Below are 57,671 nucleotides of genomic sequence, written 5' to 3'. Positions count from 1 at the left end.
TCTTTCTGATTGAGGCTGATAGTCATCGTTTTATTAGCATAGCCGATGGAGGAAAAAGTAAGACTGAAATTTCCGTTGGGTAAATCGTTAAAAATATACCTTCCGATGCTGTCGGAAATGGTTTCCCTGTGCAGTTCCGGAATAGCAACCGTTACACTTTCAATGGGTTTGTTATGATGGTCTGAAATAGTGCCATTGAGGGCGTTTTGCCCGAAAGCAAGTATCGAAAACCCTATAAAAAGGGCTGTTAAAAAGGATTTCATATAATTTGAATTGAATTATTGTATAAGAATTTGTGCCGAATAGTTTCGACGAAAAATTAATTATCCAATAAAACAAGGAGGTCCCCGAAGCGGAATGAAACTGCCCGAAAAGACAATGGGTTTTTCAGAAATTGCAAAAGGACGGCTTTCGGTTTCAACAATTTTTATAAAGTCGAAAGAGAAAAGTTGAGTCGGAATGTAATTGCTGATGGAAAACTCACAGGTAAAACAATCGTCAAATTCGTGATGACTGTGTGAGAATTCGGTTTTGGATGAGTTGTATTTGTGGTCGCAGTGTTCTTCGGTGAACTGCTTTGCCAAATGCTCGTAGGAATGCGCTGATTGAAACAATATTGCGAACAATAATGCAATCAGTAAAGAAAGGCTGAAATGTTGCAGTTTCTTATTCATTCCGCACAAAGATAAGAAACACAAAAGAAAAATCCGTTTAACTTTTACGCTAAACGGATTTCAGTATGATTTTGAACCAGAATTAAACCAGTTTGTTTTCCACTAAGTATTCGGCAATTTGAATTGTATTTGTTGCTGCGCCTTTTCGTAAGTTGTCTGCAACAATCCACATGTTTAAGGAGTTTGCCTGACTTTCGTCACGACGAATTCTACCTACAAAAACATCGTCTTTTCCTTGTGCATACAACGGCATTGGATAAGTATAGGTGTCGTTGTTGTCCTGAACCGTAATTCCTGGCGTATTGTGTAAGATAGAGCGCACTTCGTTAATATCGAAATCATTGGAAAATTCGATGTTAACTGCTTCACTGTGCCCACCCACTACCGGAATTCTAACGGCTGTAGCGGTAACATTAATGCTGTCATCACCGATGATTTTTTTGGTTTCACGCGTCAGTTTCATTTCTTCTTTAGTGTATCCGTTGTCTTCAAAAACGTCGCACTGTGGAATCGCGTTACGGTGAATTTGATATTTGTACGCCATTTCCCCCTTGGTTCCGGCATATTCGTTTTCCAATTGCTGTACCGCTTTTACACCCGTTCCGGTAATGGATTGGTAGGTAGAAACGATAACGCGTTTGATGTTATATTTTTTGTGTAGCGGAGCCAAGGCCATAACCATCTGAATGGTAGAACAGTTTGGATTCGCGATAATTTTATCTTCTTTCGTTAATTCAGAAGCATTGATTTCCGGAACAACCAGTTTTTTAGTCGGATCCATTCTCCAAGCCGAAGAATTATCGATAACCGTTGTGCCTGCTTCGGCAAATTTTGGAGCCCAAGTAAGTGAAGTCTCACCACCAGCAGAGAAAAGTGCAATATCTGCTTTCATGTCAACTGCAGTTTGCATACCCACCACCTTATACTTCTTTCCCTTGAATTCAATTTCTTTTCCAACAGATCTTTCTGAGGCTACAGGAATTAATTCGGTGATCGGGAAGTTTCTTTCCGCTAAAACCTGAAGCATTACTTCGCCCACCATTCCGGTGGCACCTACAACAGCTACTTTCATTTTACGTATTGATTTTTAGTGTGTTATTACAAAGTGCAAAAGTAGAAAATAAAGATGTTAAAAAGTGATAAGGAAAAAATATCACAAGAATTTTTTTTCAAATAAAAAAACCGTCGGTTAAGACGGTTTAGGTTAGAATATGTAAATGTAGCGGATTATTTTTTCAGTAAATCGCGGATTTCTCCTAATAATTCTTCCTGAGTAGGGCCTGTTGGCGCCGGCGCCGGAGCTGGTTTTTTCATGTGGTTTATTGCTTTGATAATCAAAAACATAACGAAAGCAACGATAATAAAATCGATTAAGGCGGTAATGAAAGCTCCCCATTGAATGGCTACTTCCGCAACGGCCGGAGTGATAACCGTTCCCGCGGCATCTTTGATTTCGGCGACCCCATCCTTAATGACAATTTTCTGATCGTTGAGGTCAATGCCTCCCATTATGATTCCGACAATCGGTGCAAACATTTTTTCAACGAACGCGGTTACCACTTTACCAAAAGCGCCTCCCATAACAAATGCGATTGCCATGTCAACCAGGTTGCCTTTCATGGCAAACTCTTTAAATTCCGAAATAAATCCCATAGAATATGATTTTAGTTAAAATGCGATTGTGACTAAATTAGTGAAATTTAGATTACATTTTAATATCTGAATCAGAAAAATACTTTATTCCTTATAAAAAACACGTTTCACCCGATGCGAAATGCTGGTTAAGATCTCATACGGAATCGTACCCACAACTGCTGCCAATTCGGTAACACGGGGCGATTTTCCGAAGACAATCACGGTGTCGCCTTCCCGGCAGTCAATGTCGGTCACATCAATCATTAACATGTCCATGCAAATGTTGCCGACAATACGGGCTTTCTGCTGGTTGATTACCACGTAGCCTCTTTCGTTGCCCCAACTTCTCGGAATGCCGTCTGCATAACCAATAGGGATTGTGGCGGTTCGGGTAGGTTTCGTAGCCATGAATTTCCTGCTGTAGCCAACACTTTCTCCTACGGCAACATCTTTTATCTGAAGAATAATGGTCTTTAGTGTGCCGATATTTTCCAAGTGTTTCATTTCTTCCGGATCGTTGCCAACGCCATACAATCCAATGCCCAAGCGCACCATGTCAAATTGATATTCCGAAAAATTATAAATTCCGGAAGTGTTCAAAATATGACGAATTGGCCTTATGCTTAATTCCGACATTATTTTTTGTGACATCGAATCAAATGTGCGTATTTGAAACAAGGTAAAATCTTTATACTGTAATTCATCACTTGCTGAAAAATGCGAGAAAATACTTTTTACAGAAATCAGATTGTTGTTTCTTAACAAGCCAATAAGTTCGTCCAAATCTTTTTCTTCAAAACCCAGACGATGCATGCCGGTGTCGAGTTTCAAATGAATCGGATAATCGGATAAGTTTTTCTGTTGCGCCAGAAAGATGAATTTTCTTAAAACGGAAGCCGAATAGATTTCCGGTTCCAGATTGTAGGCTACCATGGCGGAAAAAGCCGTGTTTTCGGGATTCATCACGATAATCGGAATGGTGATTCCGGCGTTTCGGAGCGCAATGCCTTCATCGGCGAAAGCCACACCCAAATAATCCACCTTGTGATGTGCCAATAATTTCGCAATTTCAAAACTACCACTACCGTAACCGAACGCTTTCACCATTGCCATCATTTTAGTGGTGGGTTTTAGCTTCGATTTGTAATAATTCAGATTGTGACTGATGGCATTCAGATTGATTTCTAAAACGGTTTCATGGGTTTTCTCCTCTAGTACCACCACGATTTCCTCAAACTGAAAACTGCGCGCACCTTTAATCAAAATCGTTTCGTTAGAGAAATGGGAACTGTTGAACTGCGATAAAAAATCGTGCGTTGTGGCAAACGAAATGAAATTTGGATAGTCTTTTAAATGTGCTCCGATACCTTCACCAATCCCTATTACGGTATCTATTTTATTGTGTGTCAGTAATCGGAATACTTTCGCATACAATTCTTCAACGGGAAATCCGCTCTGAAAAATATCGGAAAGGATGACCGTTTTCTTTTTATGTGTTTTGTGTTGCTCCAGAAAATCCAGTGCAATTTTCAGTGACTGGTAATCGGAGCTGTAACTGTCGTCAATAATCGTGCAGTTGTTGATGCCATTTTTCACCTGCAAACGCATTTCCACCGGATACAGATTGGCGATGCGTTCCTGTATCGTTTTTTGGTCGTAGCCGAAATGCAGCAAAACCATCAGACAGGTAATAGCGTTTTCTTCGGAGGCTTTGTCGTGAAACGGGATTTCCACCGAAAAATGGTTGTCTTTCTGTTTAATTTCCAGGGTTGAACTTCCTTTTTTCGAAATTAAAACATCGGCAGAAGTATCCTCATAACTCCAGGTAAACGTCTTAACGGGAGTAGGTAAAAGCGTCTCTATTTTTTCGTTTTTCTGCAGAATTACAACTTCGGCATGTTGAAATAGTTTGAGTTTTTCAGTGATTTTTTCCTCTTCGGATGCAAAACCTTCGTTATGAGCCGAGCCGATGTTGGTCAGCACCCCAAGTGTAGGCTGAATGATTTTCTCCAGTTTTTCCATTTCGCCCACCAGGGAAATACCGGCTTCGAAAATGCCGAAGTTGTGTCGTTCGTTAATCCCGATAACCGAAAGCGGAACCCCAACCTGTGAGTTATAACTTTTCGGACTTCGGATGACGTTGTATTCGGGACTCAACAGGAAATTCAGCCATTCTTTTACGATGGTTTTTCCGTTGCTGCCCGTGATTCCGATAATCGGAAAATCGAATTGTTTTCGGTAAAAAGCGGCAAATTGCTGTAAGGCTTCGAGCGTATTTTGCACCGCAAGAAAATTGGCTTTGTGGGCCAGTTTTTCGGGTATATGACTCACCACAAAATGCTGAACGCCGGAATCAATCAGCTCCGGAATGTACTGATGGCCGTCGTGATTGTGTCCTATCAGCGCAAAAAACAGGGTGGTATTGTTATTTTGTAACGAACGGCTGTCGATGGAAACGTTGTCAATCAGGCAGGCTTCGTCAACCCCTAACCATTTGGCGTGAATGACCGGGACGATATTGTGAAGGGATAAACTCAAAATTTATTCTTGCTTTTTTAATTTGTCAGAATCTTTTACTTCGTTTTCGTGCGCTTCTCTCATCGCATTGAAATAAGCGGCGCGGCTTAACGGTTCGTATTCTTCGGTTTCGCCTAACATTACTAATTTGTCGTTATTGGCTTTCCTGAAACTGAAGTGGGCTAAGTTTCCGGTGCGGGTACATACGGCGTGTACTTTGGTTACATATTCGGCCGTAGCCATAAGGGCTGGCATGGGTCCGAACGGGTTGCCTTTAAAATCCATGTCCAAACCGGCTACGATTACGCGAACTCCGGAATTGGCCAGATCATTGCAAACGGTTACAATCTCATCGTCAAAAAACTGAGCCTCGTCAATACCGATTACGTCACAACCATCGGCTAGAATGCGGATGTTGGCAGCGGCAGGAACGGGAGTGGAACGGATTTCGTTGGAATCATGAGAAACCACCATTTCGTCATGATAGCGCGTATCGATCGTGGGTTTGAAAATTTCCACCCTTTGTTTTGCAAATTGCGCTCTTTTCAGACGACGGATCAGTTCTTCGGTTTTTCCCGAAAACATCGAGCCGCAGATGACTTCAATCCACCCGAATTGTTCTTTATGATTTACTGTATTTTCGAGAAACATTTTGTAATTTTCAGACGTAACAGAAAAATTTCTGTTTAGATTTGTAACTGAAACAAACCGACATAATTTTTTCTATTTTTAGATTGTTTCAAAAGTAGAAAAAATTATCAAAGGTTCTTTCTTTCCTGCGGCAAAATAAACGTTAGAGAAAAAATATCAAAAAAGAATTGCTTTACTCCATATAAATTCAAAAGTTATGAAGAAAAAATTAGAAGCCGAATTAATCAGTATCGCACACCGAATCCTGAAAATGAAGAACAGGGAGGATGTGGTTCAGTTGCATCAGGAAGCTCAGAAATTATATGAAAAATTATCGATTCTTCGCTTTTATGAAGAAAACATCGCAGCACTGAAACCTACGCTGACACAAGAAGCATTGGAGGAAAAAATGGAGCAGGCGTATGAAGCGAAAGTTGAGGTAGTTCCGGAGGTAAAGGCTGAAGTGAAAACGGAAGAAACCGCTGAAGAAGTTGTAGCTGTTGCTGAAGTTGTTGACGAAATTCCGGCGGAAGAGGAAAAAATAGTCATCGGGCAAATCACCATTGATGAGGATGAAATGGATGAGGAGGAAGTTGTGGCTGAAGCCGAAGAAGAACCCGTAATAGAAGAGGAAGAAGAACTTACGGAAGAAGAAACTCCTGTTGCAGTTGCAGAAGAACCGAAAGAAGAACCTGAAACGCTTCTTTTTGAGCCAGTAGCAGAAGAAGTTCTGGCAGAAGTGAAAGAAGAGAAAAAAGCCGAACCGAAACAAATCACGTTTGATGATTTATTGGGGAATACCTATACAGAACCCGAGTTTGTTAAGGTAAATGACGTTCCGAAGGAAGTGGAAATGGCCACAGAGAGCACTTTCGAAAAAGTGGCCGAAGTTTTGGAGGCGCCGGTAAAAAAAGAGGTTTTGGTTGACGAAAGTCCGGCCAGACGTCCTTTGGAAACCATCCGAAAGGAGATCGAAGCCGAGAAAGCCGAATACAAAGCTTTGTCGCTGAACGATAAATTCAACAAAACAATTACCCTTAGCCTTAACGATCGCATTGCTTTCGAAAAGCATCTTTTTGGCGGAAGTGGTGAAGATTTAAACCGCGTTTTGTCACAGTTAAATACCTTCAATACGTTGGAGGAAGCCAAAAGTTTTATAGACGATCTGGTAAAACCGGATTACAACGACTGGGCAGGGAAAGACGAATACAGTTCGCGTTTTATGGAATTGGTAGAGAAAAAATTCGCCTAAATGGGAAAGTTGTATTTAGTGCCGACGCCTATCGGGAATCTTGACGACATGACTTTTCGAGCGATAAAAGTCCTGAAGGAAGTCGACCTGATTTTGGCTGAAGACACCCGAAACAGTGGAAAACTGCTCAAGCATTTCGAGATTGCCACGCACATGCAGAGCCATCACATGCACAACGAACACAAAACGGTGGAGAACATCGTGAAACGTTTGCAAACCGGTGAAAATATCGCTTTGATTTCCGATGCGGGAACCCCAGCCATTTCCGATCCCGGATTCTTGCTGACAAGAGCCTGCGTGGAAAACGGCGTGGAAGTGGAATGTCTGCCCGGAGCCACCGCTTTCGTACCAGCTTTGGTGAACAGCGGTTTGCCGAATGATAAGTTTGTTTTCGAAGGTTTTTTACCGGATAAAAAAGGACGTCAGACGCGTTATTTGGCTTTAGCCGATGAAACCCGAACGATGATTTTATACGTTTCACCACACAAATTAGTCAAAACCTTAGCGGAATTTATTCAGTATTTCGGTGCCGACAGACAAGTTTCAGTATCAAGGGAATTATCAAAATTACACGAGGAAACCGTTCGCGGTACAGCGGAAGAAGTCCTGAAGCACTTCGAAGCCAAACCACCGAAAGGGGAAATAGTGGTGATTGTGGGCGGGAAATCTGTTAAATAAAATCTTTTCTAAATTCTAAATTCCAAATTTACATGGATACACATAAAGTAATAACTTCCTGGAAAGGAAAAATGAAATTTGAATCGGATAATCCAAGTGGCGATATCATTACGATGGATTCCGGACCGGATAACGGAGGCGAAGGAAGCGGACTTCGGCCGAAAGCCATGATGTTGTCGTCTTTGGCGGGCTGTACCGGATTGGATGTAGCTTCCCTGATTGAGAAAATGAAACTGGATGTGGAGGATTTCAGAATCGACACTGAAGGAGACTTAACCGAAGAACATCCGAAAACCTATCATACCGTACGCGTGGATTACCATTTTTACGGAAAAAACCTTGACGAAAAGAAACTTGAAAGAGCGGTAAATCTATCCGTAGATAAATATTGCGGCGTGATGGTAATGTTCCGTCAGTTTTCAAAAGTAGAAACCAACATCCACTATCATCATACAAAATAGTTTCAATTTATATATAAGCCATTTTTTTAATTTTTTATAATCCAAAATCTCTGACTATGCGCTGGACACTAAAACCTTCTCCCGATTCGGAAAAGACCGCTCGATTACAATCCGAGTTAAATGTTGAGCCGCTTATTGCCAAACTTCTTGTGCAACGCGGCATCGAAACTTACGAACAGGCCCGACAGTTTTTCCGTCCGAGTCTGACCGATTTGCACGATCCTTATCTGATGAAAGATATGGATAAAGCGGTCGAACGTATTGAAACGGCAATTGCCAATGAAGAAAATATTCTGATTTTCGGGGATTATGATGTAGACGGAACGACCGCAGTTTCCCTGATGTCATCGTATCTCCGAAGTTTTTATCCGAATGTAGCCACGTATATTCCCGACCGTTATGACGAGGGTTACGGAATTTCCTATAAAGGCATAGACTTTGCCGACGACAACGGATTTTCACTGATTATTGCCTTAGACTGTGGTATCAAATCCATAGACCATATTGCTTACGCGAAAGCGAAAAACATCGATTTTATCATTTGCGATCACCACCGTCCCGGAGACAATCTGCCCGATGCGGTGGCTGTTTTGGATCCGAAGCGTAGTGACTGCTCTTATCCTTATGATGAATTGTGCGGTTGCGGTGTCGGATTCAAACTGATTCAGGCCTTAGCGCAAAACAGAAACCAGACAATCGACGATTTGGTTCCGTATCTGGATCTGGTGGCCACGGCCATTGCAGCAGATATTGTTCCGATTACTGGAGAAAACCGTGTGCTGGCGAAATTCGGATTGGAAGTGATTAATTCGAATCCGCGTCCGGGAATCAAAGCGCTGATCCAGAATTTAAAACGAAACGTGCTTACCATAACCGATGTGGTTTTTGTCATCGCTCCGCGTATCAACGCAGCAGGCAGAATCAAGCACGGAAATTATGCGGTGGAATTGTTAACCGAATTCAATTTGGAGCAGGCCGAGGAATTCGCATCTCAGATTGAACTCTTCAATTCCGACCGTAAAGATCTGGACAAACAGATTACGGTGGAGGCTTTGCAGCAAATCATAGAAAATAATGAAGAAAACCGATTCACGACCGTGGTATATCAGGAAGACTGGCACAAAGGCGTAATCGGAATCGTCGCTTCAAGACTGACGGAGACCTATTACCGTCCGACGCTTGTTTTTACCAAAAGCGGCGATAAATTGGCGGCCTCGGCACGTTCGGTAAAAGATTTTGATGTTTACAATGCATTGGAAGCCTGTTCGGAACATTTGGAACAGTTTGGCGGACACATGTATGCCGCCGGAATGACACTCAAGGAAGAGAATTACGAAAAATTCAAAAACGCCTTCGAAAGCGTAGTTTCGGATACCATTCATCCCGATTTATTAACGCCCGAGATTTCGATTGACGCTGAGGTTCAGTTATTGGATATAAATTCGAAATTCTTCCGGATTTTAAAGCAATTCGAACCTTTCGGGCCACAAAACATGACGCCGGTTTTCCTTGCCAAAAATCTGAAAGATACCGGTTATGGAAAGAAAATCGGTGTGGGAGAGGAACATCTGAAATTATATGTCAAGCAAAATAATTCGGCTTCTTTTGGCGCTATTGGTTTTGGTTTGGGAAATAAAAAAGAACTTGCAGATAACCAAAAACCATTTGATGCGGTATTTTCAGTGGAGGAAAACGAATGGAACGGTAATGTTACACTACAACTTCGTCTTCGTGATATTCAGTAGTTAAATAGTTTTTACGGCAAAAGTTACAATCCCGTAAATCGGCAAGTGATTGGTTTCGATAACTTTTGTGGGTATGTCAGCAAATTGCGATTGAAAGACGCAGTCTGAGAAGGAATGAAAATTATTGCAATCGACTTTGCATAAATATAGCAAAGCAGGACGGAGAAAATGAAAAAAGGCTGCTCAAAAAGAACAGCCTTTGGATATTTTGAAAATTTTATTTTAGAACAAATCCATCAAAACCGATGGGAACAAACCAATAGCGATATTCAATCCCATAGCGACTACGGCTACGATATAGAATTCGAAAGGCACTTTTTGTGCTTCTTCGTTAGCTTCTTTGGTGTACATCGCACTGATTACTCTGAAATAGTAGTACACTGCAATCATGGAGTTGATAACCCCTGCAATCACTAAGATTAACCAACCTGCCTGAAGGGTGTTATTCAGTATGAAGAATTTAGCGAAGAATCCGGAGAAAATCGGAATACCGGCCATTGATAATAAAGCGGCGGTAAGGATCATCGCCATAAGTGGACTTCTTTTTCCTAACCCGTTAAAATTTTCAAGTTCTTCGTTATTTTTTCCTTTGCAAGCGTATAAAATTACCGTGAAGGCTGCGATACCTGCCGTGCCGTAAGCTACAGTGTAGTAGAACAAACTTCCGGTTGCATTTTCTAAATTCAGTAAGGCCATTATCATAAATCCGGCGTGGGAAATACCCGAAAAAGCCAACATTCTTTTGATGTTGTTCTGACGCAATGCCATAATGTTACCCACAGTCATGGATGCGATGGAAACGATTACGATCACTAATTCGTATTCGAATTTCATATTACCGTTCATTGCCATGTTCAGTTTGAAGAATGTTGCCATGGCGGTAACTTTTGCCAAAGTACTCATCGTAGCCGTGGTCAACGCAGGAGCCCCTTCGTAAACATCCGGAGCCCAGAAATGAAACGGAACTGTGGCAATTTTGAATAACATTCCCACGGTAATCATAGATACACCGATGTAGAACCATTCTTCTGTTCTTGCCGAATTTGATGCCAGAGTAATCATGTCCATGTCGAATGAACCTACGGCACCGTAAATCAATGCGATTCCGAAAAGGATAATCCCCGATGCGAAAGATCCCATAAGGAAATATTTCATACCGGCTTCGTTACTTTTCATATTCAAACGGTCACTTCCGGCTAAAATGTATAAGGAAATGGAAAGCACTTCGATTCCAAGGAAGAACATGGCTAAGTTTCCGAAAGAAACCATGGAAACCGCTCCGGCTAACAGGAATAATTTGATAGATACAAAATCGGAAATTTTAGTTGCCTGCTCCTGATAAAAATTATGGCTCAGTGTCACTAAAAATATCGTTAGCACAATAAATAAACTTGAAAAGGCTACCGTAAAATTATTCACTACAATCATGTTGTTGTAGTAACTTCCGGTTGTACCAAATTCAGTCATCGTCATACCTAAAATGGCCAATAACCCAACAATAGTTACAGGAACAATGGCTTTTCTTAAGTTGAAAATTTCAGCTAAAAGGCAAATAACGCCCAATACTGCAATTGCTATTAAAGTATTCATTCTCTTTGACTAAATTTATTTTATGTGTACTAAAATCTCTTGGATACTTGGCGTAATCAATTCGATAATTGGTTTCGGGAACAATCCGAAGAATAATAAGAAACCGATAATTACCACCATTACGATACCTTCGCTCAGGTTGACATCCGCAAAGGTTTTTGCATTGGTTTTGCCCAGCATTACGTGTTGGAACATTCTCAACATATAGAACGCTCCTAAAATAATTGTGGTTCCGCCCAAAACAGCGAAAGCAATATTTTTGGTGAACAAACTGTATAATACGGTAAACTCACCAATGAAGTTGAAAGTTCCCGGCAAGGCTACGGAAGCCAATACCAAGATCATGAACATCGATGCGAATTTCGGAGTCTGCTGACGAATACCACCCATGTCGTTGATGGTTCTTGTTTCGTAACGTCTGTAAATGATTTCGGCTGCGAAGAACAAGCCTACGATTACGAATCCGTGCGCAATCATCTGTAAAACAGCCCCGCGTAAACCGTCAACTGTTAAGGTATAGCAACCCGCAGCGATTAAGCCAACGTGGGCCAATGACGAATACGCCAATAATCTCTTCAAGTCTCTTTGTTTCAGTGCTACGATTGATCCGTAAATCACACCGGCAATACTTAATCCGATGATGGTGTATTGTAATTCTTTTGCTGCATTAGGTGCGATTGGCAATTGCCAACGGATTACCGAGTATAATCCCATTTTCAGCATGATACCGGATAAAAGCATGGTTCCGACAGTCGGTGCTTTTTGGTATACGGCTGCCTGCCAGGTATGGAAAGGGATAAGTGGAATTTTAATCGCATACGCCATAAAGAAGGCCATGAAAATCCAGAATTCTTCTTTAGACGATAATTCTAAAGCGTACAATTTATCTAATTGGAAACTTCCCGCTTTTTGGTACATATAAATGAAGGCAGCCAACATGAATAACGAACCAACAAACGTGTAAATAAAGAATTTGATAACGGCTTTTCTGCGTTCTGCCATATCATCGTTACCCCAAATAAGGGCGATGAAATAGATCGGGATTAACGATACTTCCCAGAAAATGTAGTATAAGAATCCGTCAGACGCCAGGAAGGTTCCTACCATCGCAAACGCCATTAACAATACTAAAGCGTAAAAATTCTTAGAATTAGTGAAATTGTTTCCGAAAGAAGACAAAATGATTAACGGGATTAACATGGTGGTTAAAAGCACCATCGCCAACGACAATCCGTCTACTTTAAGGGAAAATAAAATGTTAGGGTTTTTCATCCAAACCGCAGAAAATCCGCAGTCAATACCCTGATTGAACTGATTTAAAATAAGAAGAGAAGCACCTAAAGCTGCCACACTGAAAAACAGGGCTACTTTGGAAGCCAACGCATTTCCGGAGAAATAAGTTGCTAAGGCTCCGATTAATAATAGAATAAGTACTATAGTTACGTCCATTATATGTATAGATTATCGTAAGAAGAATAAATAAAACACTACCGAACACAGTCCGAATACGAAGGCAAACAAGTAGAAACCGATGTTTCCGTTTTGCAGTTTTTTACCTTGTAGAGACAGTTCTGCAGCCACATTTCCGAAACCGAAAACCACATTGGAAAGACCTGTTTCGATATAATCACGGGAAAACTTCGCGATGAAATAGATCGGTTTTACAAAGATTCTCATATAGCTTTCGTCCACATGGTATTTTTGGTATACCACGTTTGCAAAACCGGTAATTTGATCGTCTTCGGCAGGAACTTCTCCTTTTTTGATGTATTTCGAATAGGCGATTGCAATACCCACTAAGGCACCGACAACTGCAAGGCCCATTAGCATGTATGCAGTATTATCCAAATGATGTTCCGCATGGGTTTTGTGAGCGAAAATCGGCTGTAAGTAGTTGTTTAACCAACTGTTACCCGGTAAGCTTAAAGCGCCTCCAACAGCAGAAAGGATTCCCAAAACAATCAACGGGAAAGTGATTAACGCCGGACTTTCATGTAAGTGGTGTTTCTGTTCTTCTGTTCCTCTGAACTCTTTGAAGAATGTCAGGTATAACAAACGGAACATGTAGAACGCCGTCATGATCGAAGCGATTGCCGCAAGTACCCAAAGTGTTTTATCTTTATGGAAAGCCACCATTAGGATTTCGTCTTTAGAGAAGAAACCGGCAAACGGAGGGATTCCTGAAATAGCTAAAGTCGCGATAAGGAACGTGATGAACGTAATTTTCATTACACCTTTCAAACCACCCATTCTTCGCATATCCTGCTCACCGTGCAAAGCGTGAATTACAGAACCTGATCCAAGGAATAAACAAGCTTTAAAGAAAGCGTGTGTGATTACGTGGAAAACGGCAACTTCATACGCGCCAAGACCCAAAGCCAGGAACATTAATCCCAATTGGGAAACCGTAGAATACGCCAATACTTTTTTAATATCGTTTTGCATTAAGCCGATGGAAGCTGCCAATAATGACGTAGCTACCCCAACTGTCGCAATAACGGTTTGTACATCCGGAGTTAAATCGAAAAGGAAATTCAAACGTGTAATCATGAAGATGCCCGCCGTTACCATCGTCGCTGCGTGGATTAAAGCTGAAACCGGTGTAGGTCCCGCCATCGCGTCCGGTAACCAGGTGTATAATGGGATTTGTGCTGATTTACCACAAGCACCGATGAACAAACACATTGTGGCAATTCCCAACCATGCTAAATTAGCGGTTGCATGACCGGCCATAATTTCCTGTTTGATGGTCATGAAATCCAACGTGTTGAATACGTAACCGATGATGAAAATACCGATAAGGAATCCTAAATCCCCGATACGGTTCATGATGAATGCTTTCTTCGCTGCATCGTTATAATCCTGATTTTTATACCAGAACCCGATTAACAGGTACGAACACAATCCAACACCTTCCCATCCGATAAACATGATTAATAAGTTACTTCCAACCACTAAGGTAATCATGAAGAAGATGAACAGATTCAGGTATCCGAAGAACTTGTGCATGTTGATGTCGTCATGCATGTAGCTGATCGAGTAGATATGAATCAACGAACCGATTCCCGTTACGAACATCAGCCATAACAACGACAATTGATCCAATAAAATGTCAAAATTAACGCTGAATTTATCCAATGCAATCCAATCGAACAAATGAACCGTGATTGGTTGTTTGGTTTCGCTTACCTGTAAAAAGAACACGGTTGTCACTACGAAAGAGACAATTACCGCTAAACTTCCTAAGTATCCGGAAGCGTTTTTACCAAGCTGTTTTCCTAAAAATATATTCGTTAGAAACCCTACGAACGGGGCCAATAATAAGAGTAAAACTAATCCTGTCTCCATTAGGGGTTATCCTTTTAAGTTTTTTAATTTGTCAATATCAATCGATCCGTGATTTCTGAAAATAGAAACCAGAATCGCTAAACCTACGGCAACTTCCGCAGCGGCTACTGCCATTGAGAAAAATACGAAAACCTGCCCCGAAGCATCCTGGTGGAAGGTAGAAAATGCTACCAGCATCAGGTTTACGGCGTTCAGCATGATTTCAATCGACATGAACATGATGATGGCGTTTCTTCGTAAAAGAATTCCGAATACTCCAATACTGAACAATAAAGCCGATAAGTATAAGTAGGTTTCTACTCCAATTACCTTTAAAATAGTTTCCATATAATTATGCTTCTTTTTGTTTGTCTTTTTTCGAAATTAATACTGCTCCGATCATCGCTACCAATAATAAAACGGAAGCAAATTCAAACGGTACCATGTATTCGCCCAATAATACCTCTCCCAATTTTTTAATAGATTGGAAGTCTTCACCCGATTGGAAATAACTTTCCACCACTGGTTTTGTTCTCAGTAATCCGGCTAATAAAACGATTCCTACCAAACAGAATGCGATAGTAGCAGCAATTTGAGAGGCAATGGATTTGTGAGATTCGTCTTCCTTATTGAGGTTCATCAACATGATGGTGAACAACATCAGAATCATGATGGCTCCGGAATAAACGATGATATGTACGATTGCTAAAAACTGCGCGTTTAATAATAAATAATGTCCTGCAATCGAAAAGAAACAGATTACCAAATATATGGCACTGTGGATGGGGTTTCTGCTTAAAATTGTTAACAAAGCGGTTCCCAAAGTAACTGACGCTAAGATATAAAATAGAATTTCTGCCATGATTAACTTACTTTGTTTTTGCTGTTACGCAGCGCCATTTCCAAAGGCATTACCAATTTATCTTTACCGTAAATGAAGTCTTCACGTTTGCTTGCCGAAGCTACCATTACTTTTGTTTCCGTTAAGTAGATGGCGTCTTTCGGACACGCTTCTTCGCATAATCCGCAGAAAATACAACGCAACATGTTGATTTCGTAGATTTCGGCATATTTTTCCTCGCGGTACAGATGCTCTTCTCCCGGTTTTCTTTCGGCTGCTTTCATGGTGATGGCTTCCGCCGGACAGGCCACAGCACAAAGTCCGCAGGCTGTACAGTTTTCTCTTCCCTGATCGTCGCGTTTCAGCATATGCTGTCCACGGTACACCGGGCTCAATTCGCGTCTTTGTTCCGGATATTTAATGGTTACTTTTCGTGTGAATAAGTGACGAATCGTAATCAATAATCCTTTAACTATCGCTACTAAATAAAGGCTTTCCCAAAAAGACATCTTTTTGTTGGAAACCTCCATTTTTTTTCCTGATAATGAAATTGTATCTAGTGACATTTCTTATAAAAATTTATCGGCCAGTAAAATTACTATTCCGGTGATAACTATGTTGGCAATGGCAATCGGAATCAGCATTTTCCATCCTAAATTCATCAATTGGTCATAACGGAATCTCGGGATCGTCCATCTTACCCACATGTAGAAGAAGATGAAGAAACAGATTTTCACAAATAAAACCACCATTCCAATACTGTTGGCAATGTTTACGCCCCAGTTTTCAACAGCCCATTCTATTCCGGGATAATTGTAAGCCCCAAAATATAAAACGGCTAAAATTGTTGAAGAAATAAACATGGATGCATATTCGGCGAACAAATAGAATCCCATTTTCATGGAAGAATATTCGGTGTGGTATCCACCGATAAGTTCGGCCTCACATTCCGCTAAATCGAAAGGTGTTCTGTTGGTTTCCGCAAAGGAACATACTAAGAAGATAATGAATCCCACCGGTTGGTAGAACACATTCCAGTTCATTCCGGATTGTTGTGCGGCGATTTCTCGTAAGCTCAACGTTCCCGACATCATTACCAAAGCGATAACTGCAAGACCCATCGCAACTTCATACGAAATCATCTGGGAACCGGCACGCATGGCACTCATTAATGAGAATTTATTGTTAGAAGCCCAACCTCCGATCATGATTCCGTAAACTCCTACGGACAATACTCCGAAGATGTATAGTAAGGCTACGTCAATATCGGTTGCCTGAAGGATAACGTCTCTTCCGGCAATATGTAATTTGTCTCCCCACGGAATAACCGCACTGGTCATTAATGCCACACTCATTGAGATGGCGGGACCGGCAAGGAATAAAAATTTATTTCGGGTATCGGGGATGAATTCTTCTTTGGAGAATAATTTTAAACCATCAGCAAGTGGTTGAAGTAATCCAAGAGGTCCCGCTCTGTTCGGACCGATACGATCCTGAAGCCAAGCAGCCACTTTACGTTCCGCCCATGTGGAATACATCGCCATGATCATTGTGATGGCAAAAATTGCAACAATGAAAATTCCTTTTTCTATGATAACTGTACTCTCCATGTCTTAAGATTTAGAATTACCGTTAGTTTTTAAAGGAACTTCAACCATACTGATTTTCTTCTGATCCTGCTCACGTCCTTCCAAGATAAATTTCTCGGTTTCAATAACTACTTTCGGAGCGTTTAAAGCATATTTATTTCTGTTGATAACCGAGAATTTCTCGAATTTACGAGGTCCTTCGATTACCCAGTCTTTCACGTCTTTTTTGTCGAAACGACACGTGTTACAGATGAAGTCTTCCACTTCGTGATATTCGTCTTTACGGGCTGTTACACGTTGGATTTCGTCACCGAACATCCAAACTGTTGTTTTTCCGCAGCATTTGTCGCAGTTTCTGTGTGCGTTGTACGGTTTGTTGAACCAAACTCTCGATTTGAAACGGAACGTTTTATCAGTCAAAGCACCAACCGGACAAACGTCTATCATGTTTCCGGAGAATTCATTGTCGATGGCTGTTGAAATGCACGTTGAAATCTGTGCATGATCGCCTCGGTTCATTACACCGTGTACACGCCCGTCAGTTAATTGATCGGCAACCTGCACGCAACGTTGGCATAAGATGCAACGGTTCATGTGTAACTGAATTTTATCACCGATGTCTTCCGGTTCAAAAGTTCTTTTCTCTTCTATAAAACGCGTTTGTGATTTTCCGTGTTGGAAGCTCAAATTCTGCAAATCACACTCTCCGGCCTGGTCACAAACCGGGCAATCCAACGGGTGGTTGATTAACAAAAATTCGGTAACCGATTTTCTTGCTTCTTCTACTCTTGGTGATGCTGTGCTGTTTACTTCCATACCGTCCATACAGCCGGTAACACAAGACGCCATTAATTTCGGCATGGGTCTTGGATCGGCTTCGCTGCCTTTGGATACTTCCACTAAGCAACAACGGCATTTTCCGCCACTGCCTTTTAATTTCGAGTAGTAGCACATTGCCGGTGGGACTAAGTCGCCTCCAATCATTCTTGCAGCCTGCAGGATGGTGGTTCCTGGTTCTACTTCTATTTCGTGACCGTCTATAGTAACTTTCATAACTATTTTGTTTGTTGTTGAAGACTTTGGGGCCTCAACGTATAACTTTAAACTAAGTTTCTTACTTTTTCAAAAGGTTCATTCACAAAGTGATCTCTGTTTTTTATTCTTTCCGGGAAACGGATATGGTATTCAAATTCTTCCCTGAAATGACGGATAGCTGCTGCTACCGGCCATGAAGCCGCATCTCCTAACGGACAGATTGTGTTTCCTTCAATTTTACTCTGAATGTCCCAAAGCAAATCGATGTCTTCCATTCTTCCGTGACCGTGCTCGATTCGGTGTAACACTTTTTCCAACCAGCCTGTTCCTTCACGACATGGTGTACATTGACCGCACGATTCGTGGTGGTAGAAACGGGAGAAATTCCACGTGTTTCTAACGATACAAGCCGTGTCGTTGTATACGATGAAACCTCCTGAACCCAACATGGATCCGGTTGCAAAACCACCGTCGCTTAACGATTCGTATGTCATTAAACGGTCTTCTCCGGCAGCCGTTTTGTAGATCAGATTTGCCGGTAAAATAGGTACTGATGAACCTCCGGGCACTAAAGCTTTCAAAGGTCTTTCGTTCATCATTCCGCCCAAATACTCGTCAGAATTCATGAATTCTTCTACGGATAATCCCAATTCGATTTCGTAAACCCCAGGATTTTTGATGTGTCCTGATGCTGAAATCAATTTGGTTCCGGTAGAACGTCCAATTCCGATTTTCGCATATTCTTCGCCCGAATTCATTACGATCCAAGGCACTGCTGAAATCGATTCCACGTTGTTAACCACCGTTGGGTTTGCCCATAAACCACTAACCGCCGGGAAGGGTGGTTTGATTCTTGGGTTTCCTCTTTTTCCTTCCAGTGATTCGATTAAGGCCGTTTCCTCACCGCAGATGTACGCTCCGGCACCACAGTGCACGTGTAAATCAAGGGAGAAATCGGTTCCTAAAATATTTTTTCCTAACCAACCCGCAGCGTACGCTTCTTTGATAGCTCTTTCAAGGATTTTATAAACCCACATGTATTCCCCTCGAATGTAGATGTACGACAAATTAGCGCCCAAGGCATAACTTGACGTAATCATTCCTTCGATTAATAAATGCGGAATGTATTCCATTAAATAGCGATCCTTGAACGTTCCCGGCTCGGATTCGTCGGCGTTGCAAACCAAATGTCTCGGTTTACCTGATTTTTTATCAATAAAACTCCACTTCAGTCCCATCGGGAAACCGGCACCACCACGACCGCGAAGGCCTGATGTTTTTACTTCCTCGGTAACTTCGTCCGGAGTTAATGTTTTCAATGCTTTCTCCACAGAAGCATAGCCACCGTTAGCGCGATAGACTTCATAGGTTTTGATCCCCGGAATATTTATCTTGTCTAATAATATCTTTGTTCCCATGGTATTATTTGTCGTGTAAAGTTATTTTACCGGCTTTACAATCGGTAATAATTTCGTCTATCTTTTCCTTGGTCAGGTGTTCTTTGTAGAAATCACCCAGCTGCATCATTGGTGCATAACCGCAAGCTCCCAAACATTCTACGCCTACTACTGTAAACATTCCGTCAACAGTCGTTTCGCCTTCTTTGATGCCCAGTTTCTGACAGGTATAATCCATCATGTCTTCGGCACCGCGAATCATACAGCAAGACGTTCTGCAGAATTCGAACATGTATTTCCCGATTGGTTTTTGGTTGAACATGGTGTAAAAGGTAACCACTTCAAAAACCTCCACCGGTTGTATGTTTAAAATTTCGGCAACTTTTTCTTGTAACTCATAGCTTAACCAGTTGTCATGTGCATCCTGTACTTCATGCAATACCGGTAGTAAAGCCGATTTTCGTTTGTCTTCCGGATAATGACTGATCAACTCGTTGATTCGGGTCATCAGCTCCGGTGTAATGTTTATTTCTTGTTTGTAGGTATATTTTTCCATAATCATTATGCGTCTAATTCACCGGCAATTACGTTCAAACTGGAAAGGGTGGCAATTGCATCGGAAAGCATTTGTCCTTTAACCATCTCGTTAAATGCCTGATAATATATAAAACAAGGTCTTCTGAAATGTAGTCTGTATGGTGTACGGCTTCCGTCGGTAATTAAGTAGAAACCTAATTCTCCGTTACCGCCTTCTACCGGATGGTATACTTCGGTTAGTGGCACGGGAACTTCGCCCATCACAATTTTAAAGTGATAAATCAATGATTCCATTGTAGTGTACACATCTTCTTTTGGAGGAAGGTAATAATCTGGAACATCAGCGTGGTAAGGACCTTCCGGCATTTTAGCCAAAGCCTGTTTGATGATGCTTAAACTTTCCCAAACTTCTTGGTTACGAACGCAGAAACGATCGTAAGTATCTCCCGATTTTCCAACCGGAATGTTAAAGTCGAAATCTTCATACGAAGAATACGGTTGCATTACACGAACGTCATAATCCACACCGGCAGCACGAAGGTTTGGACCTGTAAATCCGTAACTGATAGCTTTATCTGCTGAAATCGCTCCAACATTAATGGTACGGTCCATGAAGATACGGTTACGGGTCAGTAGGTTTTCGAATTCTGTCCAGATAGGAGGAAACTCTTCTAAGAATTTATCCAGTTTTGACCAAACAGCAGGACTCCAGTCTCTTTCGAATCCGCCGATACGTCCCATATTGGTTGTCAAACGGGCACCACAGATTTCTTCGTAGATTTCGTAGATTTTTTCACGGAACTGGAATACGTATAAGAATCCTGTCAGTGCTCCGGTATCCACACCTAAAACCGAATTACAGATAATGTGATCGGCAATACGTGCCAACTCCATTACGATAACGCGCATGTATTGTACACGTTTCGGCACTTCGACGCCTAAGGCTTTTTCCAAGGTCATCCACCAGCCCATATTGTTAATCGGCGCCGAACAATAGTTCATACGGTCGGTTAATACGGTAATCTGGTAAAATGGTCGGTTTTCGGAAATTTTTTCGAAAGCTCTGTGGATGTAGCCCACAGTTCCTTCACCGTCCACGATCCGTTCCCCATCCATTAAAAGAATGTTTTGGAAAATTCCGTGAGTGGCAGGGTGCGTAGGGCCTAAATTCAGTATAGAAAGTTCGCTTCCATCTTCATTTCTTCTTTGATTGATGATGTTCGCGTAACGTTTTTCCGGTGGTAATAATAGGTCTGACATTTGTTCTGTAAAAGTATTTCAGGGTTCTATTAACAGTTTTGTGTTGTTCTTCCGAAGAAGCGGTCGTCTTTGTCCGTTCTTCCGCCATCTTCCAATGGGAATTCTTTACGCATCGGGAAAGAAGTCATTTCATCCATGTTTAAAATACGTTTTAATTGCGGATGTCCTTTGAAAATGATGCCGTAGAAGTCATAGGTTTCTCTTTCCTGCCAGTTGGCGCTCAGGAATAAATTGGATACCGTATCGATTTCCGGATTTTCAGCGTTTAGATAACATTTGATTCGGATACGAACATTGTCAACCCAATTGTGCATGTGGTATACCACAGCAAACTGACGGTTCACTTCGTAATCCGGATAGTGTACGCCGCAAACGTCGGTTAGGAAGTTGAAACGAAGTGTAGCGTCATCTTTTAGGAATTGCATTACTTCTACGATGGATTCGGGTGTTACTTCGAAAGTGAAAATGTCGTGAATCTGAACAAAATCGGATACTTTTAATCCGAAGTTTTCAATAAGTTTATTCTGTATTACTGAGGTTTCTAAAGCCATTGCTATTTGATGTTATAAGAACCTAATAAATCGTTGTATTCGTCGGAGCTTCTTCTTCTTACGGATTCATTTTTTACAATTTCCTGTAATTTCATGATACCGTCAAGGATTTGCTCCGGTCTTGGCGGGCAACCCGGAACGTAAACGTCCACCGGAATTACCTTGTCAACACCCTGAAGTACGGAATACGTGTCGAAAACACCACCGGAACAAGCACAGGCTCCTACGGCGATGACCCATTTCGGTTCTGACATCTGTTCGTATACTTCACGTAAAATTGGTGCCATTTTTTTGGCAATGGTTCCCATAACCAGCAGCATATCGGCCTGACGAGGAGAGAAACTCATACGCTCCGATCCGAAACGCGCTACGTCATAGTGGGAAGCCATTGTGGCCATGAATTCAATTCCGCAGCAAGAAGTGGCAAAGGGTAATGGCCAAAGTGAATTGGCTCTGGCAAGTCCTACCACATCGCTCAGTTTGGTAGCAAAAAAACCTTCTCCTGAAAAACCTTCGGGAGCCGCTACCGTGTTATATTTTGATGAATCGCTCATTTTTAATATTTTAAATTTTAAATTTTGAATGATGAATTAAAAAACGCAGAGGTTTGTAATTCAAAACCCATCATTTAGAATAAAAGTCTTATTCCCATTCTAAACCTTTCTTCTTGATCACATAGTAGAAACCAATTACAAGAAGACTCATAAAGATGCCCATTTTGGCTAATCCTTCCCAGCCCATAGCTCTGAAGTTTACTGCCCAAGGGTACATGAAAATTACCTCTACATCGAAAAGAACGAAAAGAATGGCAACCAGGAAATATTTTACCGAGAAAGGGATACGGGCATTACCTACAGACTCGATACCGCACTCAAAGTTTTTATCCTTGTTCTTGGAATGTCTTTTCGGTCCTAAAAAGCCGGAAATTATGATGGTTGTTACCACAAATCCCACAGCCAAAAGTAATTGCATTGCAATAGGAATGTAATCGATTTGGTTTGTTTGCATGACTTAAGCTCTTTTTATGAAAGAATTCACAAATATACATTCCTAAACTTTAATCGCAACGTAATTTTTAATGATTTTGGTGTTATATCTGTTATAAATGTAAAACATATTTAGACTAATTACAAATAATTAACTTGACGTTGTGTGGGGTTTTGTGAAATTTCTGAATAAAAAAAACCGCTCCAATTGGAGCGGTCAGACCTTCATTAGGTAATCAAAAAATAATATATATTAGTCTTCGATAACAGCTACTTCAGCAGCTACTTTACCTTTTCTTCCTTCTTCTTCAACGTAAGATACTCTTGTTCCTTCGCTTAAGGCTTCAACTTGTAAACCTGTTGCGTGAACGAAGATGTCGTTACCTGTTTCGTCGTCTGTAATGAATCCGTATCCTTTAGATTCAATAAAGAATTTTACTTTTCCTGTTCGCATTCTGTAATATAAAATAATTAATAATATTTCAAAGATAAACTTTTTTCTAAAGCAAACAAGTTTTTGATAAAAATTTTTTAAAAAAAGTGTTTAACTATTGAAAACATTAAAGAAAAGTTAATTAAATATTAAATAATTAAAAAAAAGCGGCCTATGGCCACTTTCTGAATATTATTTTAAGTTGAGTTTAATGGATAGCTCATCCAATTGTTTGTCGTCAATAAGGGAGGGTGCATCAATCATAACGTCTCTTCCTGAGTTGTTTTTAGGGAAGGCAATGAAGTCTCTGATGGTTTCCTGTCCGCCTAAAATAGCCACCAATCGGTCCAGACCAAACGCTAAACCTCCGTGTGGCGGTGCGCCGAACTGGAAGGCGTCCATAAGGAAACCGAACTGGTTTTTAGCTTCTTCTTCGGTGAAACCTAAGTGTTTGAACATCAGTTGTTGTGTCTCTTTATCGTGAATACGAATAGATCCTCCGCCGATTTCGTTTCCGTTCAATACCATATCATAAGCATTGGCGCGAACTTTTCCTGGATCAGTTGCCAGTAAGTGCATGTCTTCCGGTTTAGGGGATGTGAACGGGTGGTGCATCGCGTGATAACGTCCGCTTTCTTCATCGAATTCCAATAACGGGAAATCGACAACCCAAAGTGGCGCGAATTCGTCCGGTTTGCGCAATCCTAAGCGTGTAGCCACTTCCATGCGTAGTGCACTCAACTGCGTTCTGGTTTTGTTTGCTGGTCCGGACAATACGAAAAGGATATCGCCTTGTTTTGCTCCGGTAGCTTCTGCCCATTTTTTTAAATCGTCCTGATCGTAGAATTTATCCACCGATGATTTTAAACTTCCATCGGCTTCATATTTACAATACACCATTCCGGAAGCACCAACCTGAGGACGTTTTACCCAATCAATCAAGGCATCTATTTCTTTTCTTGTGTATGAAGCCCCACCCGGAACAGCGATTCCGACTACTAATTCTGCCGAATTGAATACGCCGAAATCCTTATGTTGTGCTACCGCGTTCAATTCGCCAAACTCCATTCCGAAACGGATATCCGGTTTGTCGTTACCGTAAGTTTTCATGGCATGATCGTAGGTCATTCTCGGGAATTTATCTACTTCGATGCCTTTTATTTCTTTTAATAAATGTCTTGTCAGTCCTTCAAAAGTGTCCAGGATGTCTTCCTGCTCCACAAATGCCATTTCGCAGTCGATTTGAGTGAATTCCGGCTGACGGTCGGCACGTAAGTCCTCATCACGGAAACATTTTACAATCTGAAAATATTTATCCATGCCACCCACCATCAATAATTGTTTGAAGGTTTGAGGGGATTGCGGCAATGCGTAAAATTGTCCCGGATTCATACGCGACGGCACTACGAAATCACGCGCTCCTTCCGGCGTGGATTTGATTAAATAGGGGGTTTCCACTTCACAAAAATCCTGAGCCGAAAGATAATTACGAACTTCCTGTGCTACTTTATGACGGAACAACAAACTGTTTTTAACCGGATTTCTTCGGATGTCTAAATAACGGTATTTCATACGAATGTCTTCACCGCCATCGGTTTCGTCTTCGATAGTGAAAGGAGGGGTAATCGCTTCGTTTAAAACGGTAAGTTCTGTCACCAGGATTTCAATATCACCGGTAGGCATGTTCGGGTTTTTCGATTCACGTTCGATAACGTTTCCTTTTACCTGAATTACGAATTCACGACCCAATGTTTTGGCTAGTTCGAAAACGGTTTTATCAGTACGGCTTTCGTCGAAAATTAATTGTGTGATGCCGTAACGGTCGCGAAGGTCAACCCAAATCATGAATCCTTTGTCTCTCGATTTTTGCACCCAGCCCGCAAGGGTTACTTCTGTATTGATATTGGAAGCGTTTAATGCTCCGCAGTTATGACTTCTGTACATTTTTATAAAATTTGCTGCAAATTTAAGTTTATTTTTTGACTTTGAAACTTAGCTTTTTATTATTGGAAATATTTTTAATCCTGTAGGATTTTACTTTGTCATGTTAAGTTTTACCTCAGTGTTATCAAATTGTTATCTAAAAGTTTCTTTAATGTGAAATATGTCGTAACTTCGATAGTGATTTAGCTAACCTATTAAAAATCAGTTTCTATGAGAAAGAGTTTATTTGCAGGATTGTTACTGTTCACCGGAGTGGTGGTAGCACAGAATATTGAGCCTAAATATGAGGTTGTGGGAAAAGAGGTAAAAGCGACGTATTATTATGATAACGGTCAGGTAAAACAGGAAGGTTTTTATAAGGACGGGAAGCTAAACGGGAAATGGGTTGCTTTCAATGAAGACGGATCGAAGCAATCGATAGGAGAATATAAGGACGGCATGAAAACAGGGAAATGGTTTTTTTGGAACAATGCCACACTTGCTGAAGTGGATTACAGCAAAAGTAAAATTTCAGAAGTGAAAAAATGGACTAAAGACGCGATAGTGAACAGAAATTAATCACGGTCTGCTTTCGAGAAAAGATTATATCTGTTTGCAGAAGACGGATTCAATACCAGCGTCTTTAAAGGGGAATGGCTGTTACAGAGTAGTGACAGCCATTCTTGTTTTCAGTTGAAAAATAAATTTCAGAATAAGAGTTAAATCTTACAGAAAAAGAATATATTTGATTTCTCAATCAAAAAAATATAACACAATGAAGAAACTTTTTCTAACGGTAACCACTTTGCTGCTGACTGCTGCAGCCATCGGACAGAGTAAAGAATATGCCACTTTTTCCGCTACTATTGCAAACGGACCTAACGAAGCCACAATTACTTCGAGAGGAAAACTGATTAAAAAGATTAATGTAAAAAATGGTGTTTTTAAAGATACTCTAAGAGTGAAAGATGGATTGTATGAATTACATATCGGAGAAGAATATACCGATTTGTATCTGAAAAACGGTTTCGATCTGAAAATGAAAATGGATGTAAATCAGTTTGATGAATCGATTGTTTATGAGGGAAGCGGTGCTGCGGAGAACAATTTTTTAGCCAAGCAGATTCTGTTAGATGAAAAACTTGATTTTGCCGCTTTGATGGCTTCCAACGAAACGGATTTCAATGCAAAATATAATGAAATACTGAAAAGTAACTTGGCCCGTTTGGAGGACAAAAACCTTAGCGCTTCTTTTGTGACTATTGAAAAAAAGCAAATTGAAATGAAGTATGGTCAGTTAAAAATGATGTATGACCAAGCTTTGCAGACAAAGAAATTGAACAATACTACAGCGCCTTCCTTTGATTACGTAAATTACAAAGGCGGAAAGTCAAAACTGGAAGATTTCAGAGGCAAGTTCGTTTACATCGATCTTTGGGCTACCTGGTGTGGACCTTGTAGAGCGGAAATTCCGTTTTTAAAGGATGTTGAAAAAAAATACCATGAAAAAAATATTGTGTTCATGAGTATCTCCATCGACAAACAGACGGATATGGAAAAATGGAAAAAAATGGTTAAAGACAAAGAATTAGGTGGTGTACAGCTTTTCGCCGACAACGACTGGAATTCAAAATTTGTACAGGATTTTAAAGTAACAGGTATTCCGAGGTTTATTTTAATTGATCCGAACGGGAAAGTGGTAAATGCCGATGCTCCAAGACCTTCTTCTCCGGAATTAGCTTCTGTTTTTGATAAGTTATTAAACTAATACAAAAGAAATTTTAAGCAAGAATGGCTGTTACAGAGTAGTGACAGCCATTCTTGTTTTTTTATACATATCTTCCCGGGTTTGTTGTTGGTGTTGTAATTAAATGGCTGATTTTCAGTAATTTTATATTGGTTGAATTCATAAGAATAAAATCATGGGATATCGATCATTTACCAACAGAACTGAGGCGGGAAGGTTGCTTGCCGCTAAATTATTCCGTTATAAGGACACGGACACTGTTGTCCTTGCGATTCCCAGAGGCGGTGTGCCCATAGGATATGAAGTTGCCAAAGCATTGCATTTACCTTTAAGCATTGTGCTTTCCAAAAAAATCGGCCATCCGGGCAATAAGGAATATGCCATCGGATCGGTTTCTCAGGATACGGTTATAATGGGTAATCGTTCCGGTGTTTCGGATGATTATATTGAAAGGGAGATTATCCGTTTGCGTGAAGCATTGTCGGAAAAACAGCAACTTTATACGGGAAGTGTCCCATTTCCCGAGATAGAAGGAAGGAACGTCATTATTGTGGATGATGGTATCGCCACCGGAAACACAGTTTTGGTAAGTATAGCCATGTTGCGGAAAAAAAATCCAAAGAAAATTATAGTGGCCACTCCGGTTGTTCCGTTGGATGCTGTGGGACGGTTTACCGCGGAAGCGGATGAATTTGTTTACTTGCTGGCTCCGGGATATTTTGGAGCTGTTGGTGCGTTTTATGAGGAGTTTGGTCAGGTGGAAGACCGAGAAGCCATCCGGTTACTGCGCGATGCTAATAAATCACAGTAAATTTTACAGGTATGGAACGGAATGAAATTGAGATTCGGTTGTCTTCAGTGACGTTGAAAGGCGAATTGCTTCTGCCGGAAGATGCAGGCGGTTTGGTGGTTTTTTCACACGGAAGCGGAAGCAGTCGGTTAAGTCCGAGAAATATCTTCGTAGCAAAAATTATCAGGGAGCATAGTATGGGAACGTTTTTGTTTGATTTACTCACGGAAGAAGAAGATCGGGATTACGACAAAAGGTTCGATATCGATTTGCTGACCCGGCGCCTGATTGAGGTCACCGAATGGTTACAGCAAAACCTAAAAACAAAAGATTTGTCCCTTGGTTATTTCGGAGCCAGTACCGGGGCAGCTTCGGCGTTAGGAGCTGCAGCGCATTTTGGTTCGGAGATAAGGGCTGTCGTTTCCAGGGGAGGACGTCCGGATCTGGCGTTTAACGTATTGCCGTCGGTTACCGCGCCCACGTTATTAATTGTGGGTGGACTGGATTCGGAAGTTTTGAATCTGAACCGGTTTGCGTATGAAAATTTAACCTGCATCAGGCAATTTGAAATAGTGGACGGTGCCACACATCTTTTTGAAGAATACGGCAAAATGGAGGAAGTGGCTGCTTTGGCGGCGTCCTGGTTTGACTATTATCTGAAACAATAGCGGCATAAAAAAACCGCCACATCACTGTAGCGGTTCTTCAACAAATTAAATTTAAAAATTACATTTCGTGTTTCGGGGTATAGCCGTCTTCACTTAATTCTTTATGATCGTATTCGGCCACCATCAAACCATCGAAATCGGTTTTCTCGGCTTTTCCGAATTTCACCACCAGTTTATCCATGATATCATACACTACCGGAACGATGATCAGGGTTAAGAATAACGAACTGATTAATCCTCCGATAATTACCCAAGCCAGACCGTTTTTCCATTCTGCTCCGGCTCCGGAAGCCAATGCAATCGGCAACATACCGAATACCATGGCAATCGTGGTCATTAGAATCGGACGCAATCGGGCATGGTTTGCCTGAAGTAACGCTTTTCGAACTGTTTCTCCGGCCGCTCTTCGCTGGTTGGTAAAATCGACAATCATAATCGCATTTTTACAAACCAGACCAATCAGCATGATAATCCCCAAAATCGTAAAGATGTTCAGTGTATTATTGGTCAACGCCAGGGCCAGCATCGCTCCGATAAACGAAAGCGGGATGGAGAATAACACCACAAACGGATGTATGAAACTGTCGTACAGGGAAACCATTACCAGATAAACCAAAATAATAGCCGCCAATAAGGCAAAACCTAAGGTTCCGAAACCTTCACTCTGGTTTTCCTGATCACCTCCCCAGATGTAATTCACCCCGGTTGGTTTCTTCATTTTTACCAATTCTTTTTCCAATGTAGCCACAACGGTTCCTACCGGTACACCTACGGTTTGTCCTTTCACGGTAACCGAAGCTGTTTTATCTCTTCGTTCCAACTGACTAGGACCTGATCCTTCTGTAATGGTAGCGAATTGGGATAGTTTTATCTGTTCGCCTTTATCGTTTACGAAAATCAGATTGCTTACATCGGTAATACTTTTTCGGTCGAAACTGCTGTATTTGATATTGATGTCGTATTCGTATTCACCGGCTCTGAATTTACCGTCGGTATTTCCGGAATACGCCGTCTGCATGGTTAAACCAACCGTTTGCAATGACAATCCTAAAGCTGCCATTTTATCACGGTCCACCTGAACGTTGATTTCCGGATTTCCGCTTTCCACAGACAATTTGATTTCGGTGGCACCCGGAATTTTCGTTAAGGCGATTTCGGCCTGTTTTGCAAATTCCATGGCACTGTCTAAAGACGTTCCTGTTACCACTAAGGCAATCGGAGCTTCTTCTGCTGTTCCAAGAATACTTACCGGAACCGTTTTTACTTTAGCACCCACCAAAACTTTTTCCAACTTACGTTTCATTTTGGCTGCATATACATACGAATCGTCTTCACGTTCGTTTTGAGGGACCATTTTTACGTCAATCTCAGCTTTGTAAGCCGTCGCCTGAGAACCTCCGAAACCTTCACTGGTCTGACCTACGGTTGTAATTAAACTTTGTACGTCTTCCTGCGTATTCAAAAAGGCTTCCGCTTTCTGCGCCATGAAGTTACTTTGCTCTAAGGACGCGTCTTTCGGCAATTCGATCTGAACTAAAAATTCTCCTCGGTCGGTTTTGGCAAAGAATTCACCTCCGATAAATCCTCCTCCCACCAATCCGATGGTCGAAGCAAAGAACAATACGGCAACCAATCCCATTGCAATTCGTTTATGATCCAAACACCAGTTTAAAAGGTGGGTGATATAATCAGTGAAACGGGTTAACTGTTTTTCGAAAGCAAGGATGGTTTTTCCGAACAGGTTTTTACCTTCAATATGTTCCAGTTTTCCAAATCTTGAAAACAACCACGGAACAATCGTAAAGGAAGCCAATAACGACAATAAAGTTGAAATAATTACGGTGACACAGAATTGCGTGATGATATTCGACACCAATCCGGTACTCATGGCAATAGGAAGGAAAACAACAACGATTACCAACGTAATGGAAGTTACGGTTCCGCCAATTTCGGCTGTTCCGTCATACGCGGCGCGAACTCGGTTTTTACCCATTTCCATGTGCCTGTAGATGTTTTCCAAAACCACGATGGCATCATCCACAAGAATACCCACTACCAGTGATAATCCCAATAAACTCATTAAGTTCAGCGTATAGCCAAGATAGAAGATTCCGATAAAGGTCGCAATCAACGAAGCCGGAATCGATACCATTACAATCAATGAGTTTCGGATACTGTGAAGGAAGAACAACATTACCAGGGCCACTAATAAAACGGCCATCAATAAATCGTGAATTACCGAATCGGCAGCTTCAAGGGTGAAAACCGTACTGTCATTAGCCACATTTAAGTCTAAACCGATGTTTTTATAGCCTTCTTCCAGTTTGGTGATGTTCTTTAAAACTTCTTCACTAACCGCTACGGCATTCGCATCCGATTGTTTTACAACCTGAAGGATAATGGCACTTTTTCTGTCGATACGCGATGTTTTTTCGGCTAATTTCTGACCGTCCTGTACATCGGCAATATCGCCTAAGCGTATCTGAATTCCGTTTTTCGATGCAATTACAAGATTTCGTAATTCTTCCACCGATTTATATTTTCCGGCCAGACGGATTAAGATTTTCTGATTACGGGTCTGAATGTTTCCGGTTGGGAAATCCAGATTGGAAGTCAGAAGCACTTGTTGTACTTGCGGAACCGAAAGTCCGTATCCCTGCATTTTTACGGCGTCAAGACCTACCTGAATTTCACGTTCCTGACCACCAATAATGTTTACCTGCGCCACACCGTTTACACGGGAAAGCACCGGAGCGATTTTTTTGTCGATCAAATCGTAAAATTCCACTTCATCCATTTTCCCGTTGGCACCAATGGTCATGATCGGTAAATCACTCAGCGAGAATTTACTCAGGGACGGTGTTTTGGCATCGGTAGGAAGCGTACTGATGATGGCATTGATTTTTCGCTGCGCATCGTTCAGGGCAATGTCCGAATTGGCTTTACTGTTTAAGGTAATCGAAACCGTTGACAAACTTTCGTAGGAACGCGATTCGATTTTTTTAATGTTTTCAAGGGAAGCAACGGCATCCTCTATTTTTTTGGTTACCGTGTTTTCAACTTCACTGGGTGAGGCTCCCGGATAAACGGTGGCCACGGTGATAACGTTTTGTTCGAATTTCGGGATCAATTCGTAGCCCAGATTCGAATAACTGAACAAACCTCCCAGGATGAGTATCGTAAACAATACGATCACTAACGACGGGCGTTTTATGGATATTTCTGCTAATTTCATAGATGTTTTTTTAAAGGCTTATACCTTACTGCTTATTTGATGATTTCCAGTTTTGTTCCGTCCGTCAAGTTAATCTGACCGGTTACTACCACTTGTTCGCCATTTGATAAACCTTTGATGATTTCCACTTTATCGCCAAGAATTCTTCCTGCAACTACGTTTTTAAGTACAGCTGTTTTGTTATCGTTTACGAAAATCTGATTGCTGCTAACACTTCCAACGAAAGCAGTTCGTGGTACCGTCATTAACATTTGTTTCTGTTGGTTCGAAGCGAATAAGGCGGTCCCGTACATTCCGGCTTTCAGGTCGTTGTCGGTATTGTTAACGATTTCAACTTCAACCGGGAAGTTTAAACTGGCATCTGCTTTTGGCGCAACGAAGGTGATTTTTCCTGAAAATTCCTTGTTGGGATATACGCTTGAAGTCACTTTAATCATGTTTCCGACTTTCAGTCCGGCTACTTGGCCTTCGGTAACGGTTACTTTCAATTTCAATTTGGAAACATTCACGATCTCGAACATCGCTGTTGGAGGCATACCCGCTAAAATGGAGCCGGTTTCGATGAATTTCTTATTGATGATTCCGCTGATTGGTGCTTTTATTCGCGTATCTCCCACGTTTATGTTGGCTTGTTTTAATCTTGCATGCGCGTTAGCCAGCGCTAATTTGGCATTGTCCAATTGTTGTTTGGTTACACCGCCTGTTTTGTAAGCGCTTTCGAAACGGTTTAAATCGGTAACCGCATTCTGATAGATTACATTGGCATTTTGCGCTTCCACATTAATAACGTCGCTACGAACGATTGCTATGGTTTGCCCAACAGAAACACGATCACCTTCCTTAACCAAAACACTTATTACCTTTCCTGATTTTTCGGCAGAAAATGTCAGTTCCTGTATCGGTTCGAAATTACCGTTTACGCTGAAATCCAACGAAACTTCTTCGGTTTTAACAGTGTCAATTTTAACGGAAACGGTTGCGTTTTTCTCTGCTACTACGGCAGTTGCGGCTTCGTTTTTCTTTTTGTTATTCTGCAATACAAATGCTATTAGGGCAAGAGCGCCAACAACTACTAATCCGGATATTATATTTTTTTTCATGATGGTTATTTTGATAAAGATTTTAATTCGCCTTTTGATTTGATGATCTGTATTTCTGCCAATTTGTATTCGTATTGCGCAATCGTGTAAGCGTTTTGTGCCTCATTTAATGCCGTTTCGGAATCGAGCAAATCGGTTAAGGTTGCCAATCCGTTAAGGTAATTATTGTTTGTATTTTCCATAACTTCTTTGGCCAGTGCTACGTTCTCTTTTTGGGTTCCTACGTTTATGATACTGTTGGTCATTTGGGTTTTGGCATTTTCAAAATCATAGTTTAACGCCAATTCCGTTTCTTTAATGTCTTCGGATATTTTCTTCAAATCCACTTCGGCCATACGGACTCTGGAACGCGTTGCAAAACCGTTGAAAACAGGGATTCTCATGGTAAGACCCAATGTTGCAAAATCGCTCCAATATACCTGGTCTTGAGGTGTTGCGCCTAATGGGAATTCTTTCCCGAGACCCTGGTAACCATAAGATCCGTCCAAAGAAAGTGTTGGGTAATACTCTGCCTGATAGTATTTTTTCTGAAGACCTAATAACTCTTCCTGTTTTTTCAGAAGTAAAACTTCTGATCTGTTGTCAAGCTTCACTTCTTCGGTAAAAGCTTCTGCGCTTATTTCAAAGTTCAGTTTCGGGATACTTATTTTTTCCGTCATTGGCATCCCGATGAAAAATTTCAAAGTGTTCTCCTGAAGTTCAAGTTGTTTGGCAAATTGCTGACGGTTTGCCTCAAGATTGCTGACTTTTACAGAAATTCTGTTGTAATCGATTTTTTTAGCCAGACCATTATCGTATTGTCCTTTAATGATGTCGCGGACTTTCTGGGTGCTCTTAAGGTTGCTTTCAACAAAACTTAATTTTTGTTTAAACACATAAATCTGGAGGTAATTGACGGAGACAGCCTCTATAAGTTGTTCTTCAGTCAACTGTTGGTTAATAGTGTAAAATTCCCTTGTGGTTTTAGCTGCTTTTAAACCTGTAAAAACCGCCTGATCAAATATGGCTTGTGTGACCGATGCAGATCCTACACTGGTCCATTTCTGTTGAAACGGAACCATAACAACTGTCCCGGGTTCGCCAATTATATCTCCGGGTAATGCGCTCTGCAGCAAAATGGGGTTGTTTGAAAGTGTACCGTTTAATGACAGTTGCGGTAAAGCTCTGGAGCGTGCTTCTGCAATCTTATGGTTACTGTTTTCCACATCCAATTTTGCCTTTTGGGCTTCGGCTTTATTTTCTAAAGCATATTGCAAAGCGTCTTTCAGGGTCAGTTCTTTTACCTGAGCCTGAAGCAGTGTTGCGACAAACAGAAACGCGATTGTTATTTTATGTTTCATTTGATTAAGGTTATTTTTTGTTGATGAATTTTTCTAGTACAGACAGGCCTTTCTCGGTTGAAATGCCTCTAAGGTGATATTCTAAGAATTTGTTTTTCAGATCCCTGCTGTTATACATGTTTTCCGGAAAAATATCGATGTTGTTCAGCGTGTGCATTCCGGCGTAGTAAATCCTGCCAATGAAATCAACGTCGATTTCTTTTCGGTACAGTTCCTGTTCAATCCCACGATTCAGGTTTTGGATGATGCAACTGTCCATTTTGTCAAATTGCTTACATTTTAAAGACGAGTGGATTTTGGGGTAAAATTTCTGAAGCTGATAAAAAGGGGAAGTGTTTTCAGATTTTAGAGTCTGAAGCACATAATCTTTTATTTCATAAAGTTCTTCAATCGGGTTTTTGCCGATAGCACAAATGTCGTCGATTCCCGCCGAGATGGTGTCGAATAGGTACAAAGTGGTAGCTCCTACCAAATCGTCCTTGGTTGTATAATGCTGGTAAATCGTTTTTTTGGAAATACCCAATTCGTTGGCAATGTCGTCCATCGTCACGCTTTTAAAGCCGAGACTCAGGAACATATCAGACGCTTTTTGTAAAATATCGTTCTTCATGCTGTCAATTATTTGCAGCAAAATTACAAAGGAAACTTTTAACACCAATAAAGTTTCCAAAGTATTTAGAAAAAATTAACATTTCATTTGTTTTTGATAAACTCCCGTTTTGAAGTACTTTAGCCGAAAATTAATTTCATGCATTCCGTTTCAGACTATCAGGCCATTATATCAGACCATTTTTCAGACATCTCCATCAGCAGGGAACCAAAGAATTTATACGAACCCATTCGTTACATATTGAATTTGGGGGGGAAAAGAATGCGGCCTGTTCTGACACTGATGGCGGCCGAAGTGTTTAATGCGGATTGCAAAAAAGCATTAGCGGCGGCTACAGCGGTAGAAGTGTTTCATAATTTTTCTCTGATTCACGATGATATTATGGACGATGCACCCCTGCGTCGCGGACACGAAACCGTGCATGAGAAATGGAACATAAACACCGGAATCTTATCCGGCGATGCCATGCTGATTTTAGCTTACCAGTATTTCGAACAGTACGAACCGAACATATTCCGTTCGTTGGCTAAAGTATTCAGTAAGACGGCTTTGGAAGTGTGTGAAGGGCAGCAATGGGATGTGGATTTCGAAAGTAGGGAAGACGTCACCATACCGGAATACCTTAAAATGATAGAGTACAAAACCGCTGTTCTGGTAGGGGCGGCCATGAAAATGGGTGCGATTGTGGCCGAAACGTCAGAGGAGAATGCGGATCTGATTTATGAATTCGGATTAAATCTCGGCATCGCGTTCCAGTTGCAGGATGATTATCTCGATGCGTTCGGTGATCCGGAAACCTTTGGGAAGCAGGTAGGAGGGGATATCATCGAAAATAAAAAGACGTATCTTTACCTGAAAGCCATGGAGTTTGCCAATGCATCCGAAAAGGAGCAGTTGTCGCATTTGTTCTCGATTCAGCCCACGGATAATGCGGATAAAATCGCTTCGGTAAAAACGATTTTCGATGCAACTGGAGCCAGTGAAGTTACTCAAAAAGCTATAAAAGAATATACATTCAAAGCGTTTGATACCCTTGATAAAATGCAGATTGAAACGGATAAAAAAGAGGTTTTAAGAGCGTTTGGCGAGAACTTAATGAGTCGTAATGTTTAGCATTCCGCTGAATAAAATGACTATTGACTAATGTCTGAATTTTTAACTTTTAATTTCTGACTTCCATGTACATTGCTCCTCAAAATACCGATTTATTGCTTTCTGAGGCACAGAAGGAAGCGTTGTACGTGAAATTGGTGGAACAAATCAACAAGGATTTTACGTTTGCCAATGAAAGTGTTGATTTTCCAGTTACCGTTTCTCCGATTGATCTGAAAGTCGCCTTGCACGAAAAAATCTATCGCCTGATTCAGTATAAATTTGCCGAATACCTTAATTTATTATACATCATTGATGTTCCGGAGGATCAGGTAAAAAAACTGGACGGCTCCGATTTGGTGGAACTTTCCGAACAGGTTACCTTTCTCGTTCTGAAACGGGAATGGCAGAAAGTCTGGTTTAGAAATAGGCTCTGACAAACGGCATCCAGGCCTGACCATATACGTCTTTGTCTTCCCTGTACAGCACATTATAGCGAAAGCCAAAAGTCACATTCTGGGATTGGTATCCCAAGCCCAAAAACAGACCCGTGTTCCAGAAATTCTCTTTTATTTCAGGGATGAATTGTGTGTAAGTGTTGTTCACCCGCAATTGTTCCAGTTCAACAGAAAATTGTGCTTCGGGAATAGGGTTGATAAGCGTTATGAAAGTCACCCCGTAAAGATGTGAGTTGTAAAAGTCTTTTTCTTCCGCATAACTGTATTGGAGTCCCATGCCGACTGCCACTTTTTCGTTTATCGGGTAGATGGCACCGGGTGCAATCAGTATGTTGGTGTAATCTCCGCCAATACTTAATCCGAACCCGCCGCCAAATTGTACTTTTTGCCAAAAATCACTTTTTTGTTTCGGTTGTTTGGTAATACTGTCGTTCTGTGCTGTTGTGGAAAGCGATGTAGTTAAAAAAAGAACACAGGTCGGAACTATTGTTAAAAAACGAGGTGGGTTTGTTTTCAACTTCATCATTAGGAATATTTTATGATATAAAAGTATGAAAAACATTAGAAGATTATTCTAAAGTGTTGTACTTTTGCGTAAAAATTTTTTTTAACCCAAAATCGTCATTCGACAGAATTATGGATAGGTTTTCCTTTTTAAACGCAGCACATACGGCATTTTTTGCCGATTTATACGAACAATATTTACAGAACCCCGATAGCGTAGAACCAAGTTGGAGGAGTTTCTTCCAGGGATTTGACTTTGCCAATGAATTTGGAAGCGGTCCGGTGGAAGAACTTGCGAATTTAGCCGACGGAGGTGACTGCGCTGTAGTTTCCGATAAATTACAAAAAGAGTTTAACGTTCTGAAACTAATTGACGGATACAGAACCAGAGGTCACTTATTCACTAAAACCAACCCGGTTCGTGAAAGAAGAACCTATTCTCCGGATTTGGCGATTGAAAACTTCGGTTTGTCATCTGCCGATCTTAATACCGTTTTCGATGCGTCAAGAATCGTGAACCTGAATCCATGTACGCTTCAGGAGCTTTTAAACCATCTGAACAAAGTATATTGCGAATCCATCGGAATCGAGTACATGTACATTCGTGACGCGAAAGCCATCGAATGGATTCAGAAACGATTGGATATCAACGACAATCTTCCAAGTTTCAATGCCGATCAGAAAAAACGCATCCTTAAGAAATTAAACGAAGCTGTTTCTTTCGAGAACTTCCTTCATACCAAATATGTGGGTCAGAAACGTTTCTCGTTGGAGGGAATCGAATCGGCTATCCCGGCATTGGATTTCTTAATTGAAGCGGCAGCCGATAAAGGCGTGGAGCAATTCGTTATGGGAATGGCACACCGTGGCCGTCTGAATGTATTGGCGAATGTTTTCGGCAAATCAACTCAGGATATTTTCTCCGAATTCGACGGAAAAGATTACGATGATGATGCCTTGTTTGATGGTGATGTAAAATACCACTTAGGTTTAACGGCCGACCGTCAGACACAAAGCGGTAAAAAAATCAATGTGAATTTAGCGCCGAACCCTTCGCACCTTGAAACGGTAGGAGCGGTTATTGAGGGGATTACCCGTGCGAAACAAGATAAATATTACGCCGACGATTTTTCGAAAGTATTGCCTATCGCAGTACACGGAGATGCAGCGGTGGCCGGTCAGGGTATCGTATACGAAATTATACAGATGGCCAAACTGGACGGTTACAGGACAGGCGGAACCATTCATGTGGTATTGAACAACCAGGTTGGATTTACAACCAATTACTTAGATGCGCGTTCGTCAATTTATTGTACCGATGTAGCTAAAGTAACATTGTCTCCGGTATTGCACGTTAATGCAGAAGACGCGGAAGCGGTGGTACATGCGATGTTGTTTGCTTTGGAATACCGAATGGAATTCGGAACCGACGTATTCATCGATATATTAGGATACAGAAAATACGGTCATAACGAAGGTGATGAGCCTCGTTTCACCCAACCGAAATTATACAAATCCATTTCAAAACAGAAAAACCCGAGAGATATCTATGCTGAAAAATTGAAAGCAGAAGGTTCAATCGACGGGAATCATGTTGCGCAATTGGAAGCGGAATACAAAACGAATCTGGAGCAAAGTCTGGAAGAATCCCGTAAAAGAGATTTGACGGTGATTACTCCGTTCATGCAAAACGAATGGAAAGGTTTCGAACAGGCAGAAGCGGCAGAAATGCTTAAGAAGTTTGAAACGAAAGTAGACAAAGCAACGTTAACGGAAATCGCTAAAACGGTAACCGAATTACCATCGGATAAAAAATTCATCAGCAAAATCACGAAACTTATCGGCGACAGAAAAACCATGTTCTTCGAAACCGATAAACTGGATTGGGCGATGGGCGAAATGTTAGCGTATGGTTCGTTGTTAACAGAAGGATTCGATGTTCGTATTTCCGGTCAGGACGTAGAGCGCGGAACGTTCTCACACCGTCATGCGGTAATTAAAGTGGAAGATTCAGAAGAAGAAGTGATTTTGTTAGATCATATTCCGAATAAAAAAGGAAACTTCTTTGTATATAATTCGCACCTTTCAGAATATGGTGTTTTAGGATTTGAGTACGGCTATGCTTTAGCGAATCCAAACGCATTGACAATTTGGGAAGCACAGTTTGGGGATTTCGGAAACGGAGCCCAAATTATGATTGACCAATACATTTCGGCAGCGGAAGACAAATGGAACAACCAAAACGGAATCGTAATGTTGTTACCGCACGGTTACGAAAATCAGGGAGCGGAACACTCTTCGGCACGTATGGAGCGTTTCTTACAATTGTGTGCGAATCACAACATGTACGTAGCGGATTGTACCACGCCGGCTAACTTCTTCCACTTGTTGCGTAGACAGTTGGTAACGAAATTCCGTAAACCATTGGTAGTGTTTACACCGAAGAGTTTATTGCGTCATCCGGAAGCAGTTTCTTCTGTTGAGGAATTTGCAAACGGACAATTCCAGGAAGTGATCGACGATGCAAACGTGAATGCAGCCGATGTGAAATCATTGGTATTCTGTACCGGTAAATTCTATTACGACTTAAAAGCGGAAAGAGAAGCTAACGGAAGAACTGATGTGGCTTTGGTGCGTGTGGAGCAATTGTTCCCGTTACCAGTCGAACAAATGAAAGCGATTATTGCTAAATATCCAAATGTGGACGATTACGTTTGGGCACAGGAAGAACCGAGAAACATGGGAGCTTACGGCTTTATGCTGATGAATTTCCATGAAGTGAAGTTCAGAGTGGCATCGCCAAAAGCATACAGCGCGCCGGCAGCCGGAAGTTATGTGCGTTCCAAAAAACGTCATGCAGCAGCTATCGCAATGGTTTTTGACAAGAATTTATTTAATTAGTAGCTTTATCCTGCTGTCTGCTGTATCTTTTTTTGCCATTTATAAAAGCAAAAAAAGGATGCCGCTACCATCAGGGCTAGGCGTAACAACAATAATTTAGAATTGGGTTTTAGTTTTAAACACAACTTTTAAACTTTAAACTTTAAACTTTTAAACTAAAAGAGATATGATTTTAGAAATGAAAGTCCCTTCACCGGGAGAATCAATCAAAGAAGTGGAAATCGCTACCTGGTTAGTGAAAGACGGAGATTATGTAGAAAAAGATCAGGCAATTGCTGAGGTTGATTCTGATAAGGCTACCTTAGAATTACCGGCAGAAGCAAGCGGAATCATTACGCTTAAAGCGGAAGAAGGCGATGCAGTAGCGGTAGGTCAGGTAGTGTGTTTAATTGATACGGCTGCGGCAAAACCGGAAGGTGGAGCGGCTCCTGCAGCAGAAAAAGCGGCTGAAGCGCCTAAAGCTGAGGCTCCAAAAGCAGCTCCGGCTCCTGCAGCAGCAACATATGCTACAAATGCGCCTTCACCGGCAGCAAGAAAAATATTAGACGAGAAAAACATTCAGCCTTCTGATATCGCAGGTACCGGAAAAGGTGGAAGAGTAACCAAAGAAGATGCGGTAAACGCTGTTCCTTCAATGGGTACGCCAACAGGTGGTTCTCGCGGTTCGGAAAGAACAAAATTATCGATGTTGCGTCGTAAAGTGGCAGAGCGTTTGGTTTCTGCTAAAAACGAAACAGCGATGTTGACTACTTTCAACGAGGTAGATATGAGTGCAATTTACGCCATCCGTGACCAATACAAAGAAGAGTTTAAAGCGAAACACCAAATGGGATTAGGCTTTATGTCGTTCTTTACTAAAGCAGTTACCCGTGCGTTACAATTGTACCCGGATGTAAATTCGATGATTGACGGTCAGGAAAAAATCTCTTACGATTTCTGTGATATCTCTGTAGCGGTTTCAGGTCCGAAAGGATTAATGGTACCGGTAGTTCGTAATGCTGAAAACTTAACGTTCCGTGGTGTTGAAGCGGAAATCAAACGCTTGGCTATCCGTGCGCGTGACGGACAAATTACTGTGGATGAAATGACAGGTGGAACATTCACGATTTCAAATGGTGGTGTTTTCGGAAGTATGTTGTCTACACCAATCATCAATCCTCCGCAATCAGGTATCTTAGGAATGCACAATGTGGTGGAAAGAGCAATCGTTAAAAACGGTCAGATCGTTATCGCTCCGGTAATGTACGTAGCTTTATCATACGATCACAGAATCATCGACGGACGTGAGTCAGTTGGATTCTTAGTAGCTGTGAAAGAAGCGTTAGAAAATCCGGTTGAAATCTTAATGGACAACAATCCTAAGAAAGCTTTGGAACTATAGTCATTGCGAGGAAACGAAGCAATCTTATAAATTTAAAAATCCCGCTTTTTAGGCGGGATTTTTTATTGGTGGTGTGTTTTACCGGAAAGTTTGAATGAAAAACAAATTTTGGAGAGAGAAATGGTGGTACCAGTTATTTGTTACCTGAAGTACTTCTTACAGTTTTATTTTTACAATTTTATTGTCTTGTATGATTACAAGTTCGCTTTTAAGCTCTTTTTTTAAGTCAAGCATTTTCTCATAAGCTTTTTCAAGTCCTTTTAAGATTTTATTTCTGCGCTCTATTTTTGCTTCAGGTGTCATAAGTAATTTTTCAATTGTAAAATTTAGTTCTGATTATATCTTAAAAATGAGTGTTTATTGTAATTGACTGTCTAAGATTTTCAATAAAACTGTAAAATTCTCATCATCATTTGATTGCTCATTATGATAAACAAGTTTACCCGTGTTATCAATTAAAAAATATTGAGGCATGTTGGTTACATCTAAGAGCTTCCCTATACTTCTTCCTTGATTGTAATCACGAATATCACAGGTTTGCAACCAAGGCATTTCATACTTTTTTAAAGAACTAAACCAATAATCTACCTGAGGATCTAATGAAACAGATATTAATTGCAAGCCTTTAGTTTCATATTTTTCATTAAGCGTTTTTAACGTTGGAATTTTTTTTATGCATGGAGCACAGCCACTGCCCCAAAAACAAAGAAGTACTAGTTTTTTATTATTATAAAATGATGACAAATCAAAATTTTGTCCTTCATTGGATTTAAAGGAGAAATTAGGTAAAGTATTTCCAACAGTAAGCGATTGTTTTTTCTTTATATATGCTCCAATTGATTTTCCTAATTCAGTCTCTTTCAAATCATTACTAAATTTAGTATAAATTGCGTTAAGTTCGTTAATAGTAATTGGATGAATGGTATTAATTATCTCTGTGTTAAGATAATATAATGAAATATAATCATTAGGAAATAATTCCATAAATTTTACTTTTTGTGCTAAAAGTTTTTTTCTCGAATTTGAAACAATTGACCATAAAGAATCTTTATCATATCTTTTTAATTTGTCATGTTTTAAATTGCTGTAAATATTAAAAGCTAATTGAACACTATCTTTGTATGGGGTTGTCATTTCTTCATATATCTTTTTCTCTTTAACAAAAGGCACATTGGAAAAATGTATGTTATTTAATGAGTCGACCTTATTAATTTCCTGAATATCAATTTTAAAATTCCCTCCCCCAATAAAAAAACTAGTTATTCCAAGGTTTATATTTTCTTTATCTACAGATAAAAAAGCTTGATCATAATCATACTTCATTTCACCTGTAAAATAAAATTGCCCCTTTTTCTCTTTTGTTTTTATACGGATAAATCCAGACCTTTTTGAATAAAGTACAATATCTGCATCTTTATATTTTGAAGAAATAGATCCTGAAATTGAAAATTTATTTTGAGCAGTCAATAAATGACAAAACAAAAAAAATATAATGGTTTTAGCGTTTAGTTTCATAATTGTAAAAGTTGATATTCAAGGAGTTTAAAACTCCTTGGTATTAATAATTTAACCGTTGTGTTAAAGTTGTAATTAACTCATAATTATATGTAACAAACGAGTCCCACAAACATAATCATAAAAAAACACCTACACAATCACCAAATTCGGTGATATTTCAAAAAGTTTTAGGGAACAATCTAAATACGTTTCAAAAAAACATTTTTTATTATTTTGAAACAATTGTTGTTTCAAAATTTTATATTTGAAAAAATGAAACAGATTTTGTTTCAAATTATTTTTTTCTGTAAAAATACAACAATGAAAAAAGGCACTACCTTAAAGAATATATTGGGCTTAACGCAAGAAGAAGCAGGGTATTTGTTTGGCATAGAGCGGGCACGATGGTCGATGTTTGCCTCCGGAAAACGCGGTTTACCTTTGGAGGCCATGCAGCAATTAGGGGTTGTGCTGACGCATTTGAAAGAAAAGAAAAGCGTTTGCAAGGAAAGCCAGGACATCACCAAAGCCGAAAAACAACTGGTTTACGAAAAATTGCAGTACGACTATCGCGATGCGCAAATCAAGTTGTATAAGGTTGCCAAACAAATCAGCACTATTGAAACTATACGTAACGATTGTTTCGCGGCCTTAGAAGTGGCTTCGTTTTTAGAACAGCAAAAAGAGTACGACAATAGGAATTCGCTGATCAGAAGTATTCGGGTAAGAGCCACCAACACCCTGAAGAAACATAATCTGTATGCTTTAGAAGCACTGCAGCTGAAAAAGGAAAACCTTGAGGCCTTAAAAATCAGTCTGGAACAAAAAATGAAAAAGTAATCACACCGTAAAAAAAATCCCGTCTTGTTCTTAAGAGCGAGACGGGATTTTTGGTTGCTATGTTGTCAGATTATTGCTTAACGATCTTTATGATGCTTTCACTATTGTCTGATTTTACTTTGGCAAAATAAATTCCGCTTGACAAATCCGATAAATCAATGTTGGTGTTGGTAGTGTTAACCGTTTTTGTTTGTACCGTTTTGCCTAAAATATCAGTAACAGTCACTGTGTTTATTAAAGATGAATTGTCTTTCGATACGATGTTTACAGAGCCGTTAGTGGGGTTGGGATACACCGTAAATATTGCATTTCCGAATTCAGAAACGCCCATTGTAGCAACAAATTCCGTTGTGAAAGTGTTGGTTATAATGGCAGGATTGAAATCGAAATAAATGGATGCCGTATTCGGGATAATGTCGCCGATTACATAACCCGGTTTTGGTTTAATCTGGAAAGTCACATGTCCTTTTCCGGAAGGAAGTAAGTCAAGGCCGTTAAAATGCCAGTTCAATGTGTTGCCAACTCTGTTCAAAGTGTAGGCGTGGCTCGCATTGATCATTTTCAACGAAGTTTCATCAAGTTTCGCATTCAGTATGTCGTTGATTCGGACATTTTCCGCGCTATACGTTCCGGTATTCTCGAACTGGATTGTATATGTTAGGTAGTCGTTCGATGTGAAAGAGGAATGCACAATTTTGCCACCGTGGCTTTCGGTTTTGTCGTTCGGATCGTAGGAGCCTACTATTGTTTGTGTCAGACTGCTGGTGTTATTGGATGCGGTTGCGTCACTAACCGGAATTGCTATTGAGGCTGAATTTGTAATCAGATTTCCAAGAGCAACCGTCGGAATCGTTGGTACCTGCATCGTTACTATAAAGGAACGCGCTTCATTCGGTAATAGATTCGAAAAATCGTAGGTGAATCCCGTTGCTGTTGGGGTAGTGCCCGCCTGTGAAATATTCGTGATGGTAACCGTGTTACTTTTGTTGAAAGTGACGGTTCCGGAAGCAATCGGCTGGTTGCCGGCGTTTATATATACAATCCGGTTTTGATAGGTAAAGCCGGGTCTCGGTGGTGCACCATGAGGAAGAACGTTTACCACAGCATCGGAATAAGGCACTTGGGTTACCGGGAAATTGTACACCATAACACCGGAACCTGCAACAAAACTGATGTCATTGTAGGAGCTAGGGGTAACGGTATAGTAACTGCTGTAATTACTGTCAATCGTGAAACCCAAATCATAGGTGTTTGCGGTATTGGATTCCTGTATGTAATACATTCCGTTTGATGAGGCAACCAAAGTCACAGCCCCGGTATTATTTATCTGGTACGTGAATTGTCCATGATTGAAATTCGCTTCCCCTGGATCCTGTGTGCTGTTATTGTTGGTGTCGATAAAAGCTTTCAATACAAAACCTTCGTTGGCTACTGTTACAGTAGCTGTCGCAGTCGAGCAGGTCGTGGGGCTTTGTACGGCACAAATCCTATATGTTAAGGTGTAAGTTCCCGGTGCTGTTCCTGGTAAAACGCTGATTGTTCCGTTAGGGTTGATGGTAAATCCGGAAGGCACGGTCAATGGGGTTAAAATCACACTGCTGTAATTATAAATAGGATAACTGTTTAAAAGGTCGTTTGATAATACGGTTTGCGTGTTGACGGTTGTATTGCTGGTCGGATAAACGGTCATTGAATCGTTATTTGCCACAATGCTGATTCCTTGAATCGTGATGGTGGCTGTCGTTGTCAGATTAGCGGAATCGGTTACGGTAACCTGATAGGTTCCGCCTTGTCCGTTAATCGCAAGATTTTGGCTGGTTGCCCCTTGAATGATTACTCCATTAAGGGTCCACTGAAACGTGAAAGGAGCAGTTCCTCCGATTACTTCCGCAAATAAATCACTTGTTGGGATAGTCTGAGTAGCGTAAATGTTTGCGGAATAAGAACACGACCCGGCAGATGTTGTTGTAAAATAGAGAGGCTGCGTCCAAGCGCTTGAAATTCCCGGACTGCAGATGGATCGTACATAGTATTTGTAAGCGGTGCAGGGTGTTAATCCTGTTACAGTATATGGAGAAGTGTTGGCAATTATTCCATGGTTGTTTGGTGTAGGCTCCGCTGCGTTTGCAGGAAGTAACAAAACTTCCCATTGGGTAGTTGTTCCGGATGACGTCCATCCAATTGTTGCAGATGTTTGCGTGATCCCTGTCGCCAGAAGATTCGTAGGGGTAAGACACTGTCCAAAAGTGCTGTACAACGCACCGATGAAAACAATTAACGTTAGAAAGTATTTTTTTGTCATATGAATTGGATTTAAATAGCTAATTTTTAGGATTATAAAAGTACTGAAATTTTTTTTACATAAAAATATAATCTGTTAAAACAGTAGGAAAAAAATTAAAAAACATTGTTTTTAAGTTGTGAATTCGGGAAGCAAAAGCAATTTAGCAGTCATTGGTTTTTCAAATAAGATTTTTGTAGGTTTACTTTTTTAAATGAACATGAAGGAAAACAAGAAATCGGCCGCGGTTGGCTTTATATTTATCACGATGCTGATTGATATTATCGGATGGGGAATCATCATTCCGGTAATTCCGAAACTGATAGCCGAACTCATTCATGGTGACATCAGTGTAGCCTCCCAATACGGAGGATGGCTTACTTTTGCTTATGCAATGACCCAATTTTTATTCGCGCCGCTAATCGGGAACCTGAGCGATAAATTCGGACGCCGGCCAATCATCCTGAGTTCCCTTTTCTTTTTCGCCATGGATTACCTTCTATTGGCTTTTGCACCAACCATTGCCTGGTTGTTTGTTGGACGAATTCTTGCGGGATTGACAGGTGCAAGCATTACAACCGCTACCGCTTACATTGCCGATGTGAGCGATGAAAGTAATCGTGCCAAAAACTTCGGAATGATCGGTGCCGCTTTCGGTTTGGGATTCATAATCGGACCGGTGATTGGCGGTGTGCTTGGTCAATATGGTTCCCGCATTCCTTTTTACGCCGCAGCGCTCCTTTGTTTGGTTAATTTCTTATACGGTTATTTCATACTTCCGGAATCTTTGTCGAAAGAAAACAGGAGGGCTTTCAGCTGGAAAAAGGCCAATCCGATCAGCGCATTGCTCAACCTGAAAAAATATCCTTCTTTAATCGGATTAATTGTGGCTTTGGTGTTGGTTTATATCGGTTCACATGCCGTACAAAGTAACTGGAGTTATTTTACGATGTACCGTTTTAACTGGAACGAAAGAATGGTAGGGATTTCTTTAGGGGTAATCGGTTTGCTGGTGGGGATCGTCCAGGGCGGACTGATTCGTTGGATTAATCCGAAAATCGGCAATAACAAAAGTATATATTGGGGTTTGACGCTCTATGCCGCGGGAATGTTCCTTTTTGCTTTTGCTTCCCAGGGATGGATGATGATGGTATTCCTGATTCCGTACTGTTTGGGAGGGATTGCAGGCCCGGCTTTGCAATCGGTAATTGCATCCACCGTTCCGGTTTCGGAGCAGGGAGGAATACAAGGGACGTTGGCTAGTCTGATGAGTGCCACATCCATTGTCGGGCCTCCTTTAATGGCTAATACGTTTTACTTTTTCACCCACGACGAAGCGCCATTTAAGTTTGCAGGTGCGCATTTTATTTTGGGCGGAATTTTGATGATAATCAGCAGTGTAATCGCCTATCGGACACTGAAAAGAAATTTCTGATTCATTTTACGAAGCATAGTTTAAAATTATGGTTTTTTGCCACGAATTACACAAATTTACACAAATCGATTCGTGTGAATTTGTGTAATTCGTGGCTAATAATCAGTTGGGTTCAGCGTTTTTTTGAATTTATGAATCGAAAGGTTACAGTGCTTTATTTCAGGTAAACGTAATGGTTATAATAATCAATAATCGCTTTTCCTTTCAAAAGAATATCAGCACCGATAATACCGTGTACCGGTTTAGCTTTGTATTGTTGGAGCGCCTGATTTACGTGACTCATATCGAAAATCACCAACGAAAAGTCATTGGTTTTCCAGTGGGAAAGCTGTAGCAGGTTATCGGTTGCCATTTGCGTGTACATCCCGGTTGCCCCGGCTCCGGCGGCTTTGGTGGGAGAATCTTTTGCAGTAATGTTGAAATGTTCCACACTTTCAAACCCGATACAGCTGTTGGAAGCTCCTGTGTCCAGAATGAAATCACCTACAACCCCGTTTATTTTTGCCTTGATTAAAAGATGCTGGGTTTTGGAAACTTTAAATTTCACCTTTTTATAGCCTTGCTTCTTAAGTAGTTCGTGCAGATTTTCCATAACTCAAAATTAACTAAATAATTTCCGCTTTTTCAAAAAGATGTTCATTTTTAAAAGACTTTTATCTTTAGAGTTATTCTTTATATTCTATGAAACAATCTTCGTAATTTTGCAGCCTGAAACATTCAAATCCGAATTTTGGAAACAGATTTAATTTTTACCGATACACATACCCATTTATATTCCGAAGAATTTGCCGAAGATCGCACAGAAATGATTGACCGTGCGATACGAAAAGGTGTAAGCCGTTTTTTTATTCCGGCCATCGACGCTTCCTATACGCAGAAAATGTATGATCTGGAAAAACAGTATCCGGAGAATATTTTTCTTATGATGGGATTGCATCCGTGTTATGTGAAAGAGAATTACGAAGCAGAACTGGCGCATGTGGAAGCGGAACTGGACCGACGAAAATTTGCAGCTATCGGCGAAATTGGAATCGATCTGTATTGGGACAAAACGACTTTGGATATTCAGAAAATCGCTTTTCAGAAACAGATTCAATGGGCGAAAAAATACAAGTTGCCCATCAATATTCATTGCCGTGACGCTTTTGATGAAATTTTCGAAGTACTGGAACTGGAGAAATCACCAGAGCTGTTTGGAATATTTCATTGTTTTTCCGGAACGTACGAGCAGGCTTTACAGGCAATTTCATATAACATGAAACTGGGAATCGGTGGTGTGGTGACTTTTAAAAACGGTAAAATCGATCAGTTTTTGCAGCAGATTGATATCAAACATATTGTTTTGGAAACCGATGCGCCTTATCTGGCACCCGTGCCTTACCGAGGCAAACGTAACGAAAGCAGTTATGTGAGACTGGTAGCTGAAAAACTTTCGGAAATCTATAAGTTACCTGTTTCGGAAATTGCGCGGATTACAACGGAAAATTCACGTGAAATTTTCGGGATTTAATAAAGAAATTTCATTTCATTGATAAAAATTTCGTTCATTTGTGGATTGTAAAAAATAACTAATGCCAAAGTTCGACTCGATACGCCAGTTTTATGACAGCGAGGTAAATTCAGCCATCCAAAATGTAGCCAATCACCCTATGATGAAGGCACTGATGAGCTTTACTTTTCCTGAAGTGGAAGAATCGGTTTGGATGGAACAGCTGAAAAGAACCCATTCGATCCGTGATTTTCAGGTCAACTTTATTTATCAGTCCATTCAACGTGTTCTGGAACGCAGTTCGGATGGATTATCGACTTCCGGTTTCGAAAAACTGGAACCGAACACGTCTTACCTTTTCATATCCAATCACCGTGATATCATTTTAGATACTTCGTTGTTGAATGTCAGTCTCTTTGACCACGGTCTGGTGATGACGGCTTCAGCCATCGGTGACAACCTTGTTCAGAAATCGTTTTTGCTGACACTCTCAAAATTGAACCGGAATTTTCTGGTGCGAAGAGGATTGTCGCCAAGAGAGTTGCTGCAAAGTTCGAAACTGATGTCGGAGTTTATTTATCATTTACTATCTAAGGAAAACCGTTCGGTGTGGATTGCGCAACGGGAAGGAAGAACCAAAGACGGAAACGACGCAACGCATCAGGGTGTGCTGAAAATGTTAGCCATGGCTTCGGATGAAAAAAACCTGATGGATTATTTTAAGAAGATTAAAATTGTTCCGGTTTCGATTTCCTACGAATACGACCCAACCGATGCTTTGAAAATGCCGCAAATCATGGCAGAAGCCAACGATGAAATTTACATCAAAGAAAAAAATGAGGATTTCATTACGTTAATCAGCGGTATCATCGGTCAGAAAAAACGAATTCATATCCACGTGGGAGATGTTTTAGATAAAGAGTTTGATAAGATAACTGCCGAGAACGATAATAACAATAAGCAGATTCAAGCCTTGGCGCAAGTAATAGACGATTCGATCTTATCGACGTACAAGTTATGGCCAACGAATTTCATTGCTTACGATTTGATTAACAATACCGATCAGTTTTCGAATCAGTATACCGAAAAGGAAAAACAACTTTTCGAAAGACGCCTGGAAATGCGATTAGGAAACGAAAAAGAAGCACTTCGTGAAAGTTTCCTTGCCATGTACGCTAATCCGGTGGTTAATAAATTGAAATATCAAAATGTCGAATAAACCGAAAATACTGTTGGTTTATACCGGAGGAACCATAGGGATGGTCAAAGATTCCGAAACCGGTGTACTCAAAGCATTCAACTTCGACGAATTACTGCACAATATTCCCGAGTTACGATTGTTGGATTGCCATATCGAAACATTTTCCTTTAACGAACCGATTGATTCGTCCAATATGAGTCCCGAAAAATGGGTAGCCATTGCGGAAGCGATCCAGGAGAATTACGAGAAATTTGATGGATTTGTGGTGTTGCACGGATCGGACACGATGTCGTATTCGGCATCAGCTTTGAGTTTTATGCTAGAAAATTTGGCAAAACCGGTCATCTTTACCGGATCGCAGCTTCCTATCGGGGATTTACGTACCGATGCCAAAGAAAATCTCATTACGGCCATTCAGATAGCGTCCTTGCAAAATAAAAACAAACCGGTGGTTACCGAAGTCGGTCTGTACTTCGAATACAAATTGTACAGAGGAAACCGTACCACAAAAATAAGCGCCGAACATTTCAGTGCTTTTGCTTCACCCAATTATCCGGAACTTGCCGAATCGGGAGTGGATCTAAAAGTAAATAGCGACTTGCTGCTGAAAAAAGCACCCGGTAAAAAATTAAAAGTAAACAAAGCTTTTGACGATAATGTGGCGGTGGTAAAAATGTTTCCCGGAATTAACGAAAACGTTTTTCAGGCCATTTTAGACATACGCAATTTAAAAGGAGTGGTGCTGGAAACCTATGGTTCCGGTAATGCGCCAACGGAAGACTGGTTCATCGGTATTCTGAAAAAGGCGATAAAGAAAGGGCTCCACGTTGTTAATGTGACGCAGTGCTCTGGCGGAAGCGTGAATATGGGTAAATATGAAACCGGTATGCAGCTGAAGAAAATCGGAGTAATCTCGGGTCATGACATCACGACAGAAGCTGCTGTTACTAAGCTGATGTATCTTTTAGGGCAGAATGTGGCGCCGTCGGTTTTCAAAACGATTTTCGAAACAGCCATCCGTGGAGAATTAACATAAAAATTTTTCAGATAAAGCTTCGAAATGACAAAATAAAATCGTTATTTCGCAATCGGAATTTAGAGAGGTGTCCGAGTGGTTGAAGGAGCTAGCCTGGAAAGCTAGTATATGGGTAACTGTATCGAGGGTTCGAATCCCTTCCTCTCTGCTAAAACAAAAAGGCAATCTGCGGATTGCCTTTTTTTATTACCTTAGTGCGGAAAATAAAACAGTATGATTAGATTTTTATTATTGGCTTTATTTGCAGTTGCCCCGTTTCGCGTACTTTCACAGGGAAATGCAGGGGAGAAGGCTAAACCCGGAACGTTGAAGGTGAAGGATTCGCTTTTCAGGGAAGATCAGTTTTATGTTTCGATAAGTTACAATTTACTTCAGCACAGCCCGGAAGTGTTCAAACAATTTTCATTTTCTCCCAGTATAACAACAGGTTTTTTGCGGGATTTTCCGATAACCAAAGACCGAAAATGGGCCATTGCACCCGGAGTTGGCTATTGTTATACCAATATTAAGCAGTTCATCAATACAGATGATCTTTTTTCAAACGATCCGCCAAATCCGTCCGAAGACATAAGAACCCGTATCATATCGCACAGTATTGAAATGCCGCTGGAAGTCCGCTGGAGAAATGTGTCTTTTGACAGTCACCGGTTTTGGAGAATTTATACCGGATTTAAGGCACGTTATGTTTTAAATTCGAATATCAAGTTGGATTCCGATAGTTACGGGGACACAAAGGCAAATGTTGATGACAATATTAACAGATGGCAGTACGGTATGTATATGTCTTCGGGGTATAATACCTGGAATTTTCATGTGTATTACGGTTTAAACCCTATTTTTAAGGACGGTTCCAAAGTGGCCGACCTGAATTTCGGGTTTATGTTTTACATTTTATAGCCAAAAATACCAAAGACCTATCTGAGGAATGGCCCCTACGATGATGCCAACCAGTAATTCCCGCATCGAATGCGCCTGCATGTAAAGACGGGAGGAGGCAACCAATCCGATGGAAATTATGAAAAAAGCGATCAGACTCACAAACGGAATGCCGTAATGTAGGGAAATGCCAACGATGAAAAGCGTCATTCCGGTAATCCCGATCATGTGGATGCTGGCTTTGAAGTGAAAAACAATCAGTAGTAACGTGATAAGTGTGCTTATTAAGGCGCCCAGGAAAAAGTAGTACAATTCCGGAACCACTGCCGTAGAAAAACTGTGCTGAATCAGTACCAGGTAAAACATCGCCTGAAAAGCCAACGGTAATCTTCTTTCTTTTTTTTCATGCAGCATGATAGTCGACCTGGCCAATCCCAATGATTTCAGAAGAAAGTACATGGATATCGGTAAAAAGACCGTCAAAATCGCAATCTGGAACAAAATCAGAAAGATTTCGTAAGGATAGAAAAAGGCTTTGGTTACGAAAAAATAAAACAAGGCGGCATACACCGAAATGAATAACGGATGAAAGAGATAAGAAAAGAAAGGAAGTATCTTTTTTAAATCCATTTTTGTTATTTTTTGAAGCGTTCCGATAGCTATCGGAAGGCCTGTGTTTTTTGTCCCGATAGCGATCGGGATCGCAATTCCTGCTGTACGCTTTATCTCACTGCGTGAGGATATCGCTTCATCAGGGCTAGGCGGTTATCGTCTTTTTTGTCGGGTGTTTTATATTTTCTTACGCATACGTGCCACTGGAATGTCCATCAGTTCCCGGTATTTAGCAATCGTTCTGCGGGCAATCGGATATCCTTTCTCTTTCAGGATTTCGGCTAATTTATCATCCGGTAACGGTTTTCTTTTATCTTCTTCTTCGATAACCGTTTTCAGGATTTTCTTGATTTCGATGGTGGAAACATCTTCTCCCTGGTCGTTTTTCATAGCTTCAGAGAAGAATTCCTTGATTAGTTTTGTTCCGTAAGGTGTTTCCACATACTTACTGTTGGCTACACGGGAAATGGTTGAAATATCAAGACCAACCATATCGGCGATGTCCTTCAGGATCATGGGTTTCAGTTTCGATTCCTCTCCGTCGATAAAGTACTCCTGCTGGTAGTGCATGATGGCGTTCATCGTTACCAAAAGTGTCTCGTTTCGTTGCTTGATGGCATCGATAAACCATTTGGCCGAATCCAGTTTTTGTTTGATAAACTGAACTGCATCTTTTTGGGAACTCGATTTTTCTCTCGAATCCTTATAGGTCTGCAACATTTCCTGATAATCTTTGGAAACGTGTAATTCCGGTGCGTTTCTGCCGTTTATGGTTAATTCCAGTTCGCCGTCCACGATGCGTATCGCGAAATCGGGAACCACATGTTCTATGGCTTTTGCATTGGTTTCGAATGAGCCTCCGGGCTTGGGATTCAGTTTTTCGATTTCGTCAATCGCTTTGCGCAACTGCTCCTGCGTAGTATCAAATTTTTGCAGTAATTTATCGTAATGCTTTTTGGTAAACGCGTCAAACTGCTGCTCGATAACGGCAATGGCCAGACTAACGGCATCGGTTGGGGTTTTATGACGAAGCTGCAGTAAAAGGCATTCCTGTAGGTCTCTTGCGCCCACGCCGGTAGGTTCCAACTGGTGAATGATGTGCAGGATGCGCTCCACGTTTTTCTCGTCGGTATAAATCCCCTGAGTAAACGCCATGTCGTCTACGATATCCTGAACAGATCTTCGGATGTAGCCCATATCGTCAATGCTTCCTACCAAAAATTCGGCGATTTCACGCTCGTCTTCCGATAAGATAAAGGTGTTCAGTTGATTGATAAGGTCCTGATGAAAACTCACCGGTGCTGCAAAGGGCAGGCTTCGGTCTTCATCGTCATCACTGTAGTTGTTGGCCTGAAGTTTGTAATCAGGTGTTTCGTCGTTGCTCAGATATTCGTCGATGTTGATTTCGTCGGCATCGATTTTCTCGTTGTCAAAATCATCGTAGTCATCAAAATTGTCTTCCGCTTCATATTCATCCGTTTCAAGCGATTCTTCTTTGCCCGATTCCAAAGCGGGATTTTCAACCAATTCTTCTTTTAGGCGTTGTTCAAAAGCCTGTGTAGGCAATTGAATCAGCTTCATCAGTTGGATTTGCTGAGGTGATAATTTTTGGGATAACTTAAATTGTAGATTCTGTTTGAGCATTCTGTTGTGTATTCGGTTATTCGCAGATTTGGTTATTTGTTAGTGTCGAATAGTGTAACCAATCAAATTTACGAAATTTCTATTTTCAAATTTACGAATAACCAAATCCACGGATTAACTTTTATTAAAATTCTGCGTTTTGTGGTGTTCTAGGGAACGGAATTACGTCACGGATGTTCGTCATGCCGGTTACGAACAATACCAAACGCTCGAAACCTAATCCGAATCCGGAGTGTACCGCACTTCCGAAACGTCTTGTGTCAAGGTACCAGTATAATTCTTTTTCGTCGATGCCCAAGGCTTTCATTTTTTCCAAAAGTACGTCGTAACGCTCCTCTCTTTGGGAACCTCCCACGATTTCTCCGATACCCGGGAATAGGATGTCCATGGCGCGAACCGTTTTTCCGTCTTCATTCAAACGCATGTAGAACGCTTTAATGTTGGCAGGATAATCGAATAAAATTACCGGGCATTTGAAATGTTTTTCCACTAAGAAACGTTCGTGCTCACTTTGTAAATCAACACCCCAATCATCTATCGGATATTGGAATTTTTTGTTTTTATTTGGTTTCGAATTTTTAAGAATGTCAACCGCTTCCGTATAGGAAACACGTTTGAAATTGTTGTCCATTACGAAACTCAGTTTTTCTAATAAAGCCATTTCGCTTCGGTCTGCCTGTGGTTTCGATTTTTCTTCATCCAACAAACGTTGTTCTAAGAATTTCAAATCATCGCCACATTTATCAACTGTATATTTGATTACGTATTTGATGAAATCTTCCGCCAAATCCATGTTGTCTGCCAAATTGTTGAAAGCTACTTCCGGCTCAATCATCCAGAATTCCGCCAAGTGACGTGATGTGTTGGAGTTTTCGGCACGGAAAGTTGGTCCGAAGGTATAAATCTGACCCAACGCCATCGCATACGTTTCGCCTTCCAATTGCCCAGAAACGGTAAGGTTAGTTTCTTTTCCGAAGAAATCTTCCTTGTAGTTTACTTTGCCCTCTTCCGTTCTTGGAGTTCCGTCGAATGGCAATGCTGTAACTTTGAACATTTCGCCCGCTCCTTCAGCATCCGAACCGGTGATAATAGGTGTGTTTACATAGAAAAACCCTTTTTCCTGGAAATATTGGTGTACCGCAAAAGCTAATGTGGAACGCACACGCATGATCGCGCCAAAAGCATTGGTACGGATTCTCAAATGTGCATTTTCTCTAAGGAATTCCAAAGAGTGTTTTTTAGGCTGCATAGGGAATTTTTCCGGATCGGAATCTCCTAAAATTTTGATTTCCGATACCTGAATCTCCACTTTTTGTCCGGCACCCTGGCTTTCTACCAAATGTCCTTTAACACTTACGGCAGCTCCGGTTGTGATTCTTTTTAAAGTTTCTTCAGCGGTATTTTCAAAATCAACCACACACTGAATATTATTGATGGTTGAACCGTCGTTCAACGCGATAAACTGATTATTTCTAAATGTTCTAACCCATCCTTTTGCTTTTACTTCATGTAGTCCCGGCGCACTGTTTAGCAGGTCTTTAACTTTGGTGTGTTTCATTTTTAGATTGGTTTTTTTATTCAATTTTCCAATAAAACTGAATTTTCAATAAATAAAAAATTAAATGCCTGCAAATGTAGTAAAAAGCCCGATGAATTTAACCTTTTGAAGTTCAGTTTTTATAAAAGATTAAGGTTTCAAATACTATCTTTACAGTCAAATTAATTTCAACGAAAATGAATTGGATTTTATTGGTTATCGCAGGTTTTTTTGAAGTGGGTTTCGCTTCGTGTTTGGGTAAAGCGAAAGAAACAACGGGAACCGCTTCGACCTTATGGATGGCTGGTTTTTTTGTGTGCCTTACTATCAGTATGGTATTGTTGTACAAAGCAACACAAACATTGCCTATCGGGACTGCTTATGCCGTTTGGACGGGAATAGGAGCCGTGGGGACGGTATTGGTGGGGATTTTCGTGTTTAAAGAACCGGCTGATTTCTGGCGCGTTTTCTTTTTAACAACACTGATTGCTTCCATAATCGGTCTGAAGTTCGTATCTTCCCATTAGAATCCCAAATCCAGTACATAACTTAGTTTGACAGCGATATTGTCTTCTATACGGGTGAACCCGTTGGCGCCATAACGATAGAATCCGGCCAAACCTGCTCCTTTGAAAATGTTGTTGATTTCCATTCCCGATTCAAGGTAGCCGTCTTCCAGTGTTTTATAGTCAAATCCTTCGTGATTGGATTGCTTTCTGGAACTTCCCAAGGCCATTCGGGTAACCATTACGAAGGTGGGATTCACTTTTTTAAACAAGGTTACTTTTCGAAGTGCGTGCTTGAAGTGAACCGCCACGTACTCGCTTGAGAAAAATTCGTTGAAGCGCATGGTTTCAAAACTGTTTTTACCGGTAATGTTGATACGCTGTAAGATGGCATCACGGTCCAGGGTATTTGGTGAAATACTGTAAAGATGCGTGATGGGGATATCACCCACGGCAATTCCGGCCTGAAACAAAAATGTCGTTTTTTGTCCGTCGAGGTAGCGTTTTTCCACTTCGGTTTTAAAGTCGAATTTGGCAAAATCCAAATCGTTTTCAAGTACTCCCGGCAGTGTTTTGGAGATCTGAAACGTGAATTTTGGGAATTTTTTTTCCGATTCGATTCTTCCCGACGGCGTATGCATATAATCACTAAAGGGATTCCATTGTACCGAAACGGAAGCCATCGAAATGGTGTAATTGGTATAGGAAGTGCCGTTGGCATAAAAAACATAATCGAATTTGGGATCGATTTCGGTTCTCGAAAATTGCCAGATGCTCTCCGTTTTAGGGAAAATTCTGGTTTCAATGTATGCCTTCCAGGTTTTATGGCTGTAGAAGGTGGTTAAGTTTAACGGTCTCGGGTCGTAGATGCGGAATTTTTTCCGGTCGATTTCAAAAATGGTACTACCGATTTCCTGCAAATCATCGGTATAGGAAAAGCCAAGCCAAGTGCTGGAGAAATGCCCGATTCTGGTGGCTTCCCCGATGCTGAATTTAAACTGATCGTCTTTCAGTCCATAAGCACCATAACCGTTCAGACGGATGATCTTCGAAAATTTATCGTTGGTCACACCGCCAAGGCCAAAGCGGAAACCTTCGTAATTGTTGTATTTGATTAACTGGCGAAGATCCAGATCAAAAGGACCGATTGGGATGAATCCGTTAATTACTTTTCGTCCGATCTTGATTTTCTGTTCATAACCTTCCTTGGTCACCAGGCTGTCTAACGCAGAATAGGTTTTCATACTTCGAACATCCAGGCTGTCCTTACGAAACGGTGTCCAGTAGCTTTCATTTTTGGAAATCGCATCTTCGTCGATGTCAATGGCGATGTATGGATGCTTAATGGTTATTGGCTTATTGAATTCGGTTTCGAAATTTTTCGATTCGGAAAGGATATAAACGTAATCAGAACCCGATTTTTTTTTCTTTTGTGAGGTGTCTTCATCTTCTTCCGTCACAAACTTAATGGTTTCTCCTAAAATTTTCACATCGTCCTTATTGCTCCCTTTTACTATTTTAAAGGTGTTTTTTTCAGGAAACCAGATGTCTTCTTCCTTGTAATAAGCGAAATAATTGGTAGCACTGATGTCTATGATTCCTTTAAAACGGTAAATGGTTTTGGCGATGGCGTAACTTTCTTTGTCAATGTATATGATGCCTTCTATTTTTGATTTTTTCTTTTGGTTTTTATGTTTGAAGTGAATCATAAACGCTTTTCTGTTGCCTAAAAAAACGGTGTCCAGGATTTTGTAATTGTAGTGATTCAGTGCGTCATCCGCAATCGGATTGGCGTATTTGGTTTCGAAGAGTACGATTTTATCGTCGTAA

General features: G+C 40.8%; 54 protein-coding genes and 1 tRNA gene (2 of these 55 only partly in view). 20 read left to right on the top strand and 35 right to left on the bottom strand.

Features of this window, described 5'->3' with window-relative positions:
• The 6 genes from FLJC2902T_RS01325 to FLJC2902T_RS01300 all read right to left on the bottom strand — a co-directional run.
• On the bottom strand, positions 1 to 263 hold the beginning of the coding sequence (locus FLJC2902T_RS01325; RefSeq protein WP_023577983.1) for a TonB-dependent receptor. 1,942 nt of this gene lie to the left of the window's left edge; 263 of the gene's 2,205 nt are visible here — the first part of the coding sequence; the start codon lies at positions 261 to 263; its stop codon lies beyond the left edge, outside the window.
• 60 nt (positions 264 to 323) lie between these two features.
• Complete coding sequence (locus tag FLJC2902T_RS01320; protein WP_023577982.1) at positions 324 to 674, bottom strand: hypothetical protein; 351 nt, start codon at positions 672 to 674, stop codon at positions 324 to 326.
• A gap of 82 nt (positions 675 to 756) precedes the next feature.
• Positions 757 to 1,746, bottom strand: coding sequence for an aspartate-semialdehyde dehydrogenase (locus FLJC2902T_RS01315; protein WP_023577981.1), 990 nt, complete (start codon positions 1,744 to 1,746; stop codon positions 757 to 759).
• A gap of 155 nt (positions 1,747 to 1,901) precedes the next feature.
• Positions 1,902 to 2,327, bottom strand: a complete 426-nt coding sequence (mscL, locus tag FLJC2902T_RS01310; protein WP_023577980.1) for a large conductance mechanosensitive channel protein MscL — start codon at positions 2,325 to 2,327, stop codon at positions 1,902 to 1,904.
• A gap of 84 nt (positions 2,328 to 2,411) precedes the next feature.
• On the bottom strand, positions 2,412 to 4,847 hold the full coding sequence (locus FLJC2902T_RS01305; RefSeq protein WP_023577979.1) for a bifunctional UDP-N-acetylmuramoyl-tripeptide:D-alanyl-D-alanine ligase/alanine racemase: 2,436 nt from the start codon (positions 4,845 to 4,847) through the stop codon (positions 2,412 to 2,414).
• 3 nt (positions 4,848 to 4,850) lie between these two features.
• Positions 4,851 to 5,477, bottom strand: a complete 627-nt coding sequence (locus FLJC2902T_RS01300; RefSeq protein WP_023577978.1) for a thymidine kinase — start codon at positions 5,475 to 5,477, stop codon at positions 4,851 to 4,853.
• A 196-nt stretch (positions 5,478 to 5,673) separates the two neighbouring features.
• Between FLJC2902T_RS01300 and FLJC2902T_RS01295 the strand changes: the two genes are divergently transcribed.
• Genes FLJC2902T_RS01295 through recJ form a run of 4 tightly spaced genes read left to right on the top strand, consistent with a single transcriptional unit; the run spans position 5,674 to position 9,592 of the window.
• On the top strand, positions 5,674 to 6,708 hold the full coding sequence (locus tag FLJC2902T_RS01295) for a hypothetical protein (RefSeq protein WP_023577977.1): 1,035 nt from the start codon (positions 5,674 to 5,676) through the stop codon (positions 6,706 to 6,708).
• Complete coding sequence (gene rsmI, locus FLJC2902T_RS01290; RefSeq protein ID WP_023577976.1) at positions 6,709 to 7,386, top strand: 16S rRNA (cytidine(1402)-2'-O)-methyltransferase; 678 nt, start codon at positions 6,709 to 6,711, stop codon at positions 7,384 to 7,386.
• A gap of 32 nt (positions 7,387 to 7,418) precedes the next feature.
• Positions 7,419 to 7,847, top strand: a complete 429-nt coding sequence (locus FLJC2902T_RS01285; RefSeq protein WP_023577975.1) for an OsmC family protein — start codon at positions 7,419 to 7,421, stop codon at positions 7,845 to 7,847.
• Positions 7,848 to 7,903: 56 nt separating this feature from the next.
• Complete coding sequence (gene recJ / locus FLJC2902T_RS01280; protein WP_023577974.1) at positions 7,904 to 9,592, top strand: single-stranded-DNA-specific exonuclease RecJ; 1,689 nt, start codon at positions 7,904 to 7,906, stop codon at positions 9,590 to 9,592.
• Positions 9,593 to 9,814: 222 nt separating this feature from the next.
• On the opposite strand, the gene FLJC2902T_RS01275 is transcribed toward recJ, so the two are convergent.
• The 16 genes from FLJC2902T_RS01275 to aspS all read right to left on the bottom strand — a co-directional run bounded on the left by FLJC2902T_RS01275 (position 9,815) and on the right by aspS (position 25,082).
• Positions 9,815 to 11,182: an NADH-quinone oxidoreductase subunit N gene (locus FLJC2902T_RS01275; protein WP_023577973.1), complete on the bottom strand. Its 1,368-nt coding sequence runs from the start codon at positions 11,180 to 11,182 to the stop codon at positions 9,815 to 9,817.
• Between the two features lie 15 nt (positions 11,183 to 11,197).
• A complete protein-coding gene (locus FLJC2902T_RS01270) occupies positions 11,198 to 12,631 on the bottom strand; it encodes a complex I subunit 4 family protein (protein ID WP_023577972.1) in 1,434 nt (477 codons plus the stop codon).
• Between the two features lie 12 nt (positions 12,632 to 12,643).
• Positions 12,644 to 14,530 (bottom strand): NADH-quinone oxidoreductase subunit L, encoded by a 1,887-nt coding sequence (gene nuoL, locus FLJC2902T_RS01265; protein ID WP_023577971.1) that lies wholly within the window; start codon positions 14,528 to 14,530, stop codon positions 12,644 to 12,646.
• Between the two features lie 6 nt (positions 14,531 to 14,536).
• Positions 14,537 to 14,857: an NADH-quinone oxidoreductase subunit NuoK gene (nuoK, locus tag FLJC2902T_RS01260; protein ID WP_023577970.1), complete on the bottom strand. Its 321-nt coding sequence runs from the start codon at positions 14,855 to 14,857 to the stop codon at positions 14,537 to 14,539.
• A 4-nt stretch (positions 14,858 to 14,861) separates the two neighbouring features.
• Positions 14,862 to 15,371, bottom strand: a complete 510-nt coding sequence (locus FLJC2902T_RS01255) for an NADH-quinone oxidoreductase subunit J family protein (RefSeq protein ID WP_023577969.1) — start codon at positions 15,369 to 15,371, stop codon at positions 14,862 to 14,864.
• Positions 15,372 to 15,373: 2 nt separating this feature from the next.
• A complete protein-coding gene (gene nuoI / locus FLJC2902T_RS01250; RefSeq protein WP_035676624.1) occupies positions 15,374 to 15,916 on the bottom strand; it encodes an NADH-quinone oxidoreductase subunit NuoI in 543 nt (180 codons plus the stop codon).
• Between the two features lie 3 nt (positions 15,917 to 15,919).
• Positions 15,920 to 16,960, bottom strand: a complete 1,041-nt coding sequence (gene nuoH, locus FLJC2902T_RS01245; protein ID WP_023577967.1) for an NADH-quinone oxidoreductase subunit NuoH — start codon at positions 16,958 to 16,960, stop codon at positions 15,920 to 15,922.
• A 3-nt stretch (positions 16,961 to 16,963) separates the two neighbouring features.
• Positions 16,964 to 17,992: a 2Fe-2S iron-sulfur cluster-binding protein gene (locus FLJC2902T_RS01240; protein WP_023577966.1), complete on the bottom strand. Its 1,029-nt coding sequence runs from the start codon at positions 17,990 to 17,992 to the stop codon at positions 16,964 to 16,966.
• Between the two features lie 47 nt (positions 17,993 to 18,039).
• Positions 18,040 to 19,392: an NADH-quinone oxidoreductase subunit NuoF gene (gene nuoF / locus FLJC2902T_RS01235; protein WP_023577965.1), complete on the bottom strand. Its 1,353-nt coding sequence runs from the start codon at positions 19,390 to 19,392 to the stop codon at positions 18,040 to 18,042.
• 4 nt (positions 19,393 to 19,396) lie between these two features.
• Entirely contained in the window at positions 19,397 to 19,927 is a 531-nt protein-coding gene (locus FLJC2902T_RS01230) for an NADH-quinone oxidoreductase subunit NuoE family protein (RefSeq protein ID WP_023577964.1), read from the bottom strand.
• 5 nt (positions 19,928 to 19,932) lie between these two features.
• Complete coding sequence (locus FLJC2902T_RS01225; RefSeq protein WP_023577963.1) at positions 19,933 to 21,168, bottom strand: NADH-quinone oxidoreductase subunit D; 1,236 nt, start codon at positions 21,166 to 21,168, stop codon at positions 19,933 to 19,935.
• A gap of 29 nt (positions 21,169 to 21,197) precedes the next feature.
• On the bottom strand, positions 21,198 to 21,719 hold the full coding sequence (locus FLJC2902T_RS01220; RefSeq protein ID WP_023577962.1) for an NADH-quinone oxidoreductase subunit C: 522 nt from the start codon (positions 21,717 to 21,719) through the stop codon (positions 21,198 to 21,200).
• Between the two features lie 2 nt (positions 21,720 to 21,721).
• Complete coding sequence (locus FLJC2902T_RS01215; protein WP_023577961.1) at positions 21,722 to 22,273, bottom strand: NADH-quinone oxidoreductase subunit B; 552 nt, start codon at positions 22,271 to 22,273, stop codon at positions 21,722 to 21,724.
• Positions 22,274 to 22,361: 88 nt separating this feature from the next.
• Entirely contained in the window at positions 22,362 to 22,727 is a 366-nt protein-coding gene (locus tag FLJC2902T_RS01210) for an NADH-quinone oxidoreductase subunit A (RefSeq protein WP_023577960.1), read from the bottom strand.
• A 231-nt stretch (positions 22,728 to 22,958) separates the two neighbouring features.
• Positions 22,959 to 23,159 (bottom strand): cold-shock protein, encoded by a 201-nt coding sequence (locus tag FLJC2902T_RS01205; protein ID WP_023577959.1) that lies wholly within the window; start codon positions 23,157 to 23,159, stop codon positions 22,959 to 22,961.
• A 171-nt stretch (positions 23,160 to 23,330) separates the two neighbouring features.
• Complete coding sequence (gene aspS / locus FLJC2902T_RS01200; RefSeq protein WP_023577958.1) at positions 23,331 to 25,082, bottom strand: aspartate--tRNA ligase; 1,752 nt, start codon at positions 25,080 to 25,082, stop codon at positions 23,331 to 23,333.
• 210 nt (positions 25,083 to 25,292) lie between these two features.
• Here aspS and FLJC2902T_RS01195 point away from each other — a divergent pair, with 210 nt between their 5' ends.
• The 4 genes from FLJC2902T_RS01195 to FLJC2902T_RS01180 all read left to right on the top strand — a co-directional run bounded on the left by FLJC2902T_RS01195 (position 25,293) and on the right by FLJC2902T_RS01180 (position 28,266).
• Positions 25,293 to 25,640, top strand: coding sequence for a toxin-antitoxin system YwqK family antitoxin (locus FLJC2902T_RS01195; protein ID WP_023577957.1), 348 nt, complete (start codon positions 25,293 to 25,295; stop codon positions 25,638 to 25,640).
• Between the two features lie 196 nt (positions 25,641 to 25,836).
• A complete protein-coding gene (locus FLJC2902T_RS01190) occupies positions 25,837 to 26,829 on the top strand; it encodes a TlpA family protein disulfide reductase (protein ID WP_023577956.1) in 993 nt (330 codons plus the stop codon).
• A 154-nt stretch (positions 26,830 to 26,983) separates the two neighbouring features.
• Positions 26,984 to 27,619 carry a phosphoribosyltransferase gene (locus FLJC2902T_RS01185; protein WP_023577955.1) on the top strand — a complete coding sequence of 212 codons (636 nt, stop codon included), beginning with the start codon at positions 26,984 to 26,986 and terminating at the stop codon, positions 27,617 to 27,619.
• Positions 27,620 to 27,630: 11 nt separating this feature from the next.
• Positions 27,631 to 28,266, top strand: a complete 636-nt coding sequence (locus FLJC2902T_RS01180; RefSeq protein ID WP_023577954.1) for a dienelactone hydrolase family protein — start codon at positions 27,631 to 27,633, stop codon at positions 28,264 to 28,266.
• 58 nt (positions 28,267 to 28,324) lie between these two features.
• Here the strand turns inward: FLJC2902T_RS01180 and FLJC2902T_RS01175 are convergent, their stop codons facing one another.
• The 4 genes from FLJC2902T_RS01175 to FLJC2902T_RS01160 are packed head-to-tail and all read right to left on the bottom strand — an operon-like array spanning position 28,325 to position 34,551.
• Positions 28,325 to 31,501, bottom strand: a complete 3,177-nt coding sequence (locus FLJC2902T_RS01175) for an efflux RND transporter permease subunit (protein ID WP_023577953.1) — start codon at positions 31,499 to 31,501, stop codon at positions 28,325 to 28,327.
• Positions 31,502 to 31,533: 32 nt separating this feature from the next.
• On the bottom strand, positions 31,534 to 32,601 hold the full coding sequence (locus FLJC2902T_RS01170) for an efflux RND transporter periplasmic adaptor subunit (RefSeq protein WP_023577952.1): 1,068 nt from the start codon (positions 32,599 to 32,601) through the stop codon (positions 31,534 to 31,536).
• Positions 32,602 to 32,606: 5 nt separating this feature from the next.
• Positions 32,607 to 33,941, bottom strand: a complete 1,335-nt coding sequence (locus tag FLJC2902T_RS01165) for a TolC family protein (RefSeq protein WP_023577951.1) — start codon at positions 33,939 to 33,941, stop codon at positions 32,607 to 32,609.
• A 10-nt stretch (positions 33,942 to 33,951) separates the two neighbouring features.
• Positions 33,952 to 34,551, bottom strand: a complete 600-nt coding sequence (locus FLJC2902T_RS01160) for a TetR/AcrR family transcriptional regulator (protein WP_035676621.1) — start codon at positions 34,549 to 34,551, stop codon at positions 33,952 to 33,954.
• A gap of 138 nt (positions 34,552 to 34,689) precedes the next feature.
• Between FLJC2902T_RS01160 and FLJC2902T_RS01155 the strand changes: the two genes are divergently transcribed.
• Positions 34,690 to 35,664 carry a polyprenyl synthetase family protein gene (locus FLJC2902T_RS01155; RefSeq protein ID WP_023577949.1) on the top strand — a complete coding sequence of 325 codons (975 nt, stop codon included), beginning with the start codon at positions 34,690 to 34,692 and terminating at the stop codon, positions 35,662 to 35,664.
• Between the two features lie 65 nt (positions 35,665 to 35,729).
• Positions 35,730 to 36,080, top strand: coding sequence for a hypothetical protein (locus FLJC2902T_RS01150; RefSeq protein WP_023577948.1), 351 nt, complete (start codon positions 35,730 to 35,732; stop codon positions 36,078 to 36,080).
• Here the strand turns inward: FLJC2902T_RS01150 and FLJC2902T_RS01145 are convergent.
• On the bottom strand, positions 36,064 to 36,627 hold the full coding sequence (locus FLJC2902T_RS01145) for a hypothetical protein (protein ID WP_023577947.1): 564 nt from the start codon (positions 36,625 to 36,627) through the stop codon (positions 36,064 to 36,066). The two genes, FLJC2902T_RS01150 and FLJC2902T_RS01145, sit on opposite strands and share 17 nt — an antisense overlap.
• A 110-nt stretch (positions 36,628 to 36,737) precedes the next feature.
• Here FLJC2902T_RS01145 and FLJC2902T_RS01140 point away from each other — a divergent pair, with 110 nt between their 5' ends.
• Both FLJC2902T_RS01140 and odhB read left to right on the top strand, forming a co-directional pair.
• Entirely contained in the window at positions 36,738 to 39,506 is a 2,769-nt protein-coding gene (locus FLJC2902T_RS01140; RefSeq protein WP_023577946.1) for a 2-oxoglutarate dehydrogenase E1 component, read from the top strand.
• Positions 39,507 to 39,672: 166 nt separating this feature from the next.
• Positions 39,673 to 40,887, top strand: coding sequence for a 2-oxoglutarate dehydrogenase complex dihydrolipoyllysine-residue succinyltransferase (gene odhB / locus FLJC2902T_RS01135; protein WP_023577945.1), 1,215 nt, complete (start codon positions 39,673 to 39,675; stop codon positions 40,885 to 40,887).
• 156 nt (positions 40,888 to 41,043) lie between these two features.
• Here the strand turns inward: odhB and FLJC2902T_RS16360 are convergent, their stop codons facing one another.
• Both FLJC2902T_RS16360 and FLJC2902T_RS01130 read right to left on the bottom strand, forming a co-directional pair.
• Entirely contained in the window at positions 41,044 to 41,190 is a 147-nt protein-coding gene (locus tag FLJC2902T_RS16360) for a hypothetical protein (RefSeq protein WP_023577944.1), read from the bottom strand.
• A 54-nt stretch (positions 41,191 to 41,244) separates the two neighbouring features.
• Entirely contained in the window at positions 41,245 to 42,402 is a 1,158-nt protein-coding gene (locus tag FLJC2902T_RS01130) for a TlpA family protein disulfide reductase (protein ID WP_023577943.1), read from the bottom strand.
• A 303-nt stretch (positions 42,403 to 42,705) separates the two neighbouring features.
• Between FLJC2902T_RS01130 and FLJC2902T_RS01125 the strand changes: the two genes are divergently transcribed.
• Positions 42,706 to 43,224, top strand: a complete 519-nt coding sequence (locus tag FLJC2902T_RS01125) for a hypothetical protein (protein WP_023577941.1) — start codon at positions 42,706 to 42,708, stop codon at positions 43,222 to 43,224.
• A gap of 70 nt (positions 43,225 to 43,294) precedes the next feature.
• Here the strand turns inward: FLJC2902T_RS01125 and FLJC2902T_RS01120 are convergent, their stop codons facing one another.
• The gene (locus FLJC2902T_RS01120; RefSeq protein WP_023577940.1) at positions 43,295 to 45,526 is read right to left on the bottom strand and encodes a DUF7619 domain-containing protein; all 2,232 of its coding nucleotides are present in this window, start codon (positions 45,524 to 45,526) and stop codon (positions 43,295 to 43,297) included.
• Between the two features lie 199 nt (positions 45,527 to 45,725).
• Between FLJC2902T_RS01120 and FLJC2902T_RS01115 the strand changes: the two genes are divergently transcribed.
• On the top strand, positions 45,726 to 46,940 hold the full coding sequence (locus FLJC2902T_RS01115) for a TCR/Tet family MFS transporter (RefSeq protein WP_023577939.1): 1,215 nt from the start codon (positions 45,726 to 45,728) through the stop codon (positions 46,938 to 46,940).
• Positions 46,941 to 47,094: 154 nt separating this feature from the next.
• Here FLJC2902T_RS01115 and FLJC2902T_RS01110 read toward each other — a convergent pair whose 3' ends face one another.
• Positions 47,095 to 47,532 (bottom strand): retropepsin-like aspartic protease, encoded by a 438-nt coding sequence (locus FLJC2902T_RS01110; RefSeq protein ID WP_023577938.1) that lies wholly within the window; start codon positions 47,530 to 47,532, stop codon positions 47,095 to 47,097.
• Positions 47,533 to 47,670: 138 nt separating this feature from the next.
• Between FLJC2902T_RS01110 and FLJC2902T_RS01105 the strand changes: the two genes are divergently transcribed.
• The 5 genes from FLJC2902T_RS01105 to FLJC2902T_RS01085 all read left to right on the top strand — a co-directional run bounded on the left by FLJC2902T_RS01105 (position 47,671) and on the right by FLJC2902T_RS01085 (position 51,563).
• Positions 47,671 to 48,450: a TatD family hydrolase gene (locus tag FLJC2902T_RS01105; protein WP_023577937.1), complete on the top strand. Its 780-nt coding sequence runs from the start codon at positions 47,671 to 47,673 to the stop codon at positions 48,448 to 48,450.
• 61 nt (positions 48,451 to 48,511) lie between these two features.
• On the top strand, positions 48,512 to 49,648 hold the full coding sequence (locus FLJC2902T_RS01100) for a 1-acyl-sn-glycerol-3-phosphate acyltransferase (RefSeq protein WP_023577936.1): 1,137 nt from the start codon (positions 48,512 to 48,514) through the stop codon (positions 49,646 to 49,648).
• Positions 49,638 to 50,666: an asparaginase gene (locus FLJC2902T_RS01095; RefSeq protein ID WP_035676615.1), complete on the top strand. Its 1,029-nt coding sequence runs from the start codon at positions 49,638 to 49,640 to the stop codon at positions 50,664 to 50,666. Before FLJC2902T_RS01100 ends, FLJC2902T_RS01095 begins: the two co-directional genes overlap by 11 nt.
• A 61-nt stretch (positions 50,667 to 50,727) precedes the next feature.
• Positions 50,728 to 50,814: transfer RNA gene (locus FLJC2902T_RS01090), tRNA-Ser, on the top strand.
• A gap of 65 nt (positions 50,815 to 50,879) precedes the next feature.
• Positions 50,880 to 51,563, top strand: a complete 684-nt coding sequence (locus FLJC2902T_RS01085; protein ID WP_023577934.1) for an outer membrane beta-barrel protein — start codon at positions 50,880 to 50,882, stop codon at positions 51,561 to 51,563.
• On the opposite strand, the gene FLJC2902T_RS01080 is transcribed toward FLJC2902T_RS01085, so the two are convergent.
• The 3 genes from FLJC2902T_RS01080 to asnS form a co-directional block, all read right to left on the bottom strand.
• On the bottom strand, positions 51,558 to 52,172 hold the full coding sequence (locus tag FLJC2902T_RS01080; RefSeq protein ID WP_023577933.1) for a hypothetical protein: 615 nt from the start codon (positions 52,170 to 52,172) through the stop codon (positions 51,558 to 51,560). The two genes, FLJC2902T_RS01085 and FLJC2902T_RS01080, sit on opposite strands and share 6 nt — an antisense overlap.
• Before the next feature lie 159 nt (positions 52,173 to 52,331).
• On the bottom strand, positions 52,332 to 53,798 hold the full coding sequence (gene rpoN, locus FLJC2902T_RS01075) for an RNA polymerase factor sigma-54 (RefSeq protein WP_035676612.1): 1,467 nt from the start codon (positions 53,796 to 53,798) through the stop codon (positions 52,332 to 52,334).
• 124 nt (positions 53,799 to 53,922) lie between these two features.
• Positions 53,923 to 55,356: an asparagine--tRNA ligase gene (gene asnS / locus FLJC2902T_RS01070; RefSeq protein WP_023577931.1), complete on the bottom strand. Its 1,434-nt coding sequence runs from the start codon at positions 55,354 to 55,356 to the stop codon at positions 53,923 to 53,925.
• A gap of 176 nt (positions 55,357 to 55,532) precedes the next feature.
• Between asnS and FLJC2902T_RS01065 the strand changes: the two genes are divergently transcribed.
• A complete protein-coding gene (locus FLJC2902T_RS01065; protein ID WP_023577930.1) occupies positions 55,533 to 55,862 on the top strand; it encodes a DMT family transporter in 330 nt (109 codons plus the stop codon).
• Here FLJC2902T_RS01065 and FLJC2902T_RS01060 read toward each other — a convergent pair.
• Positions 55,859 to 57,671 carry the 3' portion of a DUF5686 family protein gene (locus tag FLJC2902T_RS01060; protein ID WP_035676609.1) on the bottom strand. Its footprint extends 686 nt past the window's final position, so the window shows 1,813 of its 2,499 coding nt (coding positions 687–2,499); the start codon falls outside the window, past its right edge; its stop codon occupies positions 55,859 to 55,861. The two genes, FLJC2902T_RS01065 and FLJC2902T_RS01060, sit on opposite strands and share 4 nt — an antisense overlap.

This window comes from Flavobacterium limnosediminis JC2902 (genome assembly GCF_000498535.1).
Lineage (GTDB): Bacteria > Bacteroidota > Bacteroidia > Flavobacteriales > Flavobacteriaceae > Flavobacterium > Flavobacterium limnosediminis.
The sequence above is the reverse complement of the archived record's forward strand: the minus strand, read 5'-3'. Positions and strand labels throughout refer to the sequence as shown.

What these genes read in the sequence shown, in the direction of transcription:
- FLJC2902T_RS01320 (WP_023577982.1), bottom strand. Translation starts at nt 674, where the DNA reads ATGAATAAGAAACTGCAACATTTCAGCCTTTCTTTACTGATTGCATTA.
- FLJC2902T_RS01315 (WP_023577981.1), bottom strand. Translation starts at nt 1,746, where the DNA reads ATGAAAGTAGCTGTTGTAGGTGCCACCGGAATGGTGGGCGAAGTAATG.
- mscL (WP_023577980.1), bottom strand. Translation starts at nt 2,327, where the DNA reads ATGGGATTTATTTCGGAATTTAAAGAGTTTGCCATGAAAGGCAACCTG.
- FLJC2902T_RS01300 (WP_023577978.1), bottom strand. Translation starts at nt 5,477, where the DNA reads ATGTTTCTCGAAAATACAGTAAATCATAAAGAACAATTCGGGTGGATT.
- FLJC2902T_RS01295 (WP_023577977.1), top strand. Translation starts at nt 5,674, where the DNA reads ATGAAGAAAAAATTAGAAGCCGAATTAATCAGTATCGCACACCGAATC.
- rsmI (WP_023577976.1), top strand. Translation starts at nt 6,709, where the DNA reads ATGGGAAAGTTGTATTTAGTGCCGACGCCTATCGGGAATCTTGACGAC.
- FLJC2902T_RS01285 (WP_023577975.1), top strand. Translation starts at nt 7,419, where the DNA reads ATGGATACACATAAAGTAATAACTTCCTGGAAAGGAAAAATGAAATTT.
- recJ (WP_023577974.1), top strand. Translation starts at nt 7,904, where the DNA reads ATGCGCTGGACACTAAAACCTTCTCCCGATTCGGAAAAGACCGCTCGA.
- FLJC2902T_RS01275 (WP_023577973.1), bottom strand. Translation starts at nt 11,182, where the DNA reads ATGAATACTTTAATAGCAATTGCAGTATTGGGCGTTATTTGCCTTTTA.
- FLJC2902T_RS01270 (WP_023577972.1), bottom strand. Translation starts at nt 12,631, where the DNA reads ATGGACGTAACTATAGTACTTATTCTATTATTAATCGGAGCCTTAGCA.
- nuoL (WP_023577971.1), bottom strand. Translation starts at nt 14,530, where the DNA reads ATGGAGACAGGATTAGTTTTACTCTTATTATTGGCCCCGTTCGTAGGG.
- nuoK (WP_023577970.1), bottom strand. Translation starts at nt 14,857, where the DNA reads ATGGAAACTATTTTAAAGGTAATTGGAGTAGAAACCTACTTATACTTA.
- FLJC2902T_RS01255 (WP_023577969.1), bottom strand. Translation starts at nt 15,371, where the DNA reads ATGGCAGAAATTCTATTTTATATCTTAGCGTCAGTTACTTTGGGAACC.
- nuoI (WP_035676624.1), bottom strand. Translation starts at nt 15,916, where the DNA reads ATGTCACTAGATACAATTTCATTATCAGGAAAAAAAATGGAGGTTTCC.
- nuoH (WP_023577967.1), bottom strand. Translation starts at nt 16,960, where the DNA reads ATGGAGAGTACAGTTATCATAGAAAAAGGAATTTTCATTGTTGCAATT.
- FLJC2902T_RS01240 (WP_023577966.1), bottom strand. Translation starts at nt 17,992, where the DNA reads ATGAAAGTTACTATAGACGGTCACGAAATAGAAGTAGAACCAGGAACC.
- nuoF (WP_023577965.1), bottom strand. Translation starts at nt 19,392, where the DNA reads ATGGGAACAAAGATATTATTAGACAAGATAAATATTCCGGGGATCAAA.
- FLJC2902T_RS01230 (WP_023577964.1), bottom strand. Translation starts at nt 19,927, where the DNA reads ATGGAAAAATATACCTACAAACAAGAAATAAACATTACACCGGAGCTG.
- FLJC2902T_RS01225 (WP_023577963.1), bottom strand. Translation starts at nt 21,168, where the DNA reads ATGTCAGACCTATTATTACCACCGGAAAAACGTTACGCGAACATCATC.
- FLJC2902T_RS01220 (WP_023577962.1), bottom strand. Translation starts at nt 21,719, where the DNA reads ATGGCTTTAGAAACCTCAGTAATACAGAATAAACTTATTGAAAACTTC.
- FLJC2902T_RS01215 (WP_023577961.1), bottom strand. Translation starts at nt 22,273, where the DNA reads ATGAGCGATTCATCAAAATATAACACGGTAGCGGCTCCCGAAGGTTTT.
- FLJC2902T_RS01210 (WP_023577960.1), bottom strand. Translation starts at nt 22,727, where the DNA reads ATGCAAACAAACCAAATCGATTACATTCCTATTGCAATGCAATTACTT.
- FLJC2902T_RS01205 (WP_023577959.1), bottom strand. Translation starts at nt 23,159, where the DNA reads ATGCGAACAGGAAAAGTAAAATTCTTTATTGAATCTAAAGGATACGGA.
- aspS (WP_023577958.1), bottom strand. Translation starts at nt 25,082, where the DNA reads ATGTACAGAAGTCATAACTGCGGAGCATTAAACGCTTCCAATATCAAT.
- FLJC2902T_RS01195 (WP_023577957.1), top strand. Translation starts at nt 25,293, where the DNA reads ATGAGAAAGAGTTTATTTGCAGGATTGTTACTGTTCACCGGAGTGGTG.
- FLJC2902T_RS01190 (WP_023577956.1), top strand. Translation starts at nt 25,837, where the DNA reads ATGAAGAAACTTTTTCTAACGGTAACCACTTTGCTGCTGACTGCTGCA.
- FLJC2902T_RS01185 (WP_023577955.1), top strand. Translation starts at nt 26,984, where the DNA reads ATGGGATATCGATCATTTACCAACAGAACTGAGGCGGGAAGGTTGCTT.
- FLJC2902T_RS01180 (WP_023577954.1), top strand. Translation starts at nt 27,631, where the DNA reads ATGGAACGGAATGAAATTGAGATTCGGTTGTCTTCAGTGACGTTGAAA.
- FLJC2902T_RS01175 (WP_023577953.1), bottom strand. Translation starts at nt 31,501, where the DNA reads ATGAAATTAGCAGAAATATCCATAAAACGCCCGTCGTTAGTGATCGTA.
- FLJC2902T_RS01170 (WP_023577952.1), bottom strand. Translation starts at nt 32,601, where the DNA reads ATGAAAAAAAATATAATATCCGGATTAGTAGTTGTTGGCGCTCTTGCC.
- FLJC2902T_RS01165 (WP_023577951.1), bottom strand. Translation starts at nt 33,941, where the DNA reads ATGAAACATAAAATAACAATCGCGTTTCTGTTTGTCGCAACACTGCTT.
- FLJC2902T_RS01160 (WP_035676621.1), bottom strand. Translation starts at nt 34,551, where the DNA reads ATGAAGAACGATATTTTACAAAAAGCGTCTGATATGTTCCTGAGTCTC.
- FLJC2902T_RS01155 (WP_023577949.1), top strand. Translation starts at nt 34,690, where the DNA reads ATGCATTCCGTTTCAGACTATCAGGCCATTATATCAGACCATTTTTCA.
- FLJC2902T_RS01150 (WP_023577948.1), top strand. Translation starts at nt 35,730, where the DNA reads ATGTACATTGCTCCTCAAAATACCGATTTATTGCTTTCTGAGGCACAG.
- FLJC2902T_RS01145 (WP_023577947.1), bottom strand. Translation starts at nt 36,627, where the DNA reads ATGATGAAGTTGAAAACAAACCCACCTCGTTTTTTAACAATAGTTCCG.
- FLJC2902T_RS01140 (WP_023577946.1), top strand. Translation starts at nt 36,738, where the DNA reads ATGGATAGGTTTTCCTTTTTAAACGCAGCACATACGGCATTTTTTGCC.
- odhB (WP_023577945.1), top strand. Translation starts at nt 39,673, where the DNA reads ATGATTTTAGAAATGAAAGTCCCTTCACCGGGAGAATCAATCAAAGAA.
- FLJC2902T_RS16360 (WP_023577944.1), bottom strand. Translation starts at nt 41,190, where the DNA reads ATGACACCTGAAGCAAAAATAGAGCGCAGAAATAAAATCTTAAAAGGA.
- FLJC2902T_RS01130 (WP_023577943.1), bottom strand. Translation starts at nt 42,402, where the DNA reads ATGAAACTAAACGCTAAAACCATTATATTTTTTTTGTTTTGTCATTTA.
- FLJC2902T_RS01125 (WP_023577941.1), top strand. Translation starts at nt 42,706, where the DNA reads ATGAAAAAAGGCACTACCTTAAAGAATATATTGGGCTTAACGCAAGAA.
- FLJC2902T_RS01120 (WP_023577940.1), bottom strand. Translation starts at nt 45,526, where the DNA reads ATGACAAAAAAATACTTTCTAACGTTAATTGTTTTCATCGGTGCGTTG.
- FLJC2902T_RS01115 (WP_023577939.1), top strand. Translation starts at nt 45,726, where the DNA reads ATGAAGGAAAACAAGAAATCGGCCGCGGTTGGCTTTATATTTATCACG.
- FLJC2902T_RS01110 (WP_023577938.1), bottom strand. Translation starts at nt 47,532, where the DNA reads ATGGAAAATCTGCACGAACTACTTAAGAAGCAAGGCTATAAAAAGGTG.
- FLJC2902T_RS01100 (WP_023577936.1), top strand. Translation starts at nt 48,512, where the DNA reads ATGCCAAAGTTCGACTCGATACGCCAGTTTTATGACAGCGAGGTAAAT.
- FLJC2902T_RS01095 (WP_035676615.1), top strand. Translation starts at nt 49,638, where the DNA reads ATGTCGAATAAACCGAAAATACTGTTGGTTTATACCGGAGGAACCATA.
- FLJC2902T_RS01085 (WP_023577934.1), top strand. Translation starts at nt 50,880, where the DNA reads ATGATTAGATTTTTATTATTGGCTTTATTTGCAGTTGCCCCGTTTCGC.
- FLJC2902T_RS01080 (WP_023577933.1), bottom strand. Translation starts at nt 52,172, where the DNA reads ATGGATTTAAAAAAGATACTTCCTTTCTTTTCTTATCTCTTTCATCCG.
- rpoN (WP_035676612.1), bottom strand. Translation starts at nt 53,798, where the DNA reads ATGCTCAAACAGAATCTACAATTTAAGTTATCCCAAAAATTATCACCT.
- asnS (WP_023577931.1), bottom strand. Translation starts at nt 55,356, where the DNA reads ATGAAACACACCAAAGTTAAAGACCTGCTAAACAGTGCGCCGGGACTA.
- FLJC2902T_RS01065 (WP_023577930.1), top strand. Translation starts at nt 55,533, where the DNA reads ATGAATTGGATTTTATTGGTTATCGCAGGTTTTTTTGAAGTGGGTTTC.